This is a genomic window from Streptomyces sp. NBC_01116, assembly GCF_041435495.1.
GTDB lineage: Bacteria > Actinomycetota > Actinomycetes > Streptomycetales > Streptomycetaceae > Streptomyces.
In genome coordinates this window covers 6,632,077-6,689,747 of record NZ_CP108644.1, presented here as the reverse complement: position 1 = coordinate 6,689,747, position 57,671 = coordinate 6,632,077, and the positions used below count along the sequence as shown (strand labels likewise).

Sequence of the window (57,671 nt, the reverse complement as noted above, 5' to 3'; positions counted from 1 at the left end):
GCGGGAGCGGTCCCGTCCCCGGCGTCCTCGTCCGCCGTGCCGTCCAGCGCCGCCCGTGTGTAGGCGATGAGCGCGGCGGGGGTGGGGTGGTCGAAGATCAGGCCGCTGGGCAGCCGCAGGCCGGTGGCCTCGGCGAGGCGGTCGCGCAGTTCGACCGACATCAAGGAGTCGAAGCCGAGCTCCCTGAAGGGAAGCCGGTGGTCCACGCGCTGCTGTGGACCGTATTCCAGGACGGCGGCGACGAGCCCGGTGACCAGCTCGGGAGCCGAGCCGGGGAGCACCCCGCCCCCGTTGTCGGAATCCGGGCTCCGGACGTCGTGCCGGGGCGCGGGGAGGACGGGCGGCGCCGGGCGCCGGGCGCCGGGCCGTACGTCGATCCAGTGGCGCGTGCGCTGGAAGGCGTACGTCGGCGTCGGCACCCGGCGGGCCCCGGCCGGGAACAGCGGGCCCCAGTCCACGTCCACGCCCCGGACGTGCAGCGCGGCCAGGGCCGTCGCCAGCGTCCGCGCCTCGTCGCGCTCCCTGCGCAGGGCGGGTACGGCGGTGGCGGAGCCGTCGGTCACGGCGTCGGCCAGCGCCGAGAGCACCCCGTCGGGGCCGATCTCCAGGAAGGTGGTGACGCCCAGGTCGGTCAGCGTCTTCACGGCGTCGGCGAAGCGGACGGTGCCGCGGAGCTGGCCGGCCCAGTAGGAGGCGCTCCGCAGGTCCTCGCCCTCGGCCACCCTCCCCGTCAGGGTGGAGACGACCGGGAAGTCGCCCGTCCGGTAGGTCAAGCCCTCGGCCACCCGGCGGAAGTCGTCCGCGACCGGGTCCATGAGGGGCGAGTGGAAGGCATGGCTGACCGTCAGCCGGCGGGCCTCGTGGCCGCGTTCGGCCAGGATTCCCATCGCCTCCGCGACGGCGCGCTCGGTACCGGAGAGGACCACCGAATCGGGGCTGTTGACCGCGGCGAGCGCGAGTTCTCCCTCACGGCCGGCGAGCAGGTCCGCCACCGCGCCTTCCGGCGCCCGCACCGCGGCCATCGCGCCGCCTTCCGGCAGCGCTTCCATCAGACGGGCCCGCTCGGCCACCAGTGTCACGGCGTCGTCGAGCGGGATGATCCCGGCGACGTGGGCGGCCGAGATCTCACCGATCGAGTGTCCCGCGACGGCGTCGGGACGTAGCCCCCACGACGCGAGCAGCCGGAACAGCGCCACCTCCAGGGTGAACAGGGCCGGCTGGGCGTATCCCGTCCGCTCCAGATCGGTACCGGTGGACATCACCTCGGCCAGCGGCCGGTCCAGGTGCGGTTCGAAGGCGGCGCACAGGGCGTCGAAGGCCTCGGCGAAGACCGGGTGCGCCTCGTACAGACCGCGGCCCATGCCGGCGCGCTGGGCCCCCTGCCCGGTGAACAGGAAGGCGAGACCGCCCTGCTGGACCCTTCCGCGTACGAGACCCGGTGCCTGCGTCCCGGCGGCGAGCGCCCTCAGGCCGGAACGCAGTTCCTCCGGGTGCGATCCGAGGACGACGGCTCGGTCGTCGAAGGCCGTACGGGTGGTGTGCAGGGACCATCCGACATCGACGGGGTCGTCCCTGCGTACGGCCGTGAAGTCCTCCAGCGCGGCGGCCTGGGCACGCAGGGCCGCGGCTCCACGCCCGGAGACCAGCCACGGCACCCCGCCCGGCACAGTGCCCCGGGACGGGGTCCGCGGCCCGGACTCGGCCGCGGGGGCCTCGCCGAGGACGACGTGGCAGTTGGTCCCGCCCATGCCGAACGAGCTGACGCCCGCCACCAGCGGGCGGTCCGGGTGCGGCCACGGGGTGGGCCCGACCGGCACGGAGAGGCCGAGTTCGTCCAGCGGGATGGCCGGGTTCGGTGTCCGGAAGTTGAGGCTGGCGGGGATCTCGCGGTGAGTGAGGCTGAGGAGCCCCTTGAGCAGGCCGACCATACCGGCAGCGCCTTCGAGGTGGCCCACGTTGGTCTTGGCCGAGCCGACGAGCAGCGGATCGTCCGCGCTCCGGGAGGCGCCGAGCACCGCGCCCAGCGCGGCGGCCTCCACCGGGTCGCCGACAGGAGTCCCCGTTCCGTGGAGCTCGACGTACTGCACCTCGGAGGGGTGGACCCGGGCTTTCGCGTACGCCTCGGTCAGCACCTGGCGCTGCGCCTGGACGCCGGGCACGGTGAGCCCGGCCGTCGCGCCGTCGTTGTTGACGGCGCTGCCGCGGATGACACCGTGGATGCGGTCGCCGTCGGCGACGGCGGCGGAGAGGGGTTTGAGGACGACGACGCCGGCGCCCTCGCCGCGGACGAAACCGTTGGCCCGGCTGTCGAAGGTGTAGGTGGTGCCGTCCGGCGAGAGTCCGCCGAACCGCTCCTCGACGACGGCGCTCCCGGACAGCAGGTTGAGGTGCACGCCGGCGGCGATGGCCAGGGTCGACTCCCCGGACCGGAGGGACTCGGCGGCCAGGTGAACCGCGACCAGGGAGGAGGACTGGGCGGTGTCCACCGTGAGGCTGGGGCCGCGCAGACCCAGGTGGTAGGAGACCCGGTTGGCGATGATGCCGCGGCTGAGTCCGGTCATGCTGTGCTGCGTGACGGCACCGTCGCCGTACTGGTTGACCAGGCCCGCGTAGTCGTCGCGCAGCGCCCCCACGAGGACGGCGGTCCGGGTGTCGCGCAGCTGTTCCGGGACGATCGACGCGTCCTCCAGCGCCGCCCAGGCCAGTTCCAGGACGATCCGCTGCTGAGGGTCCATCGCGGCCGCCTCGCGCGGGGACACGCCGAAGAAGGCGGCGTCGAAGTCGCCCGGGCCGTCGAGGAATCCACCCCGGCGAACGGCGCTGTTTCCCGCTGGGGGCTCCGACTCGTCCCACCGGTCGGCGGGCGCGTCGGTGATGGCGTCGGAACCGCTGCGGAGGAGTTCCCAGAAGGAATCCGGTCCGGCCGCCCCGGGCAGTCGGCAGGCCATGCCGATGACGGCGATGCCCTCTTCCCGTTCGCGCTGCGCTCCGACCTCAACTGAATTGTGGTTGCTCTTCATCGCGCGCGGATCGCCCTTCCTGAATGACCTGGAAAACCATGCAGAAAGGTGAGCCTAAAGTGGTGTCCGTGCGCGACGGTCATCTACTGGTAACCCATAAAGTGCGATGTCGGAACTCATGCCGCATTACCGGATGATGGTCCCGAGGTTGACCGTGCCGCGTTGTTTCATCCTATGTTTCCCCACAGGTCGCGCTGCGCGACAGCACCGTCGGCCGCTGACCCGGCGGATGCGGTCGACCGACGCTCACCGACCCGCGCGCTCCTGCCTAAGGGCTGTCCCGTAAGCCCTGGTGGATCAGCGTGCGGCGTCAGATGCGGTGCATCGCAAGGCGGAGGGGCGTCCGCATACTGGATGTATGGGGATGTTCCGACAACGCGGCGAGGTGCCGTAGCTGTCGTCGCGCGCCCGCCAGGGATTACGGGACAGCCCTTAGCCGGCGTCTGCCGCGGCCCAGAGAGATGTGACCACGTAACCGGACCTGACCTCGTCACGTCGGCGGATCCGCCGGGGATATCTCCCGGGGCTCGAATTGAGGATCTGGGACTGGAGCAGCTGGAGTTCGGGGGACGGCTCAAGTCCCAGATCGCGATTCAGGATGCGGTAGAGATTCTGATAGGCCTGCAACGCCTCGCCCCTGCGACCCGACCGGTGCAGGGCCGAGATGAGCTGGCCGTGGAACCACTCGTGCAGTGGGTACTCGTGCACCAGGGCACGCAGCTCGGGCAGAAACTCACGATGGCGCCCGAGCCTCATCTCGGTCTCCACGCGCAGTTCGAGCGCGTGGAGCCTCAGCTCCTCCAGGTGAACCGCGTGGCCGGTGAGAACTCCGCCCACCGGGATGTTGTCCAGGACCGGGCCGCGCCACAGCGCGAGAGCGCGGTCGAGCTGATCCGCGGCACGCTCGGGCGCCCCGCCCTCCAGCTCCTGATGGGCCTTCCTGACGGATCCCTCGAACGAACGGACGTCGACCTCGTCGTCGGCGATGTCCAGGCGGTACCCCGGAGCCATCGTTGTCAGGAGTGCGCGGCCCGGGAGGGCCACTTGGGCGTCGTCGAGCATCCGCCGCGCGTGATAGACGTGCGTCTGGAGCGTCCGCGCGGCTCCCCTTGGTGGATTCTCGCCCCACAGCTCGCGGATGAGCGTGCTGGCGGAGACCGCTTCCCGGGGCTGGAGCGCCAGCACGGCGAGCATCTGGCAGACCTTGGGAGCCTTCGGCGCGAACTTTTCATTACGGTGGGTGACGATCTCGAAGGGGCCAATGAGGTTGAACTGCACGGTTTGCGCTCCTGTTCCGGCGCGATCGGCGCCCACTTCGCTGCTCGGTTCCATTCGGGTCGTGACCTCAACATTAAGGAGCAGCCGCCACGCACCCCCGGATCAATCCAAGAGAAAGTCAAGTTACCGGACGGTAGTATGCTTTTCGGGGTCGCTTCACGACCCTCCGCCCTCGGTGGGCGAACCCTCCACGTTCAGCGCGGCAGCCATGTGGGCCACCGAGGCCAGGGTCATGTGCCGGTGCCAGCCGGGGTAGGAACGCCCGGCGAAATCCAGCATCCCCACGGCTTCCGAGGTCGTGGAGAAGCCCCGCGCCACCACGCCGACCAGCCGGGTGAGCCTCAACACCGACGCGACGGACAGCGTATGAGCGCTGGTCAGCCAGAGGCGATCGGGCATGCCCTCGGCACGCTCCGCCACCAGCGTCATCCTGCGGCCGCCGGAGGACCGGGGCATCACCACGGGAATCGCCGCCGCGAGCATGGGGCCGTCCGCCGAATTGACCCGGCGACGGAGCCGGGTGAGCGCGGCGGCCAGCTCGCCCGCGGGCTGCTCCCGGTCGCCGTACCGGGGAAGTTCGGCCCGGTCGAGCCGGAGAAGCGTCTCGGGAGCCACCCGCACCACGAAGACATTTCCGGACATCAGCAGGTACCGGGTCAAGGCCATCGTGTCCGCCTCCACGGCGTCGATGACGAAGGGCCCGCCGGGCAGCCCTCCGATGCTCACGGCCTGCGCCACCGCCGCGCGCACACACGTCTCGACGGAACTCTCCGTGACGGTGGCGGGAATGGCGACCCGCGTCCGCAGCGGGTCCTCCAGCCAGCGGCCGGAGATGCACAGCTGCCAGTCGACCGGGACCGCGGTCCGCGGGGTGGCCATCCAGCTACCCACCACCCGCTGCCCATTGACGCTCCGCCCCGTGTGCGGGTGGTACTGCGGATCCACGCCGACCGAGTACGAACCCGTCTTGGGGATGACCGTGGAATTGATCACCCAGGCCTCGGGCTCCAGCATCCCCTGGACCCGGCGCGCCAGCGACCGCCGTATCGGCATCCACTCCCAGGGCGACTCACTGATGAAGTGATGGACGTTCTGCTCGGCCGATAAGCCGTCGAACTGCGAGGCGATGTTGCGTAACGTCTTGCGCCCCGGCACCACCAACAGCCCTCGCACATACCGCTCAGCGTTGGCACGCTGCCGACTCCGCTGCATCGAGTCGAACAGATCCGGCCCGAGACCGGATGCCGCCCGCGCCCGGACGTCGCGATACCCCTTCATAGCCCCAGGCCCCCCGTTACCCAATAGACCGCGGGGCGCCCGGCGCGGGCCGGCCCCCTGTCCGTCCTCCAAATCATGACGGCTGTCCGGTTTCCATGTCGACGCTCGCGAAAATACGTCATCCCGCCCCCGGAACGCCCGGCAACGACTCCGAGAGCGCGACGATCGCACCCATCGAGGACGACGAGGGCGCCCTCCTCATCGATCGGGCGCCACCCGGGCATCCCCGGACGAACCGGTGGATCGTACGCCTACGGCCGACCGTACGAGACCGGTGAACGGGGCCTCGGACTCAGTCGACAGCCCGGGCCCGCGCTCCCGCGAGGAGTCGTTCCGCACGGAACGGCGAGACCTCCAGTCTGGCCAGGACGCCCGGCGCGGCGATGCTCGGCAGGATCAGAGCGTAGAGGTTCGACACCTCCTGGGGCAGACCTCGACCCGGCAGGGACTCGGTGACGAGCTGAACGCCGGTCCAGGCGCCCACCAGCAGCCTCGCGGTCTCGGCCGGCACGACGTGCGGCAGCAGTTCCCCCCGCTCCTTCGCCTCGGTCAACAGCCCCTCGCCCAGCCTGATCCAGTCGGGCCAGCGCGTGCCGAAGAGGCGTCGGGCGTTCGGGTCCACGGCCAGCCGGATCGAGGCCCTGAGCATCGGCTCGGCGGGCATCCGGTGGGCGAGCAGCAGCCCCAGGTCCGCCCACTCCTGCAGCTTGAACTGCTGCTCGACCACGCCCTCGGTGGTGACGGCTTCGGCGAGCACGCCCTCCGCCAGAGATGCCTTCGAAGTGAAGTGGAAGTACACGCCGCCTCTTGTCACCGGCAGGCGATCGATGAGCGCGGCGATCGTGGTGGCCTCGTACCCGAGTTCGTTGAAAAGCTCCGCCGCGGCCTCCAGGATGACTTTGCGTGTATGCAGCGCCCGCTCCTGTATTGCCAACTCTTTACCCCCTTTGTGCGTTGTTGACCAGTGCTTGAACTCACACTGATGTGCGAAGAAAACCGGACCGTCGGCCGGTAGTTTACGACGCACCGCTTAAGCATCGACAAGGTCCGGGGGGCTTGTGTCCGACGTGAGCACTACTGCGAAGAACCAGGAAAGTTCCAGGGGTCACACATCGGGTGACCCGTCACGACTTGCCGCCTACACCCATCTTCATCACCAGGATTCCGTTCTGGTGACCAACTGGGGCCAGATCGGGCCCGACCTGTTCGCCGTGTCGGTCCGGTGGCCGCCCCTTTCCTGCTCCCTCCCTTACGACCCGCGACTGGTCGCCCAGACCGTCCGGCAGTGCGGCCTGACCTTGGCGCACGCCGAGTACGGCGTGCCCCTCTCGCACCAGACGCTGCTCAACTCACTGGAGTTCGCGCTGTCCCCCGAACTCCGGGCGTCGCCGGCGCGGACCACACCGCTGCGGGTCCTGGTGGACGTGACCAGAGCCGGCAGGGCACTGCACATGCGATTCCGCATCCTCCACGGCGAGGTGACCGTCGCGCGGGCGGAGGCGGAGTTCGGATGGGTCTCCCCCGCCGTCTACCGAAGGCTGCGCGGCGAACACGCCACCGTGGACTGGGGTGTCTGGCCCCTTCCCGCCCCGGTGGCCCCGTCCCTCCTCGGGCGGCGCTCGGAGACCGAGGTCGCCATCGCGGCGACCGAGCGGCCCCGTCGCTGGCAGCTCCGCAACGATGTGCGGGACCTGCACCTGTTCGACCACCCGGTCGACCACGTACCGGGACTGGCTCTGCTGGAGGCCGCCGACCAGGTGGCGCGGGCCGTGCTCGGGCCGGACCCCGTGATGCCCTCACGGGTGTCCGTCTCCTACCTGCACTACGTCGAGTTCGACGAACCCTGCTGGCTGGAAGCCACGTTGCGGTCCGCGCCGGGCTCCCGCTCCACCGTGCGCGTCAGCGGCGTCCAGGGCGGCGTCACCAAGTTCCACGCCGACATTCTGCACCCGGAACGGAACGGCGGCGCCGACCGCGGACGCCCGGCCGGCCGGCCGGCGCCGCATGACGGACTCACTGGTTGACGAAGCCTCCGTCCACCGGCAGCACCGTTCCGGTGAGGAAGGGGCACCGGTCGCTCAGCAGCCACGCGGCAGCGGCGGCGACCTCTTCCGGTTCGGCCGTACGCCCCTGGGGAGTCATGGAGTTGACCAGCTCCTCCAGGCCGGGGTTGCGGCCGAACCAGTCCGCGGTGATCTCGCTGCGCGTGGTCCCCGGGGCGACGGCGTTCACCCGTATCCCCTGCTTGGCGTACTCGTCCGCCGCAGCGCGGGTGAGGCCCACGACCGCGTGCTTCGAAGCGATGTAGGGGGCGGCGGTCGGGATCGCGACGAGGCCGCCCACACTGCTGTTGTTGACGATGGTCCCGCCACCGCCCGGCAGCATCGCGGCTATCTCGGCGCGCAGGCAGTTGAAGACGCCACGCACGTTCACGTCCATGATGCTGTCGTAGACGTCGTCCGTCATCAGGTGGAGGGGCGTTCGGTCGCCGCCGATTCCCGCGTTGTTGAACGCCGCGTCGAGCCGGCCGAACTCCGACAGAGCGAGATCGACCGCAGCGGCGGCCCCTTCGCCCGTCGTGACGTCGCTCACGACGTACGCGGCTTCGGCTCCCTTGCCCCTGAGTTCGTGGACCAGCGCGGCGAGCCGGTCCTCCCTGCGAGCGGTCAGCACCACCGAGGCGCCCTCCGCCGCGAAGACGCGGGCGGCGGCTGCCCCTATCCCGCTGCTCGCACCCGTGATGAGCGTGACTTTGCCGATAAGAAGATCATTACTCATGGCTGGATTCTGACAGATGGTCCGCGGCCTGCGGCAGAGCCGGAGAAGCCCGGGAACAGGCACGCCGGGACACGTTTTCCGCGGGCCCGTAAGGGCGCTACCAGGCCCACGCCTCCGGCCCCGGCCCGCCCTTCCCCACCGGGGGGAACAGGGCGTCGAGACGCTTGAGGACGTCGTCCGACAACCGCAGGTCCATCGCCCGCACCGCGCTGTCCAGTTGCTCGACCGAACGGGGGCCGACCACGGGGGCCGTGACCCCGGGGCGGGACATGACCCACGCCAGACCGACCTCCGCGGGCTCGGCGTCGATCTCCGCGCAGAGCTTCTCGTACGCCGCGATCGCGTCCCGGTGAAGCTCCATCGCCTCGGCCGCCCGCCCCTGGCCGCTCTTCATCGCCCGGTCCTCGGACAGCTTCCGCAGAACACCGCTGAGCAGTCCGCCGTGCAGCGGCGACCACGGCAGCACCGCCACGCCGTACCGCACGCAGGCCGGAATGACTTCCAGCTCGATATGGCGCGTGACGAGGTTGTAGACGCTCTGCTCCGAGACGAGACCGAGGAAGTTCCGGCGCTCGGCGCTCTCCTGAGCCTCCGCGATGTGCCATCCGGCGAAGTTCGATGAGCCGACGTAGCGCACCTTTCCCTGCTGGGTGAGCGTTTCCATCGCCTGCCACACCTCGGGCCACGGGGCATGCCGGTCTATGTGGTGCATCTGGTAGAGGTCGATCCAGTCCGTCCCCAGGCGTCGCAGCGACGCCTCGCAGGACGCGATGATGTGCCGCGCCGAAAGACCCGACTCGTTGGGCCACTCGCTCATCGGATTGCCGACCTTGGTCGCGAGAACCGTCTTCTCGCGCCGGCCACCACCCTGGGCGAACCACGATCCGAGGAATTCCTCCGAGAAGCCCTTGTACTTCTGCCATCCGTACTGGTTGGCCGTGTCGACGAAATTGATTCCGTAATCGACGGCGGTATCCAGAATGGCGTAGCTTTCGGGCTCGTCTGCCCGGACACCGAGATTCAGCGTGCCCAGGCAGATCCCACTGATCTGAAGAGCGGTTCGGCCGAGGTGGGTGTAGCGCATGGTCGCCTCTCGCACGATGATCGGGCAGCGTCGCCCGCCCCGGGCACGGACTCCCGGGGCGGCACGGAATGCGCAGCGTACGGGCGGTCATGCGCCTCGCAGTAAGCGCGCGGTAATTCGCCGCGGCCCCACCGCACCGCACCGCGGGCTCCTCGGTGACGGCGGGTCGAACAATCCCACGGCGGTGGGAATCGACCGCCGGACGCAGACTGGGCAGTGACCGGGAGGTGGGATGTCCGCGGATACGGTGCATCGGCGGCCGGAAACACCACGGGCGCCGAAGAAATCCGATCTGTATTCCACTGAGTCTGCTGGAGGATTCGGTATGCGGGCGACAACGACCGAGGAAGCAGCTGTGGGTGGGGACATGGAACCGTCAGATCTGCGGGCAGCGATGGCGCGGTTCGCGACGGGCGTCATCGTGATGAGCGTCGGCGGTGAGAGTGTTCACGGGATGACGGCGAACGCTTTCAGTTCGGTCTCTCTCGTACCGCCGTCCATTCTCTGCTGCGTGGCGCACAGCGCGGTCATGCATGAGGCGATCACCAAGGAACGCCGTTTCGGGATCTCGGTTCTCAGCGCCGAACAGGAGGAACTGGCGCGCTATTTCGCGGACAAGAAGAGGCCCTTGGGTCCGACCCAGTACGACGGTGTCGCCTGGAAGCCCGGGCCCCTCACCGGAGCCCCACTGCTGACCGGCGCACTCGCCTGGCTCGAGTGCGAACTGTCCGACTCCCACACATCGGGCGACCACTCGATATTCATCGGCGATGTGCTGGGAGCACGCGTCGGTCCGAAGGACTCCGGTCTGCTGTTCTTCGACGGCGCCTTCCAGCGGCTCCGCTCCGCGTCGCCGGCCTCGGCCAGGACGTGAGGCGGACCTCGTCATGCGCACCGGAGGTGGAACGGAAAGAGACCGTGACCTCGCGGTCCTGGCCGGGGAGTGGTTCGTCGAGACGCTCAACGAGGGGTTGGCACGCTCGGCGGCAGCCGCCAGGCGACGGAGCGAGGCCTCACCCGGAACTCCTTTCGCCCGTGCGGTGCTCGCGGCGGTCGACGAATCGCTCACCGCAGTCCTGGACCCCGCCGAGCTCCATGATCCTGAGGCGCGCTCCACGCTGCTGCGCCACGCGGGGGACATGCTGCGGAAGGCTCTCGCCGACGGCCGGACGGGGCGCCCCGCCCCGGCCGTCGTTCTCCCGGCGCTGCCCCGGCCGCAGGCTGTCGCTCTGAACGGCCTGGTCGTGGCGAGTGCCGCCCGCGTGATGCTCCGCGACGACGCGCCGAGTCCCGGCATCGAGCCCGCCCGGCTGATGAAGGCTCTGGGGCTGGGAACCCGCAGCCTGCTGCGGCGGGCCCACGACGGATGGGTGACGCCGGCGCCCTGAGACGTACGCCGGGCCGCCCGTCAGCCGCACATCTGCGGGAGGGCGCTTCCGGCGGCGGACAGCAGGAACGAGACCAACTGTTCGTTCGTGAACGCTTCCGAGCGGTCCAGGGTGACCGTGGTGGCATGGCTCTTGCCGCCGGCCCACGTCGGCCTGCGCCGCAGCAGGCTGGGGTCGGCGGCGGCCACGACGACCAGAGCGCCGTCCGCCGACTCGGCCAGTTCCTCGACAGCCCGCAGGACCGCGTCGTCCGCCTGGTGGACGTCGTCGAGGCAGAGGACGAGCGGGGACCGACGCGCGGCCTCGCGGAAGAAGTCGCACCAGGCTTCCAGCACGGGCCCGGTCTCGTGCCTCACCGCGGACGGGTCGAACAACCGCGCCAGCTGCGCGGTCATCCGGCTGGCCGTCGGCGGTGAAGGGGCCAGGGACCGTACGGCGCGGTCGACGGCCGCCCGCGCCTCGGCGACGTCGGCTCCGGGCCGGACACCGCAGTAGTCGGCGAGGAGCTGGGCCTGGGCCAGCAGCGGGTGTTCGCCGGACGAGGCGTGGGTGCGGCCGTTCAGGCATCGGGCCGGCTCGGACCGGGTGGTGATCCGGTGCCGGAGGTCCCGGAGCAGACGGGTCTTGCCGGAGCCGCGTTCCCCGAGCAGCGTGACCAGATGGGGTGCCGAACAGCGCTGGGTCCGTCGCACCAGCTCCTGCAGGAAGTCGAGTTCATAGCTCCGGGCGGAGGCGTCGGCCTCCGGCTTGCCGAGCTGCTCGTCGACTATCCCGATCACCTGCCATCCGGCGCCCGTCGGCGTCTCCGTCGGCACGGAGACGAAGACGTCCTCGGTTCCCCGCCGTACGGCGTCACTGACCCGGACCTCGCCCGCGTCCGTGTCGGACAGCAGGCTCTGCGACGCGTCCAGCACGGCGCCGACGATCGTGGGCGCGTCCCCGGGACGGCGCTGCCGCAGCAGCACCTCACCCATGTCGACGGCCGCGCACATGCTCAGCCCTCCCCCGTCGGCGCCGGCCCCGTCGAACACATCGAGGACGTCCCGTACGGCCAGGGCCGCGCGGACCGCCTGCACCACGTCGTCCTCCCCGGGGGCGTTCAGGCCGAAGAGAGCCAGCGTGGTGGACCCGATGGACGCGGTCACCGAGCCCCCGAACCGCTCGATCTGCTGCCTGACCACGGATGCGGCGCCGTCGAGGAGGTCGTCCAGGTCCTCCCGGCCGCTCGCGCCGAGCGGGACGGCCAGCCTCGTCCGCACCGACAGGACGCCGACCCGGAGCCGCTCGGTGCCGACCGGACGCGGCGGCTCCTGCGGCGCGCCACCGGACGGCGCCGCGTCCGGGATCGTCCGGCAGCGCTCCGACGGGGCGGCCGGGGCCGCGAGCGAGGGCCCGCCGTGGGCGGCGCCGCCGCCGATGGCCGGGGCCGGCTCGCGGCGTCCGGACGGTGCCTGGCCCCGGGCGTCGAAGGAGACGGTGGCAGCGGCGCGCGCACCGGCAGGCTCCAGGGACAGCGCGCTGTCCTGCGTGAGGATCGCCTGCTGCAACTTCTGCAGCCCGCGGCCGGGCTCCAGCCCGAGGTCCTCGATGAGGACGGAGCGGACCCGGCCGTAGAGACTGAGCGCGTCGGCCTGACGTCCGCACCGGTACAGCGCGAGCATGAGCTGGGCGCAGGACCGCTCGCGCAGCGGTTCCGCCTGCACCATCCGTTCCAGGTCGGCCAGGACCGCGTGATGACGTCCGCAGGCGAGCTGTGCGTCGACGTAGTCCTCCGTGGCGTCGAGCCGCGACTTCTCCAACGCGGCGAGCTCGGGCCATTCCATGCCCGCCTCCACCAGGTCGGCGAGGACCGGCCCCCTCCACAGGCCGAGCGCTTCGTGCAGCAGACGGGACGCCGCCTCGGGGTCGCTGTGCAGCTGCTGTCGGCCCTCCGCGACCAACTGCTGGAAGAGGTACAGATCCACCTGCCGCGGATCGACGCGCAGCATGTAACCGGGGGGCTGTGTCAGCAGCTTGACGCTCCGTGCGTCGGCGGAGCCGCCCGAGAGGACGCCGCGCAGTCCGTAGATGGCGTTCTGAAGGATCTTGCGAGCGGTCACCGGGGCGTCGTCCACCTCCCAGAGGGAGTTCAGCAGCTGGCTGGTGGCGACCACCCTGTTCGCCTGCAACAGCAGCGAGCCGAGTGTGGCGCGCTGCTTGGTGCCGCCCAGCGCCACCGATCCCCCGCCCCCGACTACCTCCACCGGACCCAGAATGCGGAATTGCATAGCTCCCCCAGCTGTGTGTCAGAACCACGGGCCGGTGGTCCGCGGGACGGCCGCGAGGCGGCCCGGGGCACCGGCCAGGAACAGGTGTCATGCTCCCCGGCCACGCTTCAAGCCCTCACAAAGGAGGCACAAAGCCGGGTGGGGACCGCGTTCCACCGGCACGCGGCTCCGCGTGTCCGCCGGCGGCAACGCGGCCGGTCAGCCGCCGCCCCGTGCCGAGGAGGCAGGTCCGACCGCGGTCCCGACGAGCGGTCCCAGACCGTCCAGGATCGCCTCCACCACCTCGGGAAGGCGTTCGTCGAGGTAGAAGTGGCCTCCGGCGAAGACGTGCGTCGTCGTGCCGGCCGTGGTGCGGTCCCTCCAGCCGACGGTGCTCTCCACGGAGATGAGCGGGTCCCGGTCACCGATCAGGACCGAGATGGGCACGTCCAGAGGCGGGCCGGCCTTCCAGGAGTAGGAGTCGATCGCCCGGTAGTCGGCGCGCAGCGCGGGCATGACCATCTCGCGCAGGTCAGGGTCCTCCAACAGACGCGGAACAGTCCCGCCCAACCGGCGCACGACCTGAAGAATGTCGGCGTCCGTGCGGAGCCGCTCCAGGGCCTCGGGCCGCGTGTCGGGCGCGCCTCTGCCCGACAGGAAGAGGTGGGAGGGACCGGGCCGCCCCCGCTCGATGAGCCGCCGGGCCGTCTCGTAGGCGAGAACGGCTCCCATGCTGTGCCCGAAGAACGCCAGGGGGACGTCGTCCGCGGCGGCGATGACCTCGGCCAGGCGCTCGGCGAGCCGGTGGATGTCGGTGAACGGCTCCTGCCGGAGCCGGTCCTGTCGCCCCGGATACTGCACGGCGACCACGTCGACGTCCGGCGCCAGGCCGTTGGAGAGGGGAAGGTAGGTACTGGCCGCCCCGCCCGCGTGCGGGAAGCAGACCAAGCGCACCGCCCCCTCACCGGCAGGAGGCCGCCCGCCCGGGGGGACGAACCTTCGCAACCACTCGCTGTCCACTGCGTCTCCTCGCCTGGAGCCCGCCCACTGCGGCCTGCCAGGGACCATGCTGGGCGTCGCCCTACAAAGAGCGCTCAAACGGCTCACAAGTCCCGACGCAGGATCGGCCGGGTGAGACGGCCGGCTTCGCCGAGCCAGACGGGGCCGGCACGACAGCCCTCACCGCAGACGACATCAAGTGATGGGCCGACAAGGCGCTTACCAGGGCGCCGGCCGGTGCGTTCCATTCCCAGGCGCGCGGCAAGCACCCGCGCGGCTGACGGCGACGCCACAATCGCGATCACGTCAAGACCCGCTACCTCGGTGAACACGCCATGGCCATGCTCAACTCTCCTGGCTGCTGCGGAAACTCCGTAATGAGCGTCATCTTGACGTCAAGATATTGCCCGTAACGCCCACACCGCACATAGTGCGCGCACACAAAACTGCAGGTCACGCACCCTTTGCCACAGGCTCAAGGGTCGCGACGCACCCAACATGCTGCGTCATTGAGATGGCGTCATACGGTAGGGAAGCCGATAGGGCGGCTGCGCGATCTGCTGCGGGTCGCGGCGGCCCAGTGCATGGCGGTGATCCTCACCAGCGACCACGGCCACGTCGCCCATGGCTGCGTACACCATGTCCTTGAGCTGCTTGGCCCGTGCCGTGTAGACCAAGAGGGATCGGGTGCAGGCAAGCGCCGGGGCGTCTCGTAGCCCCCGACCTCACCCGCACCTCTGCTGCAGCCCCGACCGTCGCCCTCACGACCGGGAACCTCCGGCCTCCAGGCGAGGTGGAGCTGGACTACGTAGGGTCGCTCGACAACGCGTCCAAGCTGATCGCCGCCTTGCACCGAGGAGAGAAGCGGCTGGTGTCCTGCGAGTCCAGACGACAGGTGGAGGAGCTGGGAGCCGCCCTGCGGGCGCGCGAAGTGACGGTGTTCCTCTCGCACGCCTCGCTCTCGGCCGACGAAAGAGCCAGGTCGGAACAGGCCCTCGCAGAGGCACGAGACTGTGTCATCGTCTCCACCTCCACACTGGAACTGCATCGACGTGAGCGACCTGGATCGCGTCATCCAGATCGACTCGCCCCGCACCGTGGCATCGTTCCTCCAGCGCATCGGCCGTACCGACAGGCGCTCGGGGACCACCCGCAACTGTCTGTTCCTCGCCACCGGCAAGGACACCCTGCTGCGAGCCGCCGTTCTCCTGCTGCTCTGGGGCCGCGGCTGGGTCGAACCGGTAACACCGCCTCCAGAACCTCGCGATCTCGTGGCGCAACAGCTGCTCGCTGCCACGCTCCAGCAGCACCGCATCGGTGACCGGCACATGGCAAGAAGTGTGGAACGGGCTGGCCCCGTTCGACCGCTCAGCGGCTCCCATCCTGCGACACCTGGTGAACGAAGGATTCCTCGACGAGGACGCCGGCATGCTCTTCATCGGCCCCGAGGCGGAGCGACGCCTCGGCCGGCGTCACTTCATCGAATTGACCGCTTCCTTCCCCGCTCCCCCGGGGTTCACGGTTCTGTCCGGTCGTACCGAGATCGGGCAGACGGCCCCTTCCGTCCGGATGGAAGAGCGGCCGGGCCCGCGCCTGTTGCTGCTCGGCGGACGCAGCTGGCAAGTGACGTTCATCGACTGGGGGCGCAAGCGGGCCTTCGTCGAGCCGGCCGACGGTGGTGGCGTCGCCAAATGGACGGGCGGTTCCCTCGCCGGTCGCTCGTAAGCCTTGACCCGCTCGATGCGCGACGTACTTCTCGGAGCAGACCCCTTGGTTTCTCTGACCCGTCGGGCCGAGGCGTGCCTGACCGAGTGGCGTGAGGAAGATGCTCCACAGATCACGGATGCTGACGGCTCCCTGATCACCCGCCGGGGAACGGATGTGCGTTGGTGGACGTGGGCCGGCTACCGGGCGAACGCGACACTGGCCACCACCCTTCCGTCGATCAGTGACCCCGTTCAACGACCGACGGACTGCTACGTGCGGCTGAGGGAAGACCTGACACCCGACATGTGGCGAGTGCGGATGCCGACGGCGGAAACGCGCTGGTGTTGCCCGATGTCGATCACCGAGCCGTACACGGCCTGAAGTTCTCAGCAGCGCTCCCCCAGCGTCTCGCGGTGGCCACCGTTGCCGCGCGACTGGCCGACTTCGACGGCGCGCGAGCGGCCTCGCACGACACGGTACGGTTCCACACCGCGTCCACCCGTTGAAACGTGAGGCCAGGCTCTTGATCCGCTGCCTGCTCTAGAATGGCCGCGACAGACTCAGCGGCCCGACAGGCTTCCACTCCGCATTCGCGGAACCAGGACATGCCCCCACCCGCACGAGCTACTTCGTGCTGCCTGGGGGCATTCTCTTGCTGTTCCGTGAGTCTGCGGCGTCACTGGCCACCCGCACCCACGTCGAGGGCCGATTGGCGCGGCTCCTGGCGGAGAACTTCCTGCACCAGCACCGTCACCGTCCCCAGCCGGCGGAGGTTCGGGCTTGGGAGCGCAGCATCCCGGCACTCACCAACGTGCTCGTGGAAGCCGGGCTCGGCGAAGTGGAAATGCTGCTGGAGTACGGGCTGCCGCTGACCAGCAAGCGCGCTGACGTGATACTGGCCGGCGTGCATCCAGCCACCGGTGAGGCGTCGTACGTGGTGGTCGAACTGAAGCAGTGGAGCGAAGCCCACCCCGAGCCGGAGGATCCGCTGCTCTGCCATATCGACGCCTACGACCATCCGATCCTCAATCCGATCGAGCAGGTGCGCGGCTACTGTGACTACCTGGTCTCGTTCAACGGGGCTCTGGAAAACAGTCCGAAGTCGGTCGTCGGCGTGGCATACCTGCACAACGCGACGGAGGCCAAAGTGGCGGGCCTCCGCCATGTCGCAGAAGACGATCGCGGCCGGATGTTCACCGGTGATCAGCGCGGCGCCTTCCTGAGCTACCTGCGTTCGCGCCTGGCCGCGAAACCCGGTGCGGATGCGGCCGATGCCTTGCTGCAGGCCAAGGTCAGGCCGTCGAGGCAGCTGATGGCCGTTGCCGCCGCAGAGGTGCGCGACCGGGAACAGTTCGTCCTGCTCGATGAACAGCGGCTCGCCTACGAGACGGTCATGGCCGCAGTGCGGCGGGCGCGACAAGCGGATCACAAACGGGTCGTCGTGGTGACCGGGGGGCCGGGCTCCGGCAAGAGTGTGATCGCCCTGTCTCTCCTCGGAGACCTCTACCGGCGCGGGGTGCCCGCCCTGCACGCCACCGGCTCGCAGTCGTTCACCAAGACGATGCGCAAGATCGCCGGCACCCGGAAGCCCGAAGTGCAGCGGCTTTTCCGCTATTTCAACAGCTTCATGGAGGCTGGGCCCAACGATCTCGACGTCCTTGTCTGCGACGAGGCGCACCGCTTGCGCAAGACCTCCGCCAACCGCTACACGAAGGCGACGCTCCGTACGGGCCGACCGCAGGTGGCGGAGCTGATGGCAGCGGCTCGGGTTCCGGTCTTCCTGCTGGACCAGCACCAAGTGGTCCGACCGGGCGAGATGGGGACGGAGGAGCAGATTCGGGAAGCAGCCGCCGCATTGGGGCTCGCATGCACCGTGGTGGAACTGGACAGTCAGTTCCGATGTGGTGGCAGCGACGCGTACATGCAGTGGGTCGTCGACCTTCTGGGGCTCGAAGGTCAAGATCCCACCGTGTGGGAGCCGGACGACAAGGTGCGTTTGATGACCGTCGACACCCCGCAGGAACTCGAAGACTTCCTGGCCGCTCAACGGGCGCAGGGCTATAGCGCCCGCATGTCCGCGGGCTACTGCTGGAAGTGGACGACGAAGATCACTTCCAGTATGAACGCGCTGCCCACCGACGTGGTCATCGGTGACTGGGCGAGGCCGTGGAACCTCTACGGTGACCGAGCCCTGCTCGGCGCACCGCCGGCGCCACTGTGGGCCACCACCCCCGAGGGGTTCGGGCAGGTCGGATGTGTGTACACCGCGCAGGGCTTCGAGTACGACTGGTCGGGTGTCATCATGGGCCCGGACCTCGTCTGGCGGACCGACCACTGGGTGGTGGACCGCACAGCGTCGAAGGATCCATCGTTCACGAAGGCGACATCGGACGACGACGTGGATCGCCTCGTGCGCAATACGTACAAGGTGCTTCTCACCCGGGGCATGATCGGGACGGTCGTCTATTCGACGGATCCCGAGACCCGCGAGAAGCTCCGCACGCTGATCCCTCCGACACCTTGAGCACCAACCGCCTTCGAGGCGCCGCGAAAATCAGGGCGCTCTCGACCACTGGAACACTGCGAAAACCACGACGCGCGGGCGAGGCCGCGAGATAGCATGATCGCGCTGCGCACCTTCCCGGAGGGTACGAGGCAAGGGTCGGTACGCATGCCCCAATGACCCGTGAGCGACGAATGGTTGTGCCCGTCGTGTGGCGACACACGACGCGAGCGTGGATGCCCGCAGGGCGTCCCCCTGCCATTCCGATCTCACTGCATTGGAGCGGCCATGACCTCGGTCGAGTACAAGCCTGCGCGTCGTGAACGGATCCGCGAGATCCTGATCGAGATCGCCGTCGGAGTCGTCACCAATCTTGTGGTGACGGCCTTGCTGTCGATTGCGGGTCTGCTCTTCTAGAGCAGGCGGGTGGCGGGCCCGGTGAGCCCGCCACTCACACCGAACGCGAAAGCGCGTTCAGAACAGCGTCAGATCGGGCCCCTGCGACTTGCGCCCCTTCCGATTCCTCTTGCCACGTCTTCCCCTGCTGGGCCGGGGCAGGTGCGGCTTACGCGCCTCGGCAGGCAGATTCTCCCGCGTAGGACGCAACGCGTGGATCTCGACCGGCCCGACGAGTTCCTTGAGGTAGGTCCGGGTCTCCTCGTCTGTGGAATAGAGCACGGTTGCCCGGCTGGCCCGGGTCATCAGCACGTGATAAGCGTGGCGGACGAGTCTGGCGAATTCCTCGTCGTCGACACTGCCCGCCTTCACCTTCGGGTCGAACGAGCCGGGGCAAGCCACCCGCTTGGCGTCGGACTCCTCGTCCTTGCGCTCCTTGCCCCGACGAAACACCCATTGGCCGTCTCGGCGCACCATGTCCTCGCCCATGATGACGCCGCACCAGTCCCATTCGAGGCCCTGCGCCGTATAGACACAACCGATCTGGCCGAGGCCGTTCTCGTGCACGGACCATATCTTGGACGGGGGCACGTCGTCAGCGCAGAAGGTGTCGCTGTCCGCGTTCCACGGCCGGTGCCAGTTGCCGATGCGCACATCGGCCTCCAGCCGCCTCTCCTTGCCGAGTGGCTTGGTCCAAGGCCAGCAATAGCCGGCGACCATGCGCGCAGACGCACCGGCCAGCGCTTCGGCACGGATGATCCGTTCGAGTTCCTCAGGGGTGTCCGCCACTTCGACGTGCATCAGGCCGTCCGGGCGCCAGCACTCGGCCTCCTCGTCCGTCACACCGAGCACGGCGCGCACCCAACGGGGGTAGGCGTCGCTGCCGCCACAGCGGAACTGCTCGCGAAGCCCGACCTCAACAAGGCGGGCATCGTGGCGGGCAGCAGCCTCCTTGATCAGCTGTACGGTACCGACCTCGTTCGGCCTCACCGACTGCCCTTCATCCATGAAGAAGACCGTCAGTCGCGACGCGGCGAGGAGCTCGTCCACCTGTGGCCCCGTGCCCCAGTCCTCGGGCTTCCAGAATCGATTCGTCGAGCGGTCGCGTAGTCGGTGTGCCTCATCGCAGATCAACACGTCCAGGGGTGGCTCCGGTGGTCTGACGAAATTGCTGAAGTACGTGAACGACTCCCTGAACTCCCGGTCTCCGTATCCGACGTGCTCTTGAAGCGCGCCGTTGAACGCCCTACTGCCGCTTGCGTAGTTGACCGTGCGGCCTTGTGCCTCCAGCTCCGCTTTGATCTGCAGTCCGATCGCGCTCTTTCCCGTTCCGGCGCCACCGGTCACCAGGAAGATCACCCGTTGCTCGTCCGGGACCAAGGTGGGACGCTCGGGATCCGGTAGAACCTTGGCGGCCGATTCCAGGACCTGGTCGGCGACTGCCTTCTGGCGCCCACGGAGGGTGAAAACGGTGTCGGCCCCGCGGGACCAGATCATCGCGTCGAGCAGCGGGGTGTTGCGCAACCCCATGTTCTGCAGCATCCTCTCGGCCTCTGAGGCCGCGCCTTCAACGGCGAAGTTCCGCTGGAGGTCGGACAGCAATTGTGCGCGCCGGTCTCTCGTGTACACGCGGGCGTAGGCACCTGTCGGCGCGTCCACGTCGGTCAAGGGCCGAACCGAATCATCCGCGGCGTTGTGCAGGTAGGCGAAACCTCCGCATTCGAAGTCCGAGCGCCGGAAGGGGCCCCTGTCACTCGTGAACGCCTCGTAATACGAGCGCAATTGCAGTGCAGGGTGCTGCTTCACCTCGTCCATGGCCGGCACGTAGAGCAGGTCTGCCGTGGCCTGCTCCACCCTGGTCACCGTCGACCAGCGCTTCAGCTCGACCAACTGGACCGACGGCACGTTGCGTTCCGGGTGTCGGCCCACCAGAACGACGTCGATGAGGCGTGGGTTCTCGGACCGGTTCACCTCGTCGAGCGTGGCGGCACATTCGACGATCATCTCCACGTTGCCGCGCTCCGCCGCGACCAGGTCGTTCGCCAGGCTCACCAGGCTTTCCGCCCACGCGGAACGTTCCGACAATGAGGCGTCCGCGCCCCTGAAGTGGCGCCATCGGGCAGCAAGGTGCGGAACCATTCTGCGACGCGAATTCAGAGTGAGCAGATCCTCCGCCGACAGTTTCAGCAGGAGCATGGACACGAGGTGGTTCCCCCAGGGCACGAGTGACTCGTGCGGGTGGGGGCATGTCCTGTTCAGGAAGCCCGTCGGGCCGCAATCGGTTGGAGTAATCCTAGTAAGGCCCGACCTGCCGAAGAACGGCACCTCGGCTGTCGGCGAGAACTGCGTCGATCATAGCTGGATCAAGCAGTACGGGTCATGGACCCTAGATCTTGAGCCGATAACTGTCAACTCATTCTCGGGGCGCGACTGCGCGGACCGAAAACTCCCGGGCGACCGCCGCCAGCTGCCCACCGCTGTTCCCGGCGGGCTCCGTCGCCCCTGTCGCGGGCAGTCCGAAGTCCGCCCACCAGTCCGACGGCGGCATGTTCTCGGGCCACGGGCCGCAAGTCCTGAAGCCGGCGAGCAACGCCTTAATGGACAGGACCTCGAAGTCCAGCAGCCGCTCGTCGAGAATGGCTGTGGTCAGTGACGCTGAGAAATCGCTACTGGGGCGACACCCGGCAATGAGTGAGTGTCATCAGCCAAAAATCAGGCTTGGCATTCGCGATGTCATAGGGCCGGCGGCTTGCGGGTCGGCGACCAAGCCGTTGGCCCGGCCGCGTCCGTGGACGCGGCCGGGCCAACGTGACGGGGCTTCAGAACGTGCGTCAATTGAGCGTCAGCAGCCCGAGGAAAGCCCTGATGCCGCTAGCTAGGACCGCGACGTCCCGTACTGAAACCGCAGGTCAGGTTGATTCAGCAGGACCGACGCGCCCTCACGCGTTGCTGGCCCGGAAACAGGTCGAGCAGCTCACGAAGACCAGGAAACCCCAGGTCAGGCGTCCTTCTTCACCGGCTCCAGAATCGCCACGCACTCCACATGATGCGTCATCGCGAAACATGTGGACACGAAAGCATGTGGAAATACGTGCAGCTCAACAGCGCGCGACACACAAATCCGGCATACGGGTCACGTCGTTACGGGCATAGTGTGCGCTACGTGCGCGCGGCGACGGAAACGGAGGGAGCCGACGGGGCCGGGGCGGGCTCGCGGACCTGTTCGCCGCCCCGCGCCATGGAGGAGGCGCCTCCACCGTCTGACCCTGCGCGCACCACCGAGCTACAAGCGACTCATCCGCCTCACCACGTAGGACACGGTCTAAGCACCTGGCCGTTTCTGCGAGGCTCTACTCGGCGTCTGAGTGCGCTCCCCTACCGGTGTCGGCACGGTCGAGGGCACCTTCCACGAGGGCCGCTGCGGCGCGAGGAAGAAGGACATGGTCACCATCAGATACAGAGACCACACCACGACCTGGAGAACGGTCGGGTCCGGCTGGAAGTTGAAGACGCCCTTGAGGAGCGTGCCGAACCAACTGTCGGGCGGAATGGTGGCGCTGACGTCGAACGCCTTGTCGGCCAGCCCGCCCAGGAAGCGTGCCTCCTGCAGGTCGTGGACTCCGTAGGCGAGTACACCCGCGGCGACGATCACGAGCATGCCGCCGGTCCAGGTGAAGAACTTTGCCAGGTTGATCTTGAGAGCGCCCCGGTAGAACAGGTAGCCGAGCACGATGGCCGTCGCGATGCCCAGCAGCACGCCGATGAGCGGTGCCGAAGTGCCTTCGCCGCTGGCGCGGACCGAGGCCCAGACGAACAGGGCGGTTTCCAGGCCCTCTCGCCCCACGGCGAGCAGGGCTGTCGCGACCAGGGCCCCCGCTCCCATCTGCAGCGCGGCGTCCAGCTTCCCGTGGAGGTCCGCCTTGAGGTGACGGGCGGTGCGCCGCATCCAGAAGACCATCCAGGTGACCAGGCCCACCGCGATGATCGACAGGGATCCGCCGAGCAACTCCTGAGCCTCGAAGGTCAGTTCCTGGGAGCCGAACTCCAGTACCGCGCCGAAGGCGAGCGAGATCGCGCACGCGACGCCGATGCCGGCCCATACCGGCTTCAGCGCGTCCCGACGCTTGGTCTTGACCAGGTAGGCGACGAGGATGCAGACGACGAGACTCGCCTCCAGCCCTTCGCGCAGGCCGATCAGATAGTTGCCGAACATGCCGGTCCCTCCGCTGTGTTCATGAGGAGAACAGCCCTCGGCCCCACCAGTCGTCCTCGTCCAGGACGCCCGGGGGTATCGCGAAGACGGCCGAACCCACGTGCTGGATGTACTCGTTGAGCGCGTCGTTGCGCGCCAGGTTCCGCTGTACGGGGATGAACGCGTCCCGTACATCGCGCTGGTAGGCGAGGAAGAACAGGCCGGCGTCCAGACGTCCGAGGCCGTCGGTCCCGTCGGTGAAGGAGTAGCCGCGGCGCAGCATCCTCGCTCCCCCGTTGGAGTCCGGGTGTGCGAGGCGCACATGCGCGGTGGGCAGCATGGCCTTGAGGAACGGGGTGTCGTGTTCACGCGTCTTGCCCGCGGGTGCGCCTTCGCCCTTGTTCCTGCCGATGACGTCCTCCTGTTCCTGCAAGGAGGTGCGGTCCCAGGTCTCGATGTGCATCCGGATCCGGCGTGCCACGAGATAGGACCCCTTGGCCATCCAGTCGGGGCCGTCGGCCGGGGGTACCCAGACATGGCGCTCCAGCATCGCCCGGTCGGTGCCGGAGACGTTGCTGGTTCCGTCCTTGAATCCGAAGAGGTTGCGCGGTGTCTGTGCGTCGGGTGTGGTCGAGGAGGTCTTGCCGAAGCCGAGTTGCGACCAGCGGACCGCGACCCTGCCGAAGCCGATGCGGGCGAGGTTGCGGATGGCGTGCACCGCGACCTGGGGGTCGTCGGCGCATGCCTGGACGCACAGGTCTCCTGCGCTGCGTGCGGCGTCGAGGTTGTCGCCGGGGAACTTGGGCAGCTCGACCAGTGCTCCGGGTCTGCGGCGCTCCAGGCCGAAGCGGCCCGCGGCGAACAGGGAGGGGCCGAAGCCCACGGTCAGGGTGAGGCGGGACGGCTTGAGGCCCAGGGCTTCGCCCGTGTCGTCCGGGGGCGCTTCGGGCAGGCCCTCGAAAGCTCCGTCGCCGACCGCGTGCCCTTGGGTCATCCGGGTGGCCGCGGCCGTCCAGTCCTTGAGGAGCTGGACGAGTGCGGCCCGGTCCCGGGTCGTGACGTCGAAGGCCGCGAAGTGGAGCCGGTCGGGAACGGCCGTGGCGATGCCCGCCTGGTGCTCGCCGTGGAACGGCACCGCGGCACCGGCCTCTTCGGCCGGCTCCGCGCCTCCGGCGAGCGTCATCGCGGTTCCGCCCGCGGCTCCCGCGCCCAGCACGAGCCCGGCGCCGCCCCAGCCGATCACCGACCGCCGGGAGGGGCGCCCCGCCCTCGAAGGGGCCGCGGTATCGGCCGGACCGTGGGACGTGTCCGTCATGACCGTTGCTCCGCTCTCGCCGGCCGGTTACTTCGCCACAGCGGCGGCGAGCTTCGACAGCGGCTCCGCGAGCGCGTTGACGCCGTCGGACAGCTCCTTGCGCTCCGCCTTGCCCACCTTGTCGTACGAGGTGAAGACGTAACTGTTCTTGTCCGCGCGGTACTTGTCCAGCAGCGTGTTCAGCTCGGCGAACCGGGTGTCCAGTTCCTCGGTGAGCGCCGCGTCGTTCTTCGAGGCGACCGGCTTCAGCAGCTCGTAGGACTTCTGCGCGCCCTCCACGTTCGCCTTGAAGTCGACCAGGTCGGTGTGGCTGTAGCGCTCCTCCTCGCCGGTGACCTTGCCGGTGGCGACCTCGTCGAGGAGTTCCTTGGCGCCGTTGGCCATCGACGTCGGGGTTATCTCCGCCGTGCCGACCTTCTTCTGCCAGACGGTCAGGTCCTTGATGAGCAGGTCGGCGAGTTCCTTGTCGCGCGCGGTGATCTTCTTGTCCTGCCACAGGGACCGCTCCAGGCGGTGCCAGCCGGTCCAGTCCTTCTCCAGGTCCTGGCCCTCCTCCAGCCCGTCCTCGCGGAGGTCGACCTTCGGGTCGATGTCGCCGAACGATTCCGCGACGGGCTCGGTGCGCTCCCAGCCGATGCGCGATTCCGCGTAAGCCTTCTTCGCGGCCTCGACGTCTCCGGCCTTGACCGCGTCGGCGAACACCTGGGCCTTGGGGAGGGTCTCCTCCGCCTGGTCGAGCGTGTACTGCCGGTAGGCCGCGACCGCGGCGTCCAGCTCGGGGTCGCGCTTGACGGCCTTGCCACCGGTCGCCTCGACCTTCTGCCGGATTCCGTCACCCTTCATGCCGGGCTTGCAGGCGATCTCGTACGGACCGGGCTTGATCTCTGCCGTGATGTTCGCCTTCGTACCGGGACCGATGTTCTCGCGCTCGGTGACTATGCGGTCGTCGGGGTAGAGCACATAGACCTCGGTGACCTTCGAGCCCTTGTTCTCGACGGCGAGCTGGAGATGGCCGGAGGGGAACGTCCTCTTCGAGACCTCGCAGGAGGTGTCGGTGGCGGTGACCTTCACCGCGCCGTCGCCGCCGGCGTCGGCTTTCTCGGCGCACCCCGTCACAGCGGTCAGGGCAGTCACGGCCGCCACGGTGGCGACGGCGGAGAAGCGGACGGGGCGCATGCGGGCTCCGGAGAATGGTGGGTAGGGGCTCTGACCTCGGACGAGGCGAGCTCAATTTAGCCGACCCTTACTTGACGGAGAGCCCTGCCGCCGGAGCCGTCACTCGGGCGGACAGACACGCGGTCCGGGCGCCCCGGGTGTCTCTCGCCCTCATCGCGAGACGGAGTGCGTCGCCTTCCCGGTGGGCTCCGGACACGTCTTCACTTCCGCCATCCGCCCCGCCCGGGCCCGACCCGATGAGCCCGAAAACGCGCTCGGACCTGGCCGATGACCGAAACGCGCCCGCCTCCCCGACGGACGCGACACACGTGTGGTCGCACTGCCGGTGACCCGGTTCCCCATCGCCGCGCCCACGGCCTTCCAACCCCGTCAACAGGCCATTGATCCCGTTTGCGTATCGGAAGCCGAGCAAGAGTTGGCCATGAGGTTAGGTAAACCTTAGACACCCGTGACTCACGCTTGGTAAAGGTTTTGCCATACGATGTTCGGCTTCCGGCGTATCCGCGCCCCTGGCGGCTGTTGCGCTCTCGTGCCGCTCGCATCGGTCCGTGGTTCCCTCGCCCGAAGGCACCGAGGGGTCCGGCGCGGCCCGCGTTCGCCCGCAGGATGTACGCGGCGATCCGCAACCCGCTCGTTCACGAGGCCGATGACGAGCCGGAGGAGAACAAGGCGCTGGAGCAGCTGATCGACCTACGGGCTGCGGACGTTGGCTGACGCACACTTCGTTCTTCTGCGCGATCAGCAGTCGCCGGGTGCTCTGGAGTGGAGACCAGCAGCAGAACGTTCTCGGCAACGGAGCGAGTCTGCGTGAAGGGAACCTGAATAACGCGGACCTGGGCAGTGTGGACCTGAGCGGAACGGACCTGCCCGACGTGAAGGGCCTGACCATCTGGCGGCCTCTCCGGGGAATCGTGGTGCCTGATCACGGCACCGCCCTGCGAAGCTCACCGGCAGTGAGGGCGAGCGGCCGGAGACCTCATGTGCGCAGTAGTTGGCCCGCAGGGCAGACCGTGGGTCAACCACGCAGCGCCGCCCCGCCTCAGTCCATGTCGGGCAGACGGTCCGACTCCAGGGCGTGGATGGCGTGCGATGCGTTGAACGGCACGATCGTGACCACGACGTACGGCAATTGCTACAGCATCCTCGACATCTTCTCGCCGGGGGCGGGCGCAATGGGGTGGGACAAGGCCCGCAAGCCACGTAAGCCCCGAGGCGAGCAAGGATTCCCGCGCATCCTCAACATGGGGAATGTGTCGGTGGAAACGAAGAAGAACGCCGTACTCAGCTGCATCATGCACGGTGCTGGTGCAGAAGTAGGGCCCCTTCACGCTCAACGAGCGGGACCTCCTCGATCTGCCCTGGCAGGAGCGGCACGAAGCGCTCAGTGACCTCAGGTTCCACGCCTCCGCCCGGATGCCGACGGAAGCCCCCATCGACGTGCGGAAAGCTGCGGTCCGTACCGCCGCCAAGCGCTGGGCCGACTCGTACTCCTCGCCGGGCAGACTGTCGGCAGTTCCCTCCGGCCCCCCGAGTGATCAGGAGATCCGTAGTACCTGTCCCGTTCCGTATCCGGTGCTGCCGGTGCGGCAAGAACATCCCGCTCACCCGGGACATCTACAAGCTGAACGCGGAATGGCAGCGCCGCTTCCCCGACATGGTCGGAACCCTCGCCTGCCACGACTGTGCCCTGCGCACGGACTGGACCTGCACCCGCAACGGCTCCTACGTCGACGGGCACATACAGCCAGGCCCTGATCCGCCCAGCAAACTCCACGCCGACAAGGGCTACGACTACGTTCATCTGCGGCGATGGTTACGCGAGCGGGGCATCACTCACCGCATCGCCCGGAAGGGGTCGAGTCCTGGCAACGGCTGGGCCGCCACTGCTGGACCCGTGGAACGCACCATGGCCTGGCTCGCCGGCTGCCGCCGCCTCCACCGACGCTACGGACGCACAGCCGACCACTTCCTCGCCTTCACGAGCATCGCCTGCACCTTCATCTGCTACCGCAGACTCACTCGGCCACTCCTCGCGCGGTAGCGGCCTGGTTTCGGGCACGCTCCACGACTCCGTGGATCAGGACCGCGAAGACGGTTGCGAAGGCGATGGTGGCCAGCTCCGTCGTGAGGTACTGGGCAGCGGCGTCCTGTGTCACCTTTCCGCCCACGACGTGGAGCAGGACGGCGGCCAGGATGCCGACAGCACCGAAGAACGCCGCTACCCACCGAGCGAAGAGAGGGGCTGCGACAAGGGGGGCCGCGGTAAAGAACGGGGTGCCGGTGATCTCCTGCGGTGTGACCGCCTGCCAGGCGATCCCGAGAACCACAAGGAGGGGCGGAAGCGCGCGGGCCAGGATGCGGGTCCTGTCAGCGCTGCTGTGGCCCGTGTATCCGTTGGAGATGTCCCGCATCGATTTGTGGCTACCAATCCCTTGAGGACCCTTTTCCATCAACAGAATGACGGCGACGTGATGAGGTGGCGACCGGAGGCGCGATTTCTCCTGCTCGTCGAGGACTACGATCTCTCCCCGCAGTACGAAGGTCCGGTCGCGCACTGATCCCTCTTTGCCACCCGGCCGGGCGGGGCACCGGGGGACGGGCATGGATGCGAGCGGGCAGCCGTCAGGATGGAACGGGACCCGCGCACATCGGTCTCATTCCAGGTCCGGCAGCCGGTGCGCCTCCAGAGCCTGGATGGCGTGCGATGCGTTGAACGGGAGAATCGTGACCGCGACGTGCGGCAGTTGCTCCAGGGTCCGTGCCATCTTCTCGCCGGTGCCCCGGTGGAGGAGTTTGCCCAGGGCGTTGGCGTACAGCCGACGGGGCACGAGCACCGTCAAAGACGTCTTCCCGTCCTGCGTGGTCCGCATGGCCAGTTCCCGCATCGCATGACGTAGTCGGCGGTCCGGGCAGGCCACCAGTTCCAACTCCGCCGAGGTCGCGGACGTCGACGCCCAGAGGACTGACAGCCGGCGTGCGTGTGCCTCGTCGATGGCGAAGTGCACGGCCCGGACGGCGTCGGGCCGCAGTTCGTGGGCGTACCGCAGGGCTTTCAACGTGGCCAGGTCCAGCGTCTCGACCAGGACGAACACCTGGTGGCGACGTGTGCGCGGCCGGTCCGCGCCCGCGGGCAGCCGCTCCAGCGCGGCGGCCTCACGCCGGTACTCGCGGTTGATCCGGATCAATACCCAGACCCCGAGCGGAAAGACGATGACGACGAGCCAGGCGCCTTCGGTGAACTTCGTGACGGCGAAGATCAGCACCACGGCGGCGGAGACCACCGCCGCGAGTGCGTTGACCGTGATCTTCAGTCGGCGCCGTGGTTCACGCCTGCGCAGGTGGTAGGCGGTGAGGCCAGCTCCGGCCATGGTGAAGGCGGTGAACACGCCGATCGCGTACAGGGCAACGAGCCTGTCCACGCTGGCGCCCGTGACGAGAAGGATGGCGAGTGAGAGAGAGGAGAGGGTGATGATGCCGTTGGAGAAGGCCAGCCGGTGCCCGCGCCGGGTGAGCACACGTGGCAGGAACCGGTCCTGTGCGACGAAGCTGGCCAGGTACGGGAAGCCGGTGAAGGGGGTGTTGGCACCGGTGTAGAGGACCAGGGCGGTCGCCAGCTGCACGAAGACCAGCCCGATCGTCCCCACCGTCCCGTTCCCGAAGGCGAGCCGCGCTTCCTGTGCGATGACAGTTGGCGTCCCGTCGGTGTACGGGACGGCGTGGGTGAAATGAGCGAGGGCAGAGACGCCCAGAACCAGGACGGCGAGCACGCAGCTCATGGTGATGAGGGTGCGCCGGGCGTTGCGGCCCTGCGGTTCACGGAAGGCGGAGATGCCGTTCGAGATCGCTTCGAGCCCGGTGAGCGATGAGCCGCCGTTGGCGAAGGAACGCAGCACGATGAAGAGCGAAGCACCGTAGAGCCACCCGTCGCTCGGGGCTCCGAGTGGTACCGCCCCTGGAGCGGTCAGGTCGGCGTGCGGCAGCTCGCCTGTCAGTGCGCGTACCGCCGCGGCGAGGAAGACCAGGCCCATCGCGGCGATGAAGAGGTAGGCGGGCAGCGCGAACATGCGGCCGGCCTCGCGGACTCCGCGCAGATTCCCGTACGCGAGCAGCACGATCACCAGCACGGAGAACGGGAGCTGGAGATGGTCCAGCCCTGTCCAGCCGTTGCCGACCAGATGGGCGAGGGAGACCAGCGCGTTCGTGCCGGCCGACACCTGGACGGCGACGGTGACGACGTAGTCGACCAGCAGCGCCACGGCGGCGACCTGCGCGACGTTCGGCCCGAAGTTCTCCCGGGCGACCACGTAGGAGCCGCCGGCCCGGGTGTAGATCGTGACGACATCGCTGTAGGAGATCGTCAGAAGCAGCAGGACCAGCAGGATCGCACCGGTCACCGGCAGGACCAGGGTGAAGGCGGCTGCTCCGACGACCGGCACGAGGACCCGGAGCATCTGCTCGGATCCGTAGGCCGACGAACTGATGCAGTCGGACGCGAGCACACCGAGCGCCGTCCGATTGCCCAGCTTCTCCTCACCGGCACGTTCGGTCGTGAGCGGCTTTCCGAGGAGCCGCCGCTTGACGCGGTACGTCAGCCGATCAAAGGTCATGTGGCCATCGAAACGGGCAGGTGCTCCACGACGGTGCAGGCACAACCAGCAGCCGCTCACCCATACCCTCCAGGCCCCTTCACTCAGCAGGCACTGCCGGGAGGACGGCCACCCCGCCGTCCCCCCCGGCGTAGAACTCCCTGCGCTCGGTCGCGCGTCATCGGGGCGAAACTTGTGCAGCCCAATGGACCGTCCACTGCAGAGCCGTCCACCACCACCGAGCAGGAAATCGAGTACACGGCCCTCTTTCTCGGACGCCACGACGACAACGCCCAGCAGTGGCGCCGCCGCGCCCCGGAGCTGTCCTCGATCGTGGTGTCGGACGGGCAGCGGCGCTGGCCTCGGCGAGGACGTCTTTCGTCCAGGTCCTCGAGGGCCTCGTGCCACGGAGCGGCCGCAGTGTCGAAAGCGGCCGGGGCGGCATCGCCTGAAGCTCGTCGGCGCGGGCAGCGATCCGCACCGGCGGCGAGCTCGGCCTGGACCACGTTGTCTGGAGACGTACATCTGCGACTTGCCGATGCGCTCTGTGACCTTCTCCTGTGCCCCCTGTCGGTCGACCATCCGCTGGCGGCAGGTGCACCAGTACCAGTGCGTTGTCGTCGCTGTCGATCCGGTTGGCGCTGAGTTCACCGCAGGACAGGTACTGGTGGATGACCGGCCACTCGCCGTCGGCCCGGACCAGCATGCTCAGCGCCTCCGTTCGGCCACGGCAGTCCGCGACGCGTCGGGCGGCATGCGCATTCTGGCCAGCCCGCGCACAGCAAAAAAGGAGAGCATTTCCGCAGCGTGAACCCGAGATCGCCCATTCTTCTCGCAGCGATCTTCTATCACCGGGACTTCCTTAGATAGTCCGACAGCGCTACCGAGGGTTGGGTGTTATTTTGTTTGCAGCCCCCTCAATTGCCCGGGAAGTGCGTTGTTCAGGGCTAATATTCGATGTCATTCGGTTGTCGTCCGCCTGTTGAACCACAAGGAATCCCCATGGGTGACTCGAAAAAACGGCACCGACGCCCGGAGGAGGAGGTACCGCGAGGGAGCGTGGGCGGGTCCGGATCCGACGGGCCGCCGGTCCTGCCGGAGGCTTCACCTGCCGAAGGGTCCCTTGAGGCCGGCCTCCCCACCTCGGGCCGGATGGGCGACCAAGGGGGCACGAGCGCCGATGGCGGCGTCTCCGTCGGCCCGATGGAGAGAGGCCGGCGGGGCGAAGCGGCGCCACCGGGTCCCAGGTCCGGCTCGTCCCTGCAGATGGGCCCGGCACAGGGTTCATCGCGGGTGCGTCTGGTGGGGCTGTTGCGGAACGGGCCGCCGTTCGGTCCGACACGGCCGGGATTCTGGCGCAGCCCGCTCCGTGGGCCGTGGCTGACGTCCGTGCTCGGTGCGGTGCTGCTGGTGGGCATTCCTTTGATGTTCGTCACCGGGCTGCTCTCGTACGCGGCGTACAACCCTGACCTGGGAGCCAATGACAAGACCCCGGACCGAGGCTGGCTGGGGTTCTACTTGTTCTCCTGGCCTACGGATCCGCACTGGCTCTATCGGCTTACGCAGGGTGTCCACGTGACACTCGGCATCGCACTGATTCCTGTGCTTCTCGCAAAGCTCTGGTCGGTGGTCCCCAAGTTGTTTTCCTGGCCCCCGGTGAAATCGGTCGGCCACGCGCTGGAGCGGCTCTCGGTACTCCTACTGGTGGGCGGCGTGCTGTTCGAGTTCGCCACCGGGGTACTCGACGTTCAATTGGACTATATTTTTCCCGGATCCTTCTACCCGCTCCACTTCTACGGGGCCTGGGTCTTCATCGGCGCTTTCGTCGTTCATATCGCCTTCCGGATTCCCCTGACCGTCCGGATGCTGCGCAGCGGCGGTCTCCGTGACGAGTTGCGCGGGCAGTCCAGGACGGGTGGGACGTCCCCTTCGGACCCCACGGGCCTGGTCAGCCCTCGCCCCGCCGTACCGACCATGTCCCGCCGGGGTGCGCTGGGGATGGTGGGGGCCGGCTCCCTGGTGCTGCTCGCCGTGACGGCCGGGCAGAGCATCGGGGGCTGGCTCCGGCCCACCGCTCTGCTCGCGCCGCAGGGCCAGGATCCCGGGCCCGGCCCCAATGGCTTCCAGGTCAACAAGACTGCGGCCAGTGTGGGCATCCGGGCCGTTGACATGGGCGTGGCCTGGCGTCTTGTCGTTCGGGGCGGGGGCCGAGAGCGTGTCCTCACCCGGGAGGAGGTCCTGGCGCTGCCGCAGCACGGAGCGGCGCTGCCGATCGCCTGCGTGGAAGGGTGGTCCACCGAGGATCAGGAGTGGAGCGGCGTCCGGCTGTCGGATCTGGCCGCACTTGTCGGGTTCACCCTCCGCCCGCCGGGTGTCTTCGTCCAGTCCGCTCAGCTCAGCGGGTCGTTTCGCTCGACCACGTTGCGCGACAACCAGGTCCGGGACCCTCGCTCGCTGCTGGCGTTGCGGGTCAACGGTGCCGATCTGTCGCCGGATCACGGCTTTCCCGCGCGGATCATCGTCCCGGCCAACCCAGGTGTCCACAACACCAAATGGGTCACTCGGCTGACCTTCGGGGAGAACGTATGAGCCGCTTCCGCAGGGTGTACGGAGCCTCTCCCCTACATCTGGTACTGGTGCTGTGCTCGTTCGCGCTGACCGGCTATGCCGGTATCCGGCTGCTGGCGGGCGCCGAGCCGTGGAAGGTGGTCCTGTGGTTCGTCGGGGCAGCCCTGCTGCACGACCTGGTGTTCCTCCCTCTGTACACCGTTACCGATCGCGGGGCCCGGATGCTGCTGGGCATGCGCCGGAACCCCGTGGCCACAAGCCACGCGGCTCGCCCCACGCAAGGGCGGATCAACTACGTCCGGGTTCCGGTCTTCCTCTCCGGTGTGCTGCTCCTGACGTACTTTCCCCTGATCCTGGGACGGGTGAGCCATCGGTTCACCTTGTACACGACGCTCTCCACCGACGTGTACCTCGGCCGCTGGCTGCTGATCACCGCGGTCTTCTTCGCCCTCTCCGCCCTCGCCCTGCTGTTCCGTACGGCGCGCTCCCGACCCACGCAGAACCCGGGTGTGGGGCGATCGGCCGCGCCCCGGCCGGAACAGGGCAACCGCGATCCCGGCGACGGAACCGCCCAGTGAACCGCCGGTCGCGACCGGCGAGGCAGCGGTCCTCCCATCACGCGCAGCAGGCAGGACAGACATGAGTTCACGGCCCATCGGTGACTACGCGCTGCTGTCGGACTGCCGCTCTGCTGCACTGGTGTCCACGGAAGGCTCTGTGGACTGGCTGTGCCTCCCGCGCTTCGACAGCCCTGCGGTCTTCGGCCGTCTGCTCGACGAAGCAGCAGGACACTGGACGATCCGCCCTTGCGGGACAAGCAGGGTCACCCGCCGCTACGTACCCGAAAGCCTGGTACTGGAGACCACCTTCCGCACTCCCTCCGGCACGGTGATGCTCCTCGACGCCCTGGCCATGGGCCACCGTGAGCGCGGCCACGCGCTGGGAGCCTCTTCCCCGGGCGTCCTGCTGCGCCGGATCACCTGTACCAGCGGATCGGTCGCGGTGGAGACCAGCTTCGCTCCGCGCCCCGAGTTCGGCCTCGTCCACCCCCTGCTGTCCGCCGTACGCGGCGGGCTCAGCGCGTACGGAGGCGCGCAGCGGCTCGTGCTGTCCACACCGCTCCCCTTGCGGATCGACGGCTCCACCGCCCGCGGCGAGACCGTACTCAAGGCGGGGAAGCGGATCGAATTCGCCCTGTCCTCTCTGCCCGCCTGGGGTGATGCGGAACCGGATCCCTGGCCGGGTGGACGCATCAACCGCCGGCTCAACGACACGGTCAAGGGGTGGAGATCCTGGACTCGGATCCATCAGGGCTATCAAGGCCCGTGGAAAGACGAGGTCGCCCACAGCGGACGCGTGCTGCAAGGACTGAGCTTCACACCCACCGGAGCCATCGTCGCAGCGGCCACCACCTCCCTCCCGGAGAGCATCGGGGCCGACCGCAACTGGGACTACCGCTACACATGGGTCCGCGACGCCAGCTTCACCCTCCAGGCCCTGTCCACCTCCGCCTGCGAGAAGGAGAAGGCCACCTACTTCGGATTCCTCGCACAGGCCGCAGCCACCCAACTGGAACGAGGCGCCAACCTCCAGGTGATATACGGCATCGGCGGCGAAAGAGACCTCAGCGAACGCACCCTGCCCCACCTCTCCGGATGGCGGGGCAGCACACCGGTCCGAACCGGCAACGACGCGTGGCGCCAGCACCAGCTCGACGTCTACGGCGAGCTCCTGGACGCCGCACATCAAACTCACCCCCGCACCGAATGGTTCGCCCCGCCCACCCGCAGCTTCCTCCTCCAAGCCGCTGAGACCGCCGCTCGACGCTGGCGCGAGCCAGACCAGGGGATCTGGGAAGTACGAGGCCCCAGCCGCCACTTCCTCTACTCGAAACTCATGTGCTGGGTCGCCCTCGACCGGGCCATCGACCTCGCACCCGCCCTCGGAGCCACGCCCACGCAGGTCACGGCCTGGCGACACACCCGCCAGCACATTCGCAGGGCCATTGAGGACGAAGGGTGGAACCCGCATCTCGGCGCCTTCACCCAGGCGTTCGGATCCAGCGAACTGGATGCCTCAGCCCTCATGCTCCCCCTCGTCGGCTTCCTCCCCGGCGACGACCCTCGCATCCGCACCACCGTGGCAGCGATCGCCAGCAAGCTGACAGACGCCCGCGGACACGTTCGTCGCTATCTCCGGGACGACTTCGCATCCGAGGAGGGGGCGTTCCTGCTGTGCACTTTCTGGCTCGCCCACGCCCTGGCCCTCATCGACGAAGTGCCACGCGCACGCGAAGTCTTCGAAACCGCGCTCTCCTGCGCCAACGAGGTCGGTCTCCTCGCCGAGGAGATCTCACCGACCACCGGGGAGGCGCTGGGCAACTATCCGCAGGCGTTCAGTCATATCGGCCTGATCAACGCGGCACGCGCCATCGGCCATGCCGAACGGCCACGGCGGAACAGTTGACGTCAGGCCATGCAGGTTGCAGCAGGCCGGACCGGGCGGGCTATTCGGGCTAGTACTCCAGTCTGGTTTCGTGGCCTATCCAGCAGGTTCGTCGAGAGACCGCCGACGGTAGTGGCTGCGCCGGGCTGTTGCCTGGTGGCGTCTGCGCCAGATGGACCAGTGCAGCAGCCTGGCTGCGGTCGCGGCTGGCGGAGCGAAGACCGCGGTGAGCAGATGGCGGATCTCGGGGACGGTCAGGGAGATCGGGTCGCTGTCCTGAGTCGGGAAGTTCCGGCCAGCGGGTCGGCCGGGGGCCGCGTCGGCGGCGACGGCGGTCAGGAAGGCCAGGGCGAGCATGGCGAGCGTGATGTGCCGGTGCCACGATGTCCAGTGCCTGACCTGATAGTGGTCGAGTCCGACCTGGCCCTTGGCGGCCTGGAAACACTCCTCGATGCTCCAGCGGACACCGGCGACGCGGACGAGTTCGGCCAGTGTCGCGGTGGTGGGTGACCAGCACAGGTAGAAGGCGAGTTCGCCGGTGGTCCGGTTGCGGCGGATCAGCAGGTGGCGGTGACTTCCGGTGCCGATGTGGATCCAGGCCCAGTCGTAGTGGCGGTAGCCTTTCGCGCCTCTTCCGGCGCTGTGTCGTTGCCAGGCCGTGGCGGGCAGGCGCCCGGCGACGGTGTCCGCGCGGACTGTGGTGCGGCCGTGATTGATCCTCACCCGGGCCGAACAGGCGACGGCCAGCACGTAGCCGGTGCCGCGTGCTTCCAGAACGGTCCGCAGGTGGGGGTCCTGGCCGTAGGCTTCGTCGCCGGTCACCCAGGAGGCGGCGATCCCGGCGTCCAGCGCGGCGGTGATCATCTCCCCGGCCAGGCGGGGCTTGGTCGCGAACTCCACCGTCTCGGGTATTCCTGCCTCACGGCGGCGCTCGGGATCGGTGCTCCAGGAATGCTCGGGCAGGTAGAGCCGGCGGTCGATCAGGGCCCGGCCCCGGGTGGTGGCCAGGGAGAGGAACACACCGACCTGGGCGTTCTCGATGCGTCCGGCGGTGCCCGTGTACTGCCTCTGCACTCACGCCGAGGACCGGCCCTTTTTCAGGAAACCGGTCTCGTCGACGACGAGAACAGCATCGTCGGTGCCGAGGTGTTCGGCGGCGTAGGAACGCAGGTCGTCGCGGACCGCATCGGCGTCCCATCGGGCATACCTCAGCAGACGCTGCAGGGGCCCGGGCCGCTTATGCCCCGCTCGTTCGGCCAGCTGCCAGCAGTTCTTCCGCTCGACGCCCGTCAGTAGCCCGAGCAGGTAGGAACGGGCCGCCGCCCGGGGCTCAACGCGCCCGAACCTGCCCGCGATCCGGGCCATGACCTGGTCGAACATCGCCCGCCATCGGTCAGGGTCTACGCTATGGCCTGCGGCCACCGCACGATCTTCGGGAGTCCACACAACCCCTGATCATCTCGCGGCGGCCGCCCGCGTCAGGCGCTGCCGTACTGGCCGTCGTCGCCTGGGCCATCGAGAGACTGCACACCGGAGTACTAATCCGCTTGCAGTACGAAGAACAGGAAGCGCGGCTCGGCCGCGATGGCCTCGGGGAACAGCTCGCGGGCGGCGGGATCAGGCTCCGGCTCGCTGATGACCGTAATCCGGAAACCGGCCCCGGTGAAAGCCTCAATCATCGCGTGCAGCGGCCTGTTCCAGCGACTCACCAGGGTGGTCTGGCCGCCCATGCTCCACTCTACGGTCCACTTGGTGGTGTCGAAGTAGTCGCACTCGGCCTCGCGACCGGCCTCACGGTGAATGAGGTTGACGGCAAAGGGATGGTCGACAGACGCGATCAGCCGACCGCCGGGCCTGAGTACGCGTCGCAGCTCGGCCAGCGCCGGCCCCCAGTCCTCCAGGTAGTGCAGCACCAGCGACGCCACTACATCATCGAACGTGTCATCAGGGTAGGGAAGCGGGCTGCCCAGCTCCGCCACCTGCAGATCCGCACCGTCGCCGAGCCGCTGCCGAGCCAGCCCCAGCATCCCGGCACTCGAGTCGAAACCACTCACAATGGCGCCACGGTCACGCAGCGCGGCAAACAAGGCCCCCGAGCCACAGCCCGCGTCGAGGATCCGCCGGCCAGCCACGTCTCCAGCGAGGGTCAGCATCGCGGGACGCTCGTAGTAGGCATTGACCAGGTTGGTTTCGTTCGCAGCCGTGTACGCCTCGGCGAAGCTGTTGTAGTCGTTGGTCTTCGACGGATCCACACTCACCGAGGACGGTGAAACCAACCTGGTGGAAAACGTGTGCGCTTGGTGCTCGCCTGAGGTCATGGTGCAGGAGACGTGTGCTGCAGTAGATCGGTTCCTGGCCCGACCATCAATATGCGTGCCCACAGAGCCCGCCTGCAACTGCGGCTCGAATCAACGAATTTCGGGCACGTCCGGGCGCAGTCGACCCGCACGTGATCACGAAACCACACTGGAGTACTAGGCGGGGCGGACTCGGAGCAGCCGCTGATGCTGCCGATGGAGGCGATCGAGCTGGACGCCTTCCGTCATGCGCACGAGCGCGACACCTTCTGGTGCGGCACCCTGCTCGGGGGCTGCGGCGGCCAGCTGACCACGAAGCTCTACACCGACAGAGCGTGCCACTTCGCCCATCACCCCGATCCGGACGGACTCCCGCACGTGTGCGGGCGCGCCGCCCGCGGTGTGAACAGCGCGGACCACCTGTACGTGAAGTCGGCGGCCGCGGCCTGGCTCGCCAACCGGGGAGAGCAGGCCACCTTCACCTACACCCGCCCCGGGTGCGGGCCGCTGGGCTCCGTCGTCGACGTCCGGTGGCGGCACGGTGCCCTGCGGGTACATCTGGACCAGGCGGTGGTCCCGGTGTGGGACGACGCGGTGGAGCCGGTGCTCGGCACCATGGTCCCCGTGGACCGGGACACGCTGGTCCGCCGCTGGTACGTGCACCGGATCCGTCTCGACAGCGAGGGAACGGCGCGCCGCGTGCGGATCGGGACCGAGGCGTTCGCCCGTCCGTGGTCGTGGTGGCCAGGGTGAGCCACGCCCTGGCCACCCTGGACGGGGTGGATCAGGAGACCCGGGCCCAGATCGACATCGTCCTCCAGGACGCCAGGATCTGGCTGCAGGAGCAGGCCGTAGTCCGGCAGGAGATGTTCTTACGGCTGGGCGAAGCCGTGGCCGACGGAAACGTCCAGGAGGCCCGCGGGCTGCTGACCCGGGTCAACGCGATCGCGGCCCACGACCGCACCGACACCGAAACCCAGACGGCCGGGGCGGCCGCCACCTTCCTCTCTGGAGTGCTTCGGGAACAGGAAGAAGCCGCCCGCAGGCTCAACGCCGCGGCCGAAGCCAAGGAAGAGGCCCGTCGGAGAACGGCCCGGCAGAAAACACAGGCGCTTGAGCAGGTACGCACGACCTTGCGCACCCTGCGTCGCCACGGCGGCACCATGCTGGGCACGGAGAAGCGGCGCAGGGTCGCCATGCTCACCGACCTGGCCGCCAAAGCTGGTGATCAGCTCTCGCGCAGCGAGACCAACCAGATCGAGGCGTGGAAGGCCCGCGTGCAGCGCGAGCGAAAGACGCCGGCACACGTGCTTCCCGCACAGAAGGAACTTGCCCCGGACCCGACACCCGACCGCGGCCGAAACGTACAGCAGCAAAAGGGCGAGCCCCGCCTGTACCAACAGGTGGCGCGCGCGGACTGGTACAGCAAAACCTGCCCGCGGTGCCACGCCGGGGCCGGGAGGCCGTGCGACAACGACGACCGGGTCGGCCCCGGCCGGACGCGGCAACTTCCGCACGACGAACGCCTGCGCAGAGTCCTGCACCACAGCGACGCCCGCTCCCGGCCGCCACGGCAGCGCCGGGAGAAGCGGAGCGAACAACCGGCCGGTGGCACGGCGGCCCGGACCTGGCACGCCCGGGAAGTCCGGTGCCCGAAGTGCCAGGCCCCGCCGGAGGCCCGCTGCACACCCAACGAGACGCACCGCGAACGGATGCAGTGGGCGGCAGAGTTTACTCGCAAGCTGTGGGGCTGACCTCCGGCCATCCCGGGAAGCTGCGGTTCGGACCTGCTTTTAATGACGAAACCGGCTCCATAGTCGCCCTCCCTACCCAGTTGGACCGTATCGCGGCCACGGGGTCGGCTCAGGAGGTGGCGGGTCCGAGCCTCCGGTACACCGTCACCTGCCGACCGCGGACCTGCTCGGTCGCTACCGCCTTGAAGTGTTCGTCCAGCACCGAGAGCTTTGCCTTGTCCCGGGGGGACGTCACGGACGTCGCGGCCTCCGGGGCATCCGTGACCAGCAGTATCTCCATCTGGGCAAGCATCGCGGCGCGGATCCGCGCCGGGTTTGCCTCCACACCCTTGAGCGTCCCAGACACCGCCGGACTTTCCATCAGCGCGATGTCCCTGAGACCGGTGAAGGCGTCGGGGGAGACCGACTTGGTGTCGCGCCGCGCGGCGGGCACGAAGAGCACGCCGTCGCCGGGACGCTTGAGCCGCCGCACATCCGACGCGATCGCCAAAACGTCATCCACCCGACTCTCGGGGGACCGCTTGGACACTGACTGCGGCAACAGCGCCACTGTCGCCACGGTCAGCACCGCAGGGAGCACGCACACGTAGGCCCTGGGAAACCTCGGCGTCGCCGCTCGTACCGCAGCGCCCAGTGCGGCACCGATCAGCAGGGCCAGACCCATGAAGCTGAAGAGAATGTAGCGCTCCAGGAACATCGGCCGGATCAGCGAGATGCCGAGCAGGGCGACCTGCGGCACCGCCAGAAGAGGGAGCCCGACTGCCGCGAGGGACTGGCCGCCTTTCCGCCGCCGGTCCGTCAGCGCTGCGAGTCCGCCGATCGCCAGCAGAACCGCCGGGCCGAGCATCATGTGCCACGACAACGGCGGTATCCAGGACACCTGCTGCGACTGGCTCCGGGTGAAGAGAATCAGCGGCAATACACACACCGCGCCGACCGCAGAGGCCGCCGCCCAGCGTTTCCACAATCCACGCCCGGCTTGCCTCCACACCAGGGTCGCAAAGTGAGCAGGCAGGAGCAGCAGCGACAACCAGTTCAGCAGTCCGCAGACGAGCACGGTGCCCCCGTACGCCGCCCAGAGCCTCCGCCGGTGATGCCGACTGGTGAGCGCGGTCGTCAGCAGGAGTGTCGAGATCCCTGCCCCGGCCGTGACAAGCGCATACGGGCGGCCTTCCTGCAACTGGAACTGCACGGCCGGCAGGAGCCCGAACGTAAGGCCACCTCCCAGCCCGGCCCAGCCACCAGCCAGTCGGCGACCGATGACGGCCGCGCACCCCGCTGCTACCGCCATGGCGAGGACGGACGGCAGCCTCAGCGTCGTCGTACTGGGGCCGAAGCATGCGAAAAGGCCGTGCATGAGTAGGTAGTAGAGCCCGTGAACGGCGTCGACCTGTCCGAACATGTGCCATATCTGGGCAGTTGATCGCTCGGCCACCTGCCAGGTCGCTGCCTCGTCCCTCCAGAGACTGTGCTGGCGAGACAAACCCCAGCAGCCAAGGGCGAAGGTCCACAGAACGGGTATCAGCCAAATGGGCAGACGGTGCCGCAGAGGGACTATGGGGGGATTCATAGAGATCTTCAGGACCCGACGTGAGAAGCGCGGACCGCAGTCTGCGACGGATGGGCGTCAGCAGGAGTGTCGTCGGCCGACGATCGTGTGTGTGTGGGGGGGGGGCCGGGGTTGACGAACGATCACACTGACGGGTGACCGGGTCAGTCTGCGCGGTTCACGAAGGGGCGACAACCCTCGCCTGTGAAGAGCAAGGCCACTTCTGTCACCCCGCGCTTGGAGCACACGGAAACGCGCACAAGCAGGCCGGAGGAGCGGACGGGTGAAACCGTTCCAGATGTCCCTTTCCGCTTTGGCTGAAGATCACTCCTGTGGTTTGCGTCACATGATCTTGAGCTATCAAAGATTATTTCACGCAGCCACACTCTTGTCCTGTTCTCATCAAAGGGGGCTGCGCGCCGTGCGCCCCCCGTTAAGGACTAGGAGTTCAGCTTTGAGATCGAAGAACGCGCTCAAGGTCATGTTCGCGGCTGTCGCACTTACCGTGGCGGCAGGCGCGCCGGCGATGGCCGCCGTCAACATCGGCGGCGGTCAGTGGTCGTACGGCACGGGCTGTTGCAGCGTGTGGTCGAACTACAAGCACGCTTCCGTGAACCACTCGTCCTCGGCCGATGGCGACTACTGGTCCTACAGTGGCTGCACCGCGCCCGGCCCGTGGGCCCTGGCGTCGGCGGAGCTCAACGGCGGTACGGGCAAGGCGTACTGGGACAAGGGCTGCGCGCTCTGATCCCGCACACTACCGTGAGCCCCGGTGACGTCGTCACCGGGGCTCACGGTGGTCCTTCACCTGTCGCCCGCCGTCTCTCTCCCGCCACTTCTCATCGGTCCCGGGCAATTTCGCAAGCCCGACCTAGTGGTCCGACATAGGAAGCCGATGCTGCACCGAGGTATCAAGTTTGTCCACGTCGCCGTGCTGTTCTTCGCAGCTGTGCTGGCCTTCCTGTTCATACGGGAACTGGACGAGGACGGAGTGCTGGGCAACTCGGCCGTGATCTTCGTCTTCGACTCCGAGGATTCGACGAGTGGCGCCCAGGTCGCCCGGTCGATCGCGTCGTTCGCCGAGGACCACGACGTCACGGTTGCTCGTGAGGTACCGGACCTGAGGGAGCCCGATGGCCGCCGCCATCTGTATATGGCCGCAGGCGAAGACCCGTCGGGCGTCAGCGCGTGGCTGAACGACGGCTACCCGGAGTTCAGTTCAAGCCTCACCACGGACGTGCACCCGATTACCGACATCGGGCAGCGCGATCCGCGGGGCCACTACTATGTGTTCGGGCCGCCACAGGCCGCGGACTCGCTGGTCGCAGAGCTCTCCGGCCTCGGCCTGCGGGCTGACGTGTCCCACCCGCTCTCGGGCAGCGCACTGGCAACCGCCTACACCAATAGCGTCATGTACTGGTCTTTCTGGGCGATCGCTCTCGCTGCGGTGACCCTGACCGGCGCGAGTGTGCTGCTGTCCGCGAGGACCTATGGGATTCTGCGGTTGCAGGGCTTCTCCCTAGTGGATCTCCTCGTCCGTGACCTGAGGCAATTGCTGGCGCCCTGGGCGGTGGCGCTCGGTGCCGTGACTGCGGTGGCACTCACCTTCCTCGGCTTCTACAACGGCTTCGCCTGGCTCTCCCTCTTCGCCGCCCTCGCCGCCGCCTTGGCCGGACTGCTCCTTCTCCTCGTGCTGACCACTCATGTGGCAGTGATCGCGCTTACGTTCAAGGTCGACGTTTTGCGAGCGGTGAAGGGTGCCTTGCCCGCCCGGGCAGCATCCGTCGGCGTGTACCTGGTGCGCATTCCCGCTCTGCTGCTCGCACTCAGCGTCGCCACCGACGTCGCGCTGGTCGCCAGGGACATGGAGACGCGTCAGGAAAACAGGACTGCCTACGCCGAGGCGGGTGACGCCGTCACCATCCGCCTCAACGGAGGCCTCTCCGGCGAGAAGGAGAGAGTAATCGAGGAGATCGGCCCTTGGCTGCGCCGGGCGGACGGCAACGGGGAGGTCATTCTCGCCGGGCGCCGAGACCTCCAGAGCCTGGTGCCGGGCTCACAACTCCCACCAGGGGAAGTACTCGTCGTGAACGAAACTTTCCTCACTGAACAGCCCATCCTCGACCCGACGGGACAGCGCTACATGCCCGTGGCCCAGAGCGGTAGGGCCGCAAGCGGGGGCAGGGTACGGCTCATCGTTCCCAAATCCCTCGGCGGACACGGGGCGGCCCTCACCAAGGCGGTCGTCGGAGTGCTGGGTCCAGATTTTGATTCCCGAACCCAACTGGATGTGCACCCGGCCAAGAGTGGCCAGAGCGTCTTCACCTACAACACCGGAAATCAGGTCTACAACGCGGCGCACAGCCAGAAGGAGGACCGCTCCCATGTACAGGACCCGGTCCTGGTCGTAGTCCCGAACGGCTCACAGTTCGTGTCCGACGACGGCTACACCGCGTTCGCTGCGCAGGAGGGGATCGTCTTTCCCAACCCTGACGATGTCGTGAGCGCCATTGAGGGGAACAGGCTGGGCACATACGTCGTGGCGCTACGCCCCGTCGCTCAGAACTCCGCGCTGAAGATGAGGGAGGTGGTATCTGAGTTCCGGGTGCAGCTCTTCAACCTCGCGCTGACGGTCACAGTCCTCCTCATCGCCGGCGTCGGGATCTGTGTGATTTACGCGCGCAAGAACTCCCGGGCCATCTTCGCGCGCCACATCAATGGATGGAAGTACACGGCCACCCACCGGTTCATCCTCGGCGTGGAGGCGGCCATCGCGTTCCTGCTGGCCACCCGGGTGCCCTTTGAAGCATGGCTGCAAAACAAGGACCTGGAACGGATCGCCGCGTCCGGTGCTCCCCTTTCCCGGCCGCTCGTCGATCTCACCGGACTGGACCTGGGCATCATCGCCGGACTGGTGGTTGTCGAATTCGGCGCTGTGCTCCTTGCCCTCGCACTCTTCCACGGCCGTATCGTCAGGGAAGGGGCGACCGAGGTATGAGGCCCGTACATGCGATCCCCTTTCCATCAGCAGGAGCATTGTCGTGATCGATATCGAGAATCTCTCGAAGTCCTACGGTTCCCGGACTCTGTGGTCCGAGGTCACCTTCACCCTCAGTCGCGGAGAGATGCTCGCGCTCGTCGGGCCCAGCGGCTCGGGCAAGTCCACCCTCCTCAACTGTCTCGGTCTGCTTGACAAGCCGAGCACGGGGGCAGTGCGGTACGAGGGCAAGGACATCACCCGATTCGGCCGGCGCGAAACCCGCGGGTTCCGCCGCAACGTGCTCGGCTACCTATTCCAGAACTATGCGCTGATCGAGAACGCAACCGTTTCCGAGAACCTCAAAGTGGCCGTAAAGCCGCGCCGGCCCTCACCGGACCAGCCGGGCACAACCATCACTGAGGCCTTGGACCGCGTCGGCCTTGGCGGTAGGGAGAAGGAGACAGTCCACCGTCTCAGTGGCGGGGAACAACAGCGAGTGGCCCTTGCTCGGCTCATGGTCAAGCAGCCCGCTCTGGTGCTCGCGGACGAGCCGACCGGTGCCCTCGACGACGCCAACGCGAACATGGTCGTCGATGTTCTCCGCACAATGAGCGAGGCCGGATGTGCTGTCGTCATCGCCACCCACAGCAACTCCGTTCGCGAGCAGTGCGACAGAGTCTTCGCCCTGGGTGAGAACGATCGTGCCCCGCGGCGACCGACCGCCACCCTCCACACCACCTGACCGTCAGCCCGTCGTCGTCCGGAGCACGGACGACGACGGGCAGCGCGCCGAGGTAAACCCGTCGCTGGTCAGAGCCACGCCAGGGCCGATATGGAAATGCAGATCGACGTCTTCATGCCGAACGGGTGACCGGAACGCAGCAACTGCGCGACACCCTTACGCAGTGGCGAGCGATTTTGTCCTGACAGCAGCCGCACCCCGCCAAAGGAGCAGGAGCCCGGAGGGGTGGGTCAGGTCACAGCGGCGAGTGCCCTGCGGATTTCTGCGGCTAGTACTCCAGTGTGGTTTCGTGATCACGTGCGGGTCGACTGCGCCCGGACGTGCCCGAAATTCGTTGATTCGAGCCGCAGTTGCAGGCGGGCTCTGTGGGCACGCATATTGATGGTCGGGCCAGGAACCGATCTACTGCAGCACACGTCTCCTGCACCATGACCTCAGGCGAGCACCAAGCGCACACGTTTTCCACCAGGTTGGTTTCACCGTCCTCGGTGAGTGTGGATCCGTCGAAGACCAACGACTACAACAGCTTCGCCGAGGCGTACACGGCTGCGAACGAAACCAACCTGGTCAATGCCTACTACGAGCGTCCCGCGATGCTGACCCTCGCTGGAGACGTGGCTGGCCGGCGGATCCTCGACGCGGGCTGTGGCTCGGGGGCCTTGTTTGCCGCGCTGCGTGACCGTGGCGCCATTGTGAGTGGTTTCGACTCGAGTGCCGGGATGCTGGGGCTGGCTCGGCAGCGGCTCGGCGACGGTGCGGATCTGCAGGTGGCGGAGCTGGGCAGCCCGCTTCCCTACCCTGATGACACGTTCGATGATGTAGTGGCGTCGCTGGTGCTGCACTACCTGGAGGACTGGGGGCCGGCGCTGGCCGAGCTGCGACGCGTACTCAGGCCCGGCGGTCGGCTGATCGCGTCTGTCGACCATCCCTTTGCCGTCAACCTCATTCACCGTGAGGCCGGTCGCGAGGCCGAGTGCGACTACTTCGACACCACCAAGTGGACCGTAGAGTGGAGCATGGGCGGCCAGACCACCCTGGTGAGTCGCTGGAACAGGCCGCTGCACGCGATGATTGAGGCTTTCACCGGGGCCGGTTTCCGGATTACGGTCATCAGCGAGCCGGAGCCTGATCCCGCCGCCCGCGAGCTGTTCCCCGAGGCCATCGCGGCCGAGCCGCGCTTCCTGTTCTTCGTACTGCAAGCGGATTAGTACTCCGGTGTGCAGTCTCTCGATGGCCCAGGCGACGACGGCCAGTACGGCAGCGCCTGACGCGGGCGGCCGCCGCGAGATGATCAGGGGTTGTGTGGACTCCCGAAGATCGTGCGGTGGCCGCAGGCCATAGCGTAGACCCTGACCGATGGCGGGCGATGTTCGACCAGGTCATGGCCCGGATCGCGGGCAGGTTCGGGCGCGTTGAGCCCCGGGCGGCGGCCCGTTCCTACCTGCTCGGGCTACTGACGGGCGTCGAGCGGAAGAACTGCTGGCAGCTGGCCGAACGAGCGGGGCATAAGCGGCCCGGGCCCCTGCAGCGTCTGCTGAGGTATGCCCGATGGGACGCCGATGCGGTCCGCGACGACCTGCGTTCCTACGCCGCCGAACACCTCGGCACCGACGATGCTGTTCTCGTCGTCGACGAGACCGGTTTCCTGAAAAAGGGCCGGTCCTCGGCGTGAGTGCAGAGGCAGTACACGGGCACCGCCGGACGCATCGAGAACGCCCAGGTCGGTGTGTTCCTCTCCCTGGCCACCACCCGGGGCCGGGCCCTGATCGACCGCCGGCTCTACCTGCCCGAGCATTCCTGGAGCACCGATCCCGAGCGCCGCCGTGAGGCAGGAATACCCGAGACGGTGGAGTTCGCGACCAAGCCCCGCCTGGCCGGGGAGATGATCACCGCCGCGCTGGACGCCGGGATCGCCGCCTCCTGGGTGACCGGCGACGAAGCCTACGGCCAGGACCCCCACCTGCGGACCGTTCTGGAAGCACGCGGCACCGGCTACGTGCTGGCCGTCGCCTGTTCGGCCCGGGTGAGGATCAATCACGGCCGCACCACAGTCCGCGCGGACACCGTCGCCGGGCGCCTGCCCGCCACGGCCTGGCAACGACACAGCGCCGGAAGAGGCGCGAAAGGCTACCGCCACTACGACTGGGCCTGGATCCACATCGGCACCGGAAGTCACCGCCACCTGCTGATCCGCCGCAACCGGACCACCGGCGAACTCGCCTTCTACCTGTGCTGGTCACCCACCACCGCGACACTGGCCGAACTCGTCCGCGTCGCCGGTGTCCGCTGGAGCATCGAGGAGTGTTTCCAGGCCGCCAAGGGCCAGGTCGGACTCGACCACTATCAGGTCAGGCACTGGACATCGTGGCACCGGCACATCACGCTCGCCATGCTCGCCCTGGCCTTCCTGACCGCCGTCGCCGCCGACGCGGCCCCCGGCCGACCCGCTGGCCGGAACTTCCCGACTCAGGACAGCGACCCGATCTCCCTGACCGTCCCCGAGATCCGCCATCTGCTCACCGCGGTCTTCGCTCCGCCAGCCGCGACCGCAGCCAGGCTGCTGCACTGGTCCATCTGGCGCAGACGCCACCAGGCAACAGCCCGGCGCAGCCACTACCGTCGGCGGTCTCTCGACGAACCTGCTGGATAGGCCACGAAACCAGACTGGAGTACTAGCTGCCCGGGTTACGTGCCTTCCAGTAGGGGTTGTCGTGGGGAAGGCGCCCGCTGACCCGGCCATACATCCCGAAGGTCATCAGCACGACGCCGACGACGAAGCTGAACATGACGTTCTGCAACTGGAAGGCGAGAACGTTGTAGTCGGTCCCGAGCAGGGCGAGGTTCACGAAGCCGCTGAGGACGAACCCGATACCGATGATCATGTTGAGGGTGGACGCGCGGTTCCCGCCGACGATCGCCCCGACCAGCAACAGGGCGCCGAACACGATGGACAGGGTGCTCAGGGCCCCGTTCGTGTTCAGACCGATGACGGTGTCACCTCCGGTACCGAAGAAGCCGATCCGGTGCATCAGACCAAGGACACCGAACGCGATAAGGAATGCTCCGAAGATTCCGGCCCCGGCGCGATAGACGCGGCTCAGACGGTGATCCACCGGCACGTGCTCGTCGAGCCTGACGCGCGCCCGCGGCACGTGCCGTCCATGCGTGACTGCCATCATGCGGCCCTCCGGCCCCAGCTCACCGACATCCGCCCGGCACGAGGGCACCGGACGCCCCGGCCATCGGCCTGTCACAGATGATTCGGAGCTGCCCCCGCAAAGGATGGGTACCAGAACCCCGGAAACCCGCTCAACCGGACCAGCCGCTGCCGGACGGGGACCACGAGGACGCGGACGGCAGTGCCCTTCGCTCCGGAGAGGCGGGAGACGCATGTTTCTGTAACGATGAGAGACGTGACCGTGGTGGCTTCGCAGCCGTCCGAGAGGCAATCGGCGAACCGGCTGAGGAGAAGACACCACCATGTGGCCCCTCTGGCCGTCGCACACTCCACCTGACTCTCGTGGGCTGCTGCCCACCGCAGAGGAGGAATCATCTCGTGAAGAGCCTTCGTTTGTCGCGCACCGTGATCTCCGGTGCCTCCGCAGTGATTCTGCCGGTCACGCTCGGCGTGATGGCCCCGCAGGCGTTCGCGGACACCGCGAGTGCCCCAGCCGATCCCTACGGGCCGGCCTGCGCATCGGTGCCCAAGGAAGGTTCCGGCAGTCTGACGGGTATGGCGAAGGATCCGGTGGCGACCGCTGCGTCGAACAACCCGGAGCTGTCGACCCTGACGGCCGCGGTTAAGAAGGCCGGACTCGTCGACACCCTCAACAACGCGAAGAACATCACCGTGTTCGCTCCGTCCAACGAAGCGTTCGCGAAGATCCCGAAGGCGGATCTCGACAAGCTCCTCGCCGACAAGGCCCAGCTCACCAAGGTGCTGACCTACCACGTCGTCGGCGAGAAGCTGACACAGCAGCAGCTGTACAAGGGCTCGTTCAAGACGCTGGAGGGCGGCACGCTCACCACGGCCGGTTCCGGGGACAGCATCACGGTCAACGGCACCTCAAAGATCGTGTGCGGAAGTGTCCCCACGGCCAACGCCACCGTCAACATCGTCGACACGGTCCTCATGCCCCCGAAGTAGTGGCCCCTGGCAGCCACCGCGGGCGGGTCCGGCGCCGGTGAGGCGCTGGGCCCGCCCAGGCACGGTCGAATGGCGCATGCGGGTGGCATCCGGTCCCAGTAGCCCGACGGGTCAGGCAAAAGCAGACGCGGTGGGTTCGAATCAGCGATATGACGACTTCTCCCCGGCTCGTGGTCCGTCTGCCGCTCGGAGCGCTGAGCGGGCTGCTCGCGGGATTCGCGGCACTCGCGGTCGCCGAGCTGGTCTCCGTCGCCGTCCGCCCGGAGGCCGGGCCGCTCACAGCGGTCGGCGGGGCGGTGGTCGACCGTACGCCGACGCCGGTGAAGGACTGGGCGATCCGCCACTTCGGCGAGGACGACAAACTGGTCCTCCAACTGGGGATTCTCGCCGCGCTGGCCGCGTTGGCCATCGTGCTGGGCGTGGTGGCACTCCGGTTCCGGCGGGCCGGCGCCGCAGGGGTCCTGATCTTCGGGGTGATCGGCGCGGCCGCCGCGCTGACCCGGCCGGACTCGTCGGGGTTCACCGACGCGCTCCCCTCGGTGGTCGGCGCCGTGGTGGCAGCGGCGCTGCTCTACTACCTCATCGGGCGGCTCACCCAGCCACCTCGCGCCGGCAGGACCACGGCGGACCCTGATCGCGGAGCGGGCTGGGACCGCCGCGGGTTCGTCATCGGCGCCTCGGCGGCGGCGGTCACCTCCCTCGGCGTGGGAGCGCTCGGCCGCTACCTCACCGGCAACGCCTCGCAAGCGGCGGTCAAGTCACGGAACGCGGTGAGACTGCCCGCACCGGCTTCGCCCGCGCCTCCGCTGCCGCCCGGCACTCAGCTCAAGGTTCCGGGTATCAGCCGCTTCACCACGTCGAACAAGGCGTTCTACCGCGTCGACACAGCGCTGGTCGTGCCGAAGGTGGACGCCGACACCTGGCGGCTGCGCATCCACGGCAAGGGTGTCACCCGCCCGGTCACCCTCACCTTCGAGGACCTGCTGCGGCGTGAACTGATCGAGCGGGACATCACCTTGACCTGCGTATCCAACGAGGTCGGCGGGCCGTACGTCGGCAACGCACGGTGGCTGGGCGTACGGCTGGCCGACGTGCTGGCCGAAGCCGGTGTCAGACCTCCCTCGAAGGGTGGTCCCGCCGATCAGCTCGTCTCTCGCTCCGTCGACGGTATGACGCTGGGCTCCCCGGTGGAGGCCGCCATGGACGGGCGTGACGCGATGCTGGCGGTCGGGATGAACGGGCAGCCGCTGCCCTTCACCCACGGCTTCCCCGTCCGCATGATCATCCCGGGCCTGTACGGGTACGTCTCGGCCTGCAAGTGGATCGAGGACATCGAGCTCACCACCTTCGCCGACTACGACCCGTACTGGGTCAAGCGCACCTGGGCCCGCAAGGCTCCCATCAAGACGGAGTCGCGGATCGACGTACCCAAGCCGCTGTCCCGCTCCGAGGCCGGGACGGTGATGGTCGCCGGGGTCGCCTGGGCCCAGCACCGCGGCATCGACCGTGTGCAGGTACGGGTCGACGACGGACCCTGGCAGGACGCCGACCTCGCGACCGAAGCCACGATCGACACCTGGCGGCAGTGGTCCTACCCGTGGAAGGCGACCTCCGGCAGCCACACCCTGACCGTCCGCGCCACCGAACGCGGCGGCCGGGTCCAGACGGAGAAGCGCACCGGCACAGTTCCCGACGGAGCCAGCGGCTGGCCCTCCGTCGTCGTCACCATCGACTGAACAGCCGGACCCGCCGGAGACAGCCCCTGCCGCTGTCCGCGCGATACGCAGCCCGATACCATTCCGCCGGACAAAAGATGTCACCGGCGGGCAAGAGGCACTCCGCTCTCCCGCTACCGACAGCCGGTTTTCGGTAGCCGGTAGCTCCTGGATTCTGTCGGCGGATCCCAGTGGCCATCCCGGGAAAAGTGGTGATGGTGTCCGGACACCTGGAGGGCGTCCGGACACCATCACCCTCCGTCCTCAACAGACTTGAGGTCTCCGCACCTCAAGAGCCGCCGGGAACAGGCTTTTCATGAGCTGTCACGGTGGCAATCACCGGGTTGGCCGCCGATTGGCGCGACGGCCAACCCGGTGTTCTCCGTGCCGGCTCAGGAACGCGCGGCGGTCTGGGAGAACGAGGCGCCGTTCGGGCCGGCCATCTTGTCGCTGTCGATGTAGAAGGCTTCGCCGTCGCGGTCGAAGCCGGAGGCGACCAGCTTGGACGAAGCACCCCACGGGCCGGCCTTCTTGTGGCTCTTCGCGAACACGGGACCCGAGTCGTGGTTGCCGTCGTTGCGGTAGTCCCGGTCATTGCCGTTCCGCATGCCGGAGCGGTCGCCACCGAGGAAGCCGCTCAGCAGGCTGCCGGGCTCCGCACCGTTGCGGTCGGCCGACTGGTACTGGCCCGCGAACACCGGGCCGGAGTCGGCAGCTGCCAGGCCGGCCGCACCCAGAACCAGCGGGACGGCGGCCGCAGCAACGGTCAGAGCCTTGACGATCTTGCGCATGAACTGTGTCCTTCGATCGGTGCGAGCAGCGAAATCCCCGCCCGGCGGACTTGCATCCATCCGGGCGGTGGCGACCAGGTCCTCCTCGCTCAACCCGGCCGTCACTCGTCATCCGTGGCTGCACAGCGTCCGGATCGGTCAAAATCCGGAATAAGACCTTACATAAACCCATTTGGCATAATTCGAGCTAACTGGCATGGCCTCAAGACCTGTACGCGGGCGCTTCAGCTGCCCGCACGCCGCATCCAGAAGGAAGCGCGGCCGGAACCCCGTGATCACGAGCCGAACGCTCCGGAACCCGCTTCGCCCGGGGCCGGATCGTTCCAGGTCACCGATCCGGTCCCGGGCGGGAAAAGGAGCGCACCCGACGCGACTCGCCCTGCCGGACAGGTGCTCCCCCGGTCCCTCGTCGTCGCCGCTGGCGTCCCGCTGGCCGCCACCTCTTCGCCAAGCGGCACGCGCGCAGGGCCCGCCCCCCGAGGGACGGGCCCTGCGACTGGCGATTCCTAGCGGCCGTGCAGGTACTGGGCGGCGAAGTAGCCGCGCTCGGCCTCGAAGTGCTCCCTGTTCTCGTTGGCGTAGGTGATGCCGTACGGGCCGCCGAGGTTCAGGTACTCGGCGCTGGCGCGGTGGCCCTCGACGTGCTGGTAACCGGCCTCGGCCTTGCCGCCCTCCCAGTCGTTGGCGACGGCGGGAGCGGTGGCGACGAAGCCGGCGGCGGCGACGGTGGCCAGGGTGAACGCGATACGACGAAGCATGGTGCTCCCTCTTGAAGGCGTAACAGGTAGTGGACAGCGCGAACTCTTACAGCCCCGGCATCGACCATCAGACCGCCTCGCCCTGCTGGGCACCGAAAACACCCTTCTGGAGCCATAGTTGAACCTGCTAGCACTCGATCCACCACAACTGAAGAGTGGACCGCCCGGTGACGAACAGGCACGGACAGCGACATCGACCGCCGGGTAAGCCCGAGTGCCACGGATGTGCCGGAGCAAGAAGCGCCGTCCGGGGATCGGACCGACAGGTCGGCCCAGGCGCGCGCCTGAGCGTGTCCGTCTTCAGCCGCCGCACCGGTTGGTTGTCGCTGCCGCACCTGCCTGCCACAAGCCACCGCGGACCGGCGGACTCTGCGACGCCGGCCGTCGGGCCGCGCCCTGCGGTCGCGCTGACGCGGTGGCGCCGCTGCGGGTCGTCGAGCACCTGGTTCTCGACGACCTCGGCGCCTACGCGGACGACCGGGGCTGGGTCGTCCCGGCCGGCTGCGCGGTCGCCGACAACGGGCCGCCCGCGGAGGCCGACCGCCGCGCTTCGACCCGGACGACTACCGCAAGCGCCATTCCGTCGAGTGCGGCATCAACCGCCTCAAGAGGAATCGTGCTGTCGCCACACACTACGACAAGCTGGCAGTTCGCCATGAGGCGACAGTTCTCGGTGCTGCCATCAACGAGTGGTCGTGACGTACTGGTCCGATGACAGTTCGAACACCCGCACTCGACGACCACAACTGGGATCGACGGTCTCACCGACCGGATGCATCCCCAGTTTCGTCACGATTCGTTCAGAGGCGCCGTTGTCGAACTGGACGATGCTGCCAATCCGGCCCAGCCTGCAGCCGCAGCGGCCTCCGTGGCCAGGCCCTGCCCCCAGTAGGCACGCCCCAGCAGCCAGCCAATCTCAACCGCAGGCAAGAGCTCCGGCATGAAGTCGGGAACCGAAAGACCGGTGACCCGGCCTGTTCGCCCGTCGAGCGGATCTCCATGGCGAACAGGCCGAAGCCCTGCCTGTCCCACTCGCGCTCCATCGCCTCAACCTCACGGCGAGTCTGCTGTTCGTCACGGACACTGCCATCACCGATCCACCGCATCACCTCGGGATCCGCATTGAAAGCAGCCATGGGCACAACGTCATCCGCGCGCCAACGACGCACGACTAACCGGGGGGTCTCGAACAGGCCATCCGAGCGTTCTGACCCACAGATGTCCCTCGAACATCTCTTACCTGAGACTTCCGATACCCGCCCTAAAGGCCGTTACAGAAGGAGGTTGAAGGTCGCGGAGCACTTCACAGTCGGCGTCACGAGCACTCCCAGAAGCGGGCAAGTTGACGCCCCTGTGAGAACTCGGATCATGGCGGATATTCGTCGTTCATCCAGTTTTGCAACAGCCTTTACGAGCTCGTGCACGGTAGGCGGTGAGACGTCGAGCTCCTGATCCTCGATCATGGTCTTGTGGTGGGGAACTCAACGCGTGCGGTGATCATCAGCAATCGGCGGATCACGGGCCTGCCTGTGGGAGTGATTGCTGAACTCGTCGAGGAGATCGGCCCGTTGTGGCAAGAGCGTCACCAGGCCCGGCTCACCTCCCGGCCACGGAAGCGGGCCGTGGGCGCCGGCGCAAAGCACCGGCTGGTGTTTGTCGATCGGCTGCTGGCCACACTCGTCCATCTTCGTCACGGGGTCACCCACGACGTGCTGGCCTGCTGGTTCGGCGTGGACCGCTCCACCATCACCCGGGCCGTCGGCGAGGTGCGGCCCCTGCTCGCCGAGCGAGGCTGCACGGTCAGCCCCGACGTGCGGCTGCGAACTCTGGCCGACGTCGTCGACCACCTCGGCGCGAGCGGGACGACCGGCATCATCGACGGCACCGAGATCCGGGTCCGTCGGCCCGCCGCCGGACGGAAGGACCGCGACAAGTTCATCTCCGGCAAGAACAAGCAGAACGCCGTCAAGTCCATGGTGGTCACGGACGCCGAAGGCCGCGTGCTGTGGTGCAGCCCAGCACGACCCGCAAGCTGCGCGGACATCACTCACGCCCGCCAATTAGGGCTGGTCAAGCTCTTGGCCGACGGGCCCGCGGTCGAGATTCTCGCCGATGCCGGCTACCAGGGCCTTGGCGCGCAGACCGGCGGCCGGGTGGTGACACCAGCACACCGCAAGTTCAAGAAGAACGCCCCGGACTGGTACGAGGAGATGTACGAACGCCAGCGCAAGGCACACTCCTCAAGGCGGATCCGGGTCGAGCACGGCATCGCCCATCTGAAGAATTGGCGTGCCCTGGCCCGCCACCTCGGCCGCCGCGAGCACATGAGCGACACCGTCCAAGCCGTCGCCGGCCTGCTGTCCCATCAGCAGACCGCGGACCTGACGTCGACACGGCAGAGGTGAACACCGAGCCCCGCCGACAGCCTCGACGTCTCACCGCCTACCGTGCACGAGCTCGTTAGGGCTCGCAGAAGAATAAGTTGCGTGCTGTCTGTCTTGACATCGCAGCTCAGGCCGGGTGCTCGACAGCATGTTGATTCTCTGCGAGCCCTTAGTTGCGGTAGAGAGTAGCGCTGGGATTGATCATGGCCCTGGCTGAGGGCCCTCGACTGAGCGCGGTGCGCCGGAAGAGTGAATTCTCCCGCAGATCTTATTGCGAGTGGCTTGCAATAAGGCGGGTGTGCCCCTTTCGGCCCAGTGGTCGGCGCCTGTGTCGTCGCGGATTTTCCTGGGGTGTCGTTCGGCTGCATCACCGCTCCCACCGGCCTGTTCACCCTTCGTGGACCGCGTGCCCGACCTGGGAGTCCGGTCGGAGTGGGTGGGGGTCTGGGTTTCGGCGTGCTTGTCTACGGCTGCGCAGTCTTTGGGTGCTGACGGGCCCGCGTTTCGAGCCGCCCCGTCGATCGGCCCTTTCCTGCCAGACCGCTCGGTTCGCAATCTCCCTCTGCGGCACCGGACGCCATCTCCATCAGCCCGCCCCTCGCTCTCGCATGCCTCGACGCATGCCCGGCAGGGGTCAGCAGACAGAAGGAATGCCGTGAAGGTTTCACAGGACAGGCCCCGTTCGCGGAGGGTCCTGGACCAGTCCCTGCTCGTGCTCGGTGCCACCACCCTGGCCGCAGGACTCGGAGCGATGACCCTCGCCCCGGGTCTCAGCGCGGCCTCCAGCCACCGCGAGGCGCCCCTGATCGCCGGGGACCCGCGGGCGGACAACACCGACGTGTACGCGTTCACCAGCCCCGACAAGGCCGACACGGTCACGATGGTGGCGAACTGGATCCCGATGGAGGAGCCCAACGGCGGCCCGAACTTCTACGCGTTCGGTGACGACCTGCGCTACAACATCAAGATCGACAACAGTGGTGACGGGGTCGCCGATGTCACCTACAGCTGGCGCTTCCGCGGCAGCTACCGCGATGACGCGAACCAGTTCCTCTACAACACCGGCCAGGTCACCTCGCTGAACGACCCGGACCTGAACTTCCGCCAGGTCTACGACCTGGTCGTCACGACCGGAGGAAAGAGCCGAACGCTCCTGTCGGGCATGCCGGCCGCCCCGTCCCGCACGGGCAAGGCTTCGATGCCCGACTACGCCTCGCTGCGGAAGCAGGCGACGTTCGGTCTGCCGGGCGGCGGCAAGACGTACACGGGGCAGACCGAGGACCCGTTCTTCGCCGACCTGCGCGTCTTCGACCTCCTCTACGGCGGCGACCTGAGCGAGCGGGGGCAGGACACCCTGGCCGGCTACAACGTCAACACCATCGCCATCCAGGTCCCCAAGAAGCAGCTGGCCCTCAAGGGCAACACCTCTCGCAACCCGGTGGTCGGCGTGTGGTCGACCACCGATCGCGCGGGCGTCACCGTCACCGACTCCCGCGACAAGAAGGGCAAGGGCGACGCGAAGCAGTGGAAGCAGGTCTCCCGCCTCGGGAACCCGCTGGTCAACGAGGTCGTCGTCCCGCTGAAGTTCAAGGACGCCTTCAACACCCTCAACCCGAGCCAGGACCGAACCGTTCAGCCCGTCGTCGACAAGGTGTACGACCCGATCCTGCCCAAGCTCATCCAGCAGGTCTACGGCATCCCCGCCCCCGCGACGCCCCGTAACGACCTCGCCGAGATCTACCTGACGGGCATCTGCAAGGTCTGCGGCCCGATCAAGGCCGATCTGAACGCACACCGCCTCAACAAGGACGCGGCGCTCAGGAAGATCGTCCCGGCGGAGGAGCTGCGCCTCAACATGGCGGTGCCGCCCACCGCCAGGCCCCAGCGCCTCGGAGTTCTGGCGGGCGACCTGGCCGGCTTCCCGAACGGGCGACGCCTCGCCGACGACGTCGTCGACATCTCGCTCCAGGCCGTCGAGGGCGCCGCCCAGACCGGCGTTCTCGTCCCCGAACTCGCGGACGGCGACAAGGTCGACGCCAACGAGGTCCCGTTCGGCGCCTCGTTCCCCTACGTCGCGCTGCCGCACACCAAGAACGTCAACCGCGGCCCCGGCGCGGCAGGCCGCACCGCCGAGCAGTCCTCGATGGAGAACACCGCGGCGACCCCCGTCACGAAGACCACCCAGGCCGCCGCGCTCGCCGGCGCGGGCGCGCTCCTTCTCGGCGTCGGCGGCTTCCGCCTCCGCCGCCGGGGCAAGGACAGCTGACCCGGCCGCAGCAGAACACGGATCGAGGCCACGAAGGTGTTCGGGCCGGGGAGCACCAACCCGGCCCGGGCATCGTCGAATCATGGGGAGGACCTTTCGTTGCACCCGGACCACACCGCACTCACGTCCACGCCACCGCCGGCCCCTTCCCGAGGCGGCAGGCGGCTGCGAAGCATCGTGGTCACCCTGGCTCTGGGCGCGACGATGTTCGCCGTCGGCGCGGTCATGCTGACCCCCGGCGGGACCACCGCTCCCAGTCCGGCCGACATCGGCCAGCCGGACGAGGCACCCCGTGGGTCGGTCGAGGCGCTCCAGGCCCGAGTGACCCGCCTGCCGAAGGATCCCGGCGGCTGGGCCGCCCTGGGGATGGCCTACGTCCAGCAGGCGCGCAGCACCGCCGACCCGGCCACCTACGACCGGGCCGAGAAGGCGCTGCGTACCTCTCTCTCCGTACAGAGCGTGGACAACACGGACGCGGAGACCGCCATGGGCGCCCTGGCCGCGGCACGCCACGACTTCCCCACCGCGCTGCGCTGGGCCCGCAAGGCCACCACCAGCGGGCCCTACAGTTCCTCCGCCTACGGAGTCCTCGCCGACGCACACACCCAACTCGGCCACTACGACGAAGCCGACGAGGCCGTCCAGAAGATGGCGGATCTACGCCCGGACGCCGCCTCCCTCGCCCGCGCCTCCTACGCCTTCGAGCTCAAGGGAAACACCGACCGGGCCCGCGCCCTGATGCAACGCTCGCTGGCGGCAGCGGCCACCCCGGCCGACAAGTCGTTCGCCCACAGTGTTCTGGCAGCCCTTGACCTCCAGGACGCGAACCCCCGCCAGGCCCTGGTCAGGACGCAGAACGCGCTCAGGACCGCCCCGACGGATTCGGCCCTCCTGGAGACCCGGGCCCGCGCCTACCTGGCACTGGGCGACACCACCCGGGCCGTCGCCGACTACCGGGCGGCCGTCGCGATCGCCCCCCTGCCGCACTACCTGTTGGGCCTGGGCGAACTGGAGCAGGCCCTGGGCCACCGTGAACGGGCCGAGGAGAGTTACGCCCTCCTGCGCGCGCAGGACCGTATCCGGGAAGCCGCCGACGACCCGGCGGACACCGACGCGATCCTCTTCGAAGCCGATCACGGCAACCCGCGACGCGCTGTCACCCTGGCCGAGGAGACCCTCCGTAACCGCCCCTTCGTCGCCGTCCACGACGCCTACGCCTGGGCCCTGCACCGGGCCGGCCGGGACACCGAAGCCCTCGTCCAGGCCGACAAAGCCCTTGCCCAGGGCACCCGCAGCGCGCTCTTCCGCTACCACCGCGCCGCCATCCAC

At 68.2% G+C, this 57,671-nt stretch carries 40 protein-coding genes and 5 pseudogenes (2 of these 45 only partly in view); 22 read left to right on the top strand and 23 right to left on the bottom strand.

Translation table 11 applies throughout. The annotated features are described in order from the left end of the window. The 4 genes from OG245_RS29480 to OG245_RS29465 all read right to left on the bottom strand — a co-directional run. Positions 1–3,020, bottom strand: partial view of a type I polyketide synthase gene (locus tag OG245_RS29480; RefSeq protein ID WP_371626392.1) — the beginning only. 10,732 nt of this gene lie to the left of the window's left edge; 3,020 of the gene's 13,752 nt are visible here — the first part of the coding sequence; the start codon lies at positions 3,018–3,020; its stop codon lies beyond the left edge, outside the window. A 432-nt stretch (positions 3,021–3,452) separates the two neighbouring features. Next, positions 3,453–4,298: a BTAD domain-containing putative transcriptional regulator gene (locus tag OG245_RS29475; protein WP_371626391.1), complete on the bottom strand. Its 846-nt coding sequence runs from the start codon at positions 4,296–4,298 to the stop codon at positions 3,453–3,455. A gap of 156 nt (positions 4,299–4,454) precedes the next feature. Beyond that, positions 4,455–5,576 carry an IS701 family transposase gene (locus OG245_RS29470; protein WP_371626390.1) on the bottom strand — a complete coding sequence of 374 codons (1,122 nt, stop codon included), beginning with the start codon at positions 5,574–5,576 and terminating at the stop codon, positions 4,455–4,457. 292 nt (positions 5,577–5,868) lie between these two features. Further along, positions 5,869–6,510: a ScbR family autoregulator-binding transcription factor gene (locus OG245_RS29465; protein WP_371626389.1), complete on the bottom strand. Its 642-nt coding sequence runs from the start codon at positions 6,508–6,510 to the stop codon at positions 5,869–5,871. Positions 6,511–6,634: 124 nt separating this feature from the next. On the opposite strand from OG245_RS29465, the gene OG245_RS29460 reads away from it, so the two are divergent. Then, positions 6,635–7,600: a ScbA/BarX family gamma-butyrolactone biosynthesis protein gene (locus OG245_RS29460; RefSeq protein ID WP_371626388.1), complete on the top strand. Its 966-nt coding sequence runs from the start codon at positions 6,635–6,637 to the stop codon at positions 7,598–7,600. On the opposite strand, the gene OG245_RS29455 is transcribed toward OG245_RS29460, so the two are convergent. Next, complete coding sequence (locus OG245_RS29455) at positions 7,590–8,354, bottom strand: SDR family NAD(P)-dependent oxidoreductase (RefSeq protein WP_371626387.1); 765 nt, start codon at positions 8,352–8,354, stop codon at positions 7,590–7,592. The genes OG245_RS29460 and OG245_RS29455 overlap by 11 nt on opposite strands. Before the next feature lie 97 nt (positions 8,355–8,451). Next, positions 8,452–9,438, bottom strand: coding sequence for an aldo/keto reductase (locus OG245_RS29450; protein WP_371626386.1), 987 nt, complete (start codon positions 9,436–9,438; stop codon positions 8,452–8,454). A gap of 232 nt (positions 9,439–9,670) precedes the next feature. On the opposite strand from OG245_RS29450, the gene OG245_RS29445 reads away from it, so the two are divergent. Both OG245_RS29445 and OG245_RS29440 read left to right on the top strand, forming a co-directional pair. Beyond that, on the top strand, positions 9,671–10,312 hold the full coding sequence (locus OG245_RS29445; protein ID WP_371626385.1) for a flavin reductase family protein: 642 nt from the start codon (positions 9,671–9,673) through the stop codon (positions 10,310–10,312). A 13-nt stretch (positions 10,313–10,325) separates the two neighbouring features. After that, positions 10,326–10,826, top strand: coding sequence for a hypothetical protein (locus tag OG245_RS29440; protein WP_371626384.1), 501 nt, complete (start codon positions 10,326–10,328; stop codon positions 10,824–10,826). A gap of 20 nt (positions 10,827–10,846) precedes the next feature. On the opposite strand, the gene OG245_RS29435 is transcribed toward OG245_RS29440, so the two are convergent. The 3 genes from OG245_RS29435 to OG245_RS29425 all read right to left on the bottom strand — a co-directional run bounded on the left by OG245_RS29435 (position 10,847) and on the right by OG245_RS29425 (position 14,748). Next, positions 10,847–13,069, bottom strand: coding sequence for a BTAD domain-containing putative transcriptional regulator (locus OG245_RS29435; protein ID WP_371626383.1), 2,223 nt, complete (start codon positions 13,067–13,069; stop codon positions 10,847–10,849). A 222-nt stretch (positions 13,070–13,291) separates the two neighbouring features. After that, complete coding sequence (locus tag OG245_RS29430; RefSeq protein ID WP_371626382.1) at positions 13,292–14,026, bottom strand: thioesterase II family protein; 735 nt, start codon at positions 14,024–14,026, stop codon at positions 13,292–13,294. Positions 14,027–14,577: 551 nt separating this feature from the next. Continuing rightward, complete coding sequence (locus OG245_RS29425) at positions 14,578–14,748, bottom strand: hypothetical protein (RefSeq protein WP_371628104.1); 171 nt, start codon at positions 14,746–14,748, stop codon at positions 14,578–14,580. Between the two features lie 26 nt (positions 14,749–14,774). Between OG245_RS29425 and OG245_RS29420 the strand changes: the two are divergent. From OG245_RS29420 to OG245_RS29410, 3 genes and pseudogenes are all read left to right on the top strand, one after another. Further along, positions 14,775–16,284: pseudogene (locus OG245_RS29420) on the top strand (helicase-related protein); the annotation flags it as partial. A 146-nt stretch (positions 16,285–16,430) separates the two neighbouring features. Next, positions 16,431–18,302, top strand: coding sequence for a DNA/RNA helicase domain-containing protein (locus OG245_RS29415; protein WP_371626381.1), 1,872 nt, complete (start codon positions 16,431–16,433; stop codon positions 18,300–18,302). A 267-nt stretch (positions 18,303–18,569) separates the two neighbouring features. Beyond that, positions 18,570–18,698, top strand: coding sequence for a DUF6408 family protein (locus OG245_RS29410; protein ID WP_222517947.1), 129 nt, complete (start codon positions 18,570–18,572; stop codon positions 18,696–18,698). Positions 18,699–18,755: 57 nt separating this feature from the next. Here the strand turns inward: OG245_RS29410 and OG245_RS29405 are convergent, their stop codons facing one another. The 4 genes from OG245_RS29405 to efeO form a co-directional block, all read right to left on the bottom strand. Beyond that, positions 18,756–20,873, bottom strand: a complete 2,118-nt coding sequence (locus OG245_RS29405; RefSeq protein WP_371628023.1) for a DUF2075 domain-containing protein — start codon at positions 20,871–20,873, stop codon at positions 18,756–18,758. A 1,126-nt stretch (positions 20,874–21,999) separates the two neighbouring features. After that, entirely contained in the window at positions 22,000–22,890 is an 891-nt protein-coding gene (efeU, locus tag OG245_RS29400; protein WP_371626380.1) for an iron uptake transporter permease EfeU, read from the bottom strand. A gap of 19 nt (positions 22,891–22,909) precedes the next feature. Further along, the gene (efeB, locus tag OG245_RS29395) at positions 22,910–24,184 is read right to left on the bottom strand and encodes an iron uptake transporter deferrochelatase/peroxidase subunit (protein WP_371626379.1); all 1,275 of its coding nucleotides are present in this window, start codon (positions 24,182–24,184) and stop codon (positions 22,910–22,912) included. Between the two features lie 27 nt (positions 24,185–24,211). Continuing rightward, positions 24,212–25,360, bottom strand: a complete 1,149-nt coding sequence (gene efeO / locus OG245_RS29390; protein ID WP_371626378.1) for an iron uptake system protein EfeO — start codon at positions 25,358–25,360, stop codon at positions 24,212–24,214. Between the two features lie 1,759 nt (positions 25,361–27,119). Between efeO and OG245_RS29385 the strand changes: the two are divergent. Beyond that, positions 27,120–27,401 (top strand): annotated as a pseudogene (locus OG245_RS29385) (transposase); the annotation flags it as partial. On the opposite strand, the gene OG245_RS29380 reads toward OG245_RS29385, so the two are convergent. The 3 genes from OG245_RS29380 to OG245_RS29370 form a co-directional block, all read right to left on the bottom strand. Beyond that, positions 27,376–27,915: a hypothetical protein gene (locus OG245_RS29380; RefSeq protein ID WP_371626377.1), complete on the bottom strand. Its 540-nt coding sequence runs from the start codon at positions 27,913–27,915 to the stop codon at positions 27,376–27,378. The pseudogene OG245_RS29385 and the gene OG245_RS29380 sit on opposite strands and share 26 nt — an antisense overlap. Positions 27,916–28,014: 99 nt before the next feature. After that, a complete protein-coding gene (locus OG245_RS29375; RefSeq protein WP_371626376.1) occupies positions 28,015–29,967 on the bottom strand; it encodes an APC family permease in 1,953 nt (650 codons plus the stop codon). Positions 29,968–30,124: 157 nt separating this feature from the next. After that, positions 30,125–30,652, bottom strand: a complete 528-nt coding sequence (locus OG245_RS29370) for a hypothetical protein (protein ID WP_371626375.1) — start codon at positions 30,650–30,652, stop codon at positions 30,125–30,127. 560 nt (positions 30,653–31,212) lie between these two features. Between OG245_RS29370 and OG245_RS29365 the strand changes: the two genes are divergently transcribed. From OG245_RS29365 to OG245_RS29355, 3 genes are all read left to right on the top strand, one after another. After that, positions 31,213–32,535: a molybdopterin-dependent oxidoreductase gene (locus tag OG245_RS29365; protein ID WP_371626374.1), complete on the top strand. Its 1,323-nt coding sequence runs from the start codon at positions 31,213–31,215 to the stop codon at positions 32,533–32,535. After that, positions 32,532–33,092 (top strand): hypothetical protein, encoded by a 561-nt coding sequence (locus tag OG245_RS29360; protein WP_371626373.1) that lies wholly within the window; start codon positions 32,532–32,534, stop codon positions 33,090–33,092. Before OG245_RS29365 ends, OG245_RS29360 begins: the two co-directional genes overlap by 4 nt. Before the next feature lie 61 nt (positions 33,093–33,153). Continuing rightward, positions 33,154–34,980 carry a glycoside hydrolase family 15 protein gene (locus tag OG245_RS29355; protein WP_371626372.1) on the top strand — a complete coding sequence of 609 codons (1,827 nt, stop codon included), beginning with the start codon at positions 33,154–33,156 and terminating at the stop codon, positions 34,978–34,980. Between the two features lie 285 nt (positions 34,981–35,265). Here OG245_RS29355 and OG245_RS29350 read toward each other — a convergent pair. Beyond that, positions 35,266–36,339 (bottom strand): annotated as a pseudogene (locus tag OG245_RS29350) (IS701 family transposase); the annotation flags it as partial. Positions 36,340–36,497: 158 nt separating this feature from the next. Next, entirely contained in the window at positions 36,498–37,277 is a 780-nt protein-coding gene (locus OG245_RS29345; RefSeq protein WP_371626365.1) for a class I SAM-dependent methyltransferase, read from the bottom strand. A 186-nt stretch (positions 37,278–37,463) separates the two neighbouring features. Between OG245_RS29345 and OG245_RS29340 the strand changes: the two genes are divergently transcribed. Both OG245_RS29340 and OG245_RS29335 read left to right on the top strand, forming a co-directional pair. Next, the gene (locus tag OG245_RS29340) at positions 37,464–38,009 is read left to right on the top strand and encodes a hypothetical protein (protein ID WP_371626371.1); all 546 of its coding nucleotides are present in this window, start codon (positions 37,464–37,466) and stop codon (positions 38,007–38,009) included. Further along, positions 38,006–39,010 (top strand): hypothetical protein, encoded by a 1,005-nt coding sequence (locus OG245_RS29335; RefSeq protein WP_371626370.1) that lies wholly within the window; start codon positions 38,006–38,008, stop codon positions 39,008–39,010. Before OG245_RS29340 ends, OG245_RS29335 begins: the two co-directional genes overlap by 4 nt. A gap of 109 nt (positions 39,011–39,119) precedes the next feature. Here OG245_RS29335 and OG245_RS29330 read toward each other — a convergent pair whose 3' ends face one another. After that, positions 39,120–40,580 carry a hypothetical protein gene (locus OG245_RS29330; protein ID WP_371626369.1) on the bottom strand — a complete coding sequence of 487 codons (1,461 nt, stop codon included), beginning with the start codon at positions 40,578–40,580 and terminating at the stop codon, positions 39,120–39,122. Positions 40,581–41,013: 433 nt separating this feature from the next. On the opposite strand from OG245_RS29330, the gene OG245_RS29325 reads away from it, so the two are divergent. From OG245_RS29325 to OG245_RS29305, 5 genes and pseudogenes are all read left to right on the top strand, one after another. Beyond that, the gene (locus OG245_RS29325) at positions 41,014–41,307 is read left to right on the top strand and encodes a lactococcin 972 family bacteriocin (RefSeq protein ID WP_371626368.1); all 294 of its coding nucleotides are present in this window, start codon (positions 41,014–41,016) and stop codon (positions 41,305–41,307) included. Positions 41,308–41,454: 147 nt separating this feature from the next. After that, positions 41,455–43,557 carry a hypothetical protein gene (locus OG245_RS29320; RefSeq protein WP_371626367.1) on the top strand — a complete coding sequence of 701 codons (2,103 nt, stop codon included), beginning with the start codon at positions 41,455–41,457 and terminating at the stop codon, positions 43,555–43,557. A 43-nt stretch (positions 43,558–43,600) separates the two neighbouring features. Continuing rightward, the gene (locus OG245_RS29315) at positions 43,601–44,281 is read left to right on the top strand and encodes an ATP-binding cassette domain-containing protein (protein WP_371626366.1); all 681 of its coding nucleotides are present in this window, start codon (positions 43,601–43,603) and stop codon (positions 44,279–44,281) included. 428 nt (positions 44,282–44,709) lie between these two features. After that, complete coding sequence (locus OG245_RS29310) at positions 44,710–45,489, top strand: class I SAM-dependent methyltransferase (protein ID WP_371626365.1); 780 nt, start codon at positions 44,710–44,712, stop codon at positions 45,487–45,489. Positions 45,490–45,647: 158 nt separating this feature from the next. Further along, positions 45,648–46,721, top strand: a pseudogene (locus OG245_RS29305) (IS701 family transposase); the annotation flags it as partial. Positions 46,722–46,953: 232 nt separating this feature from the next. Here OG245_RS29305 and OG245_RS29300 read toward each other — a convergent pair. Continuing rightward, entirely contained in the window at positions 46,954–47,460 is a 507-nt protein-coding gene (locus OG245_RS29300; protein ID WP_371626364.1) for a DUF4383 domain-containing protein, read from the bottom strand. Positions 47,461–47,837: 377 nt separating this feature from the next. Between OG245_RS29300 and OG245_RS29295 the strand changes: the two genes are divergently transcribed. Next, complete coding sequence (locus OG245_RS29295) at positions 47,838–48,428, top strand: fasciclin domain-containing protein (protein WP_371626363.1); 591 nt, start codon at positions 47,838–47,840, stop codon at positions 48,426–48,428. 149 nt (positions 48,429–48,577) lie between these two features. Continuing rightward, a complete protein-coding gene (locus tag OG245_RS29290) occupies positions 48,578–50,164 on the top strand; it encodes a molybdopterin-dependent oxidoreductase (protein ID WP_371626362.1) in 1,587 nt (528 codons plus the stop codon). 371 nt (positions 50,165–50,535) lie between these two features. On the opposite strand, the gene OG245_RS29285 is transcribed toward OG245_RS29290, so the two are convergent. The 3 genes and pseudogenes from OG245_RS29285 to OG245_RS29275 form a co-directional block, all read right to left on the bottom strand. Then, complete coding sequence (locus tag OG245_RS29285) at positions 50,536–50,934, bottom strand: hypothetical protein (protein WP_371626361.1); 399 nt, start codon at positions 50,932–50,934, stop codon at positions 50,536–50,538. A 506-nt stretch (positions 50,935–51,440) separates the two neighbouring features. Further along, positions 51,441–51,692 carry a hypothetical protein gene (locus OG245_RS29280; protein WP_097968112.1) on the bottom strand — a complete coding sequence of 84 codons (252 nt, stop codon included), beginning with the start codon at positions 51,690–51,692 and terminating at the stop codon, positions 51,441–51,443. Positions 51,693–52,374: 682 nt separating this feature from the next. Then, positions 52,375–52,828, bottom strand: a pseudogene (locus OG245_RS29275) (GNAT family N-acetyltransferase). 486 nt (positions 52,829–53,314) lie between these two features. Between OG245_RS29275 and OG245_RS29270 the strand changes: the two are divergent. The 3 genes from OG245_RS29270 to OG245_RS29260 form a co-directional block, all read left to right on the top strand. Next, on the top strand, positions 53,315–54,097 hold the full coding sequence (locus OG245_RS29270) for a transposase family protein (protein WP_371626360.1): 783 nt from the start codon (positions 53,315–53,317) through the stop codon (positions 54,095–54,097). A 634-nt stretch (positions 54,098–54,731) separates the two neighbouring features. Beyond that, positions 54,732–56,342 (top strand): DUF4331 domain-containing protein, encoded by a 1,611-nt coding sequence (locus tag OG245_RS29265; RefSeq protein ID WP_371626359.1) that lies wholly within the window; start codon positions 54,732–54,734, stop codon positions 56,340–56,342. Positions 56,343–56,441: 99 nt separating this feature from the next. Further along, positions 56,442–57,671: the 5' portion of a tetratricopeptide repeat protein gene (locus OG245_RS29260; RefSeq protein WP_371626358.1), read on the top strand. Its footprint extends 126 nt past the window's final position; 1,230 of the gene's 1,356 nt are visible here — the first part of the coding sequence; the start codon lies at positions 56,442–56,444; its stop codon lies beyond the right edge, outside the window.

Excerpts from the sequence above, each read along its gene's own strand:
- OG245_RS29470 (WP_371626390.1), bottom strand. The coding sequence starts at position 5,576 with ATGAAGGGGTATCGCGACGTCCGGGCGCGGGCGGCATCCGGTCTCGGG.
- OG245_RS29455 (WP_371626387.1), bottom strand. The coding sequence starts at position 8,354 with ATGAGTAATGATCTTCTTATCGGCAAAGTCACGCTCATCACGGGTGCG.
- OG245_RS29450 (WP_371626386.1), bottom strand. The coding sequence starts at position 9,438 with ATGCGCTACACCCACCTCGGCCGAACCGCTCTTCAGATCAGTGGGATC.
- OG245_RS29445 (WP_371626385.1), top strand. The coding sequence starts at position 9,671 with ATGTCCGCGGATACGGTGCATCGGCGGCCGGAAACACCACGGGCGCCG.
- OG245_RS29440 (WP_371626384.1), top strand. The coding sequence starts at position 10,326 with ATGCGCACCGGAGGTGGAACGGAAAGAGACCGTGACCTCGCGGTCCTG.
- OG245_RS29410 (WP_222517947.1), top strand. The coding sequence starts at position 18,570 with ATGACCTCGGTCGAGTACAAGCCTGCGCGTCGTGAACGGATCCGCGAG.
- OG245_RS29405 (WP_371628023.1), bottom strand. The coding sequence starts at position 20,873 with ATGCTCCTGCTGAAACTGTCGGCGGAGGATCTGCTCACTCTGAATTCG.
- efeU (WP_371626380.1), bottom strand. The coding sequence starts at position 22,890 with ATGTTCGGCAACTATCTGATCGGCCTGCGCGAAGGGCTGGAGGCGAGT.
- efeB (WP_371626379.1), bottom strand. The coding sequence starts at position 24,184 with ATGACGGACACGTCCCACGGTCCGGCCGATACCGCGGCCCCTTCGAGG.
- efeO (WP_371626378.1), bottom strand. The coding sequence starts at position 25,360 with ATGCGCCCCGTCCGCTTCTCCGCCGTCGCCACCGTGGCGGCCGTGACT.
- OG245_RS29375 (WP_371626376.1), bottom strand. The coding sequence starts at position 29,967 with ATGACCTTTGATCGGCTGACGTACCGCGTCAAGCGGCGGCTCCTCGGA.
- OG245_RS29370 (WP_371626375.1), bottom strand. The coding sequence starts at position 30,652 with ATGCTGGTCCGGGCCGACGGCGAGTGGCCGGTCATCCACCAGTACCTG.
- OG245_RS29365 (WP_371626374.1), top strand. The coding sequence starts at position 31,213 with ATGGGCCCGGCACAGGGTTCATCGCGGGTGCGTCTGGTGGGGCTGTTG.
- OG245_RS29360 (WP_371626373.1), top strand. The coding sequence starts at position 32,532 with ATGAGCCGCTTCCGCAGGGTGTACGGAGCCTCTCCCCTACATCTGGTA.
- OG245_RS29355 (WP_371626372.1), top strand. The coding sequence starts at position 33,154 with ATGAGTTCACGGCCCATCGGTGACTACGCGCTGCTGTCGGACTGCCGC.
- OG245_RS29345 (WP_371626365.1), bottom strand. The coding sequence starts at position 37,277 with ATGACCTCAGGCGAGCACCAAGCGCACACGTTTTCCACCAGGTTGGTT.
- OG245_RS29340 (WP_371626371.1), top strand. The coding sequence starts at position 37,464 with ATGCTGCCGATGGAGGCGATCGAGCTGGACGCCTTCCGTCATGCGCAC.
- OG245_RS29330 (WP_371626369.1), bottom strand. The coding sequence starts at position 40,580 with ATGAATCCCCCCATAGTCCCTCTGCGGCACCGTCTGCCCATTTGGCTG.
- OG245_RS29320 (WP_371626367.1), top strand. The coding sequence starts at position 41,455 with ATGCTGCACCGAGGTATCAAGTTTGTCCACGTCGCCGTGCTGTTCTTC.
- OG245_RS29310 (WP_371626365.1), top strand. The coding sequence starts at position 44,710 with ATGACCTCAGGCGAGCACCAAGCGCACACGTTTTCCACCAGGTTGGTT.
- OG245_RS29300 (WP_371626364.1), bottom strand. The coding sequence starts at position 47,460 with ATGATGGCAGTCACGCATGGACGGCACGTGCCGCGGGCGCGCGTCAGG.
- OG245_RS29290 (WP_371626362.1), top strand. The coding sequence starts at position 48,578 with ATGACGACTTCTCCCCGGCTCGTGGTCCGTCTGCCGCTCGGAGCGCTG.
- OG245_RS29285 (WP_371626361.1), bottom strand. The coding sequence starts at position 50,934 with ATGCGCAAGATCGTCAAGGCTCTGACCGTTGCTGCGGCCGCCGTCCCG.
- OG245_RS29280 (WP_097968112.1), bottom strand. The coding sequence starts at position 51,692 with ATGCTTCGTCGTATCGCGTTCACCCTGGCCACCGTCGCCGCCGCCGGC.